Annotated in this window: 60 protein-coding genes (2 of these 60 running past the window's edge); 27 read left to right on the top strand and 33 right to left on the bottom strand. The window is 67.2% G+C overall.

The window, feature by feature from the left end:
* The 4 genes from MRAB57_RS16275 to MRAB57_RS16260 all read left to right on the top strand — a co-directional run.
* Positions 1–395: the end of a short-chain fatty acyl-CoA regulator family protein gene (locus MRAB57_RS16275; RefSeq protein WP_077088270.1), read on the top strand. The gene continues 1030 nt to the left of window position 1, outside the view; the window shows 395 of its 1425 coding nt (coding positions 1031–1425); its start codon lies beyond the left edge, outside the window; its stop codon occupies positions 393–395.
* A gap of 188 nt (positions 396–583) precedes the next feature.
* Entirely contained in the window at positions 584–2488 is a 1905-nt protein-coding gene (locus MRAB57_RS16270) for a hypothetical protein (protein WP_245835940.1), read from the top strand.
* Positions 2489–2591: 103 nt separating this feature from the next.
* Positions 2592–3956 (top strand): flavin monoamine oxidase family protein, encoded by a 1365-nt coding sequence (locus MRAB57_RS16265; protein WP_077088269.1) that lies wholly within the window; start codon positions 2592–2594, stop codon positions 3954–3956.
* Between the two features lie 91 nt (positions 3957–4047).
* Positions 4048–5409, top strand: a complete 1362-nt coding sequence (locus tag MRAB57_RS16260) for an HNH endonuclease signature motif containing protein (protein WP_077088268.1) — start codon at positions 4048–4050, stop codon at positions 5407–5409.
* On the opposite strand, the gene MRAB57_RS16255 is transcribed toward MRAB57_RS16260, so the two are convergent.
* A complete protein-coding gene (locus MRAB57_RS16255; RefSeq protein WP_077088267.1) occupies positions 5410–5922 on the bottom strand; it encodes a DoxX family protein in 513 nt (170 codons plus the stop codon). It lies immediately after the preceding gene.
* Between the two features lie 184 nt (positions 5923–6106).
* Here MRAB57_RS16255 and MRAB57_RS16250 point away from each other — a divergent pair, with 184 nt between their 5' ends.
* Positions 6107–7684 (top strand): pyruvate, phosphate dikinase, encoded by a 1578-nt coding sequence (locus tag MRAB57_RS16250; protein WP_077088266.1) that lies wholly within the window; start codon positions 6107–6109, stop codon positions 7682–7684.
* Positions 7681–8277: a MarR family transcriptional regulator gene (locus tag MRAB57_RS16245; RefSeq protein ID WP_077088265.1), complete on the top strand. Its 597-nt coding sequence runs from the start codon at positions 7681–7683 to the stop codon at positions 8275–8277. Before MRAB57_RS16250 ends, MRAB57_RS16245 begins: the two co-directional genes overlap by 4 nt.
* A 3-nt stretch (positions 8278–8280) precedes the next feature.
* On the opposite strand, the gene MRAB57_RS16240 is transcribed toward MRAB57_RS16245, so the two are convergent.
* From MRAB57_RS16240 to MRAB57_RS16230, 3 genes are all read right to left on the bottom strand, one after another.
* Complete coding sequence (locus MRAB57_RS16240; protein WP_077088264.1) at positions 8281–9522, bottom strand: WS/DGAT domain-containing protein; 1242 nt, start codon at positions 9520–9522, stop codon at positions 8281–8283.
* 5 nt (positions 9523–9527) lie between these two features.
* The gene (locus tag MRAB57_RS16235) at positions 9528–10430 is read right to left on the bottom strand and encodes an alpha/beta fold hydrolase (protein WP_077088263.1); all 903 of its coding nucleotides are present in this window, start codon (positions 10428–10430) and stop codon (positions 9528–9530) included.
* An 82-nt stretch (positions 10431–10512) separates the two neighbouring features.
* Positions 10513–10989, bottom strand: coding sequence for a VOC family protein (locus MRAB57_RS16230; protein ID WP_077088262.1), 477 nt, complete (start codon positions 10987–10989; stop codon positions 10513–10515).
* Positions 10990–11086: 97 nt separating this feature from the next.
* Here MRAB57_RS16230 and MRAB57_RS16225 point away from each other — a divergent pair, with 97 nt between their 5' ends.
* Positions 11087–11956, top strand: coding sequence for an alpha/beta fold hydrolase (locus MRAB57_RS16225; protein WP_077088261.1), 870 nt, complete (start codon positions 11087–11089; stop codon positions 11954–11956).
* On the opposite strand, the gene gnd is transcribed toward MRAB57_RS16225, so the two are convergent.
* Together gnd and MRAB57_RS16215 are read right to left on the bottom strand one after the other, a co-directional pair.
* The gene (gene gnd, locus MRAB57_RS16220) at positions 11953–12975 is read right to left on the bottom strand and encodes a phosphogluconate dehydrogenase (NAD(+)-dependent, decarboxylating) (RefSeq protein ID WP_077088260.1); all 1023 of its coding nucleotides are present in this window, start codon (positions 12973–12975) and stop codon (positions 11953–11955) included. The two genes, MRAB57_RS16225 and gnd, sit on opposite strands and share 4 nt — an antisense overlap.
* A 13-nt stretch (positions 12976–12988) precedes the next feature.
* Positions 12989–14398 carry a glucose-6-phosphate dehydrogenase gene (locus MRAB57_RS16215; RefSeq protein ID WP_077088259.1) on the bottom strand — a complete coding sequence of 470 codons (1410 nt, stop codon included), beginning with the start codon at positions 14396–14398 and terminating at the stop codon, positions 12989–12991.
* 124 nt (positions 14399–14522) lie between these two features.
* On the opposite strand from MRAB57_RS16215, the gene MRAB57_RS16210 reads away from it, so the two are divergent.
* Positions 14523–15356, top strand: a complete 834-nt coding sequence (locus MRAB57_RS16210; RefSeq protein ID WP_077088258.1) for an adenylate/guanylate cyclase domain-containing protein — start codon at positions 14523–14525, stop codon at positions 15354–15356.
* Here the strand turns inward: MRAB57_RS16210 and MRAB57_RS16205 are convergent.
* Positions 15338–15517: a hypothetical protein gene (locus tag MRAB57_RS16205; RefSeq protein ID WP_077090626.1), complete on the bottom strand. Its 180-nt coding sequence runs from the start codon at positions 15515–15517 to the stop codon at positions 15338–15340. The genes MRAB57_RS16210 and MRAB57_RS16205 overlap by 19 nt on opposite strands.
* Before the next feature lie 25 nt (positions 15518–15542).
* Here MRAB57_RS16205 and MRAB57_RS16200 point away from each other — a divergent pair, with 25 nt between their 5' ends.
* Genes MRAB57_RS16200 through MRAB57_RS16190 form a run of 3 tightly spaced genes read left to right on the top strand, consistent with a single transcriptional unit; the run spans position 15543 to position 17419 of the window.
* The gene (locus MRAB57_RS16200) at positions 15543–16343 is read left to right on the top strand and encodes an SDR family oxidoreductase (protein ID WP_077088257.1); all 801 of its coding nucleotides are present in this window, start codon (positions 15543–15545) and stop codon (positions 16341–16343) included.
* 14 nt (positions 16344–16357) lie between these two features.
* Complete coding sequence (locus tag MRAB57_RS16195) at positions 16358–16729, top strand: carboxymuconolactone decarboxylase family protein (protein ID WP_077090625.1); 372 nt, start codon at positions 16358–16360, stop codon at positions 16727–16729.
* 9 nt (positions 16730–16738) lie between these two features.
* Complete coding sequence (locus tag MRAB57_RS16190) at positions 16739–17419, top strand: guanylate cyclase (RefSeq protein ID WP_077088256.1); 681 nt, start codon at positions 16739–16741, stop codon at positions 17417–17419.
* On the opposite strand, the gene MRAB57_RS16185 is transcribed toward MRAB57_RS16190, so the two are convergent.
* Both MRAB57_RS16185 and MRAB57_RS16180 read right to left on the bottom strand, forming a co-directional pair.
* Positions 17416–17739: a putative quinol monooxygenase gene (locus tag MRAB57_RS16185; protein ID WP_077088255.1), complete on the bottom strand. Its 324-nt coding sequence runs from the start codon at positions 17737–17739 to the stop codon at positions 17416–17418. The two genes, MRAB57_RS16190 and MRAB57_RS16185, sit on opposite strands and share 4 nt — an antisense overlap.
* A 323-nt stretch (positions 17740–18062) precedes the next feature.
* Positions 18063–18647, bottom strand: a complete 585-nt coding sequence (locus tag MRAB57_RS16180; protein ID WP_077088254.1) for a glycoside hydrolase — start codon at positions 18645–18647, stop codon at positions 18063–18065.
* Between the two features lie 334 nt (positions 18648–18981).
* Between MRAB57_RS16180 and MRAB57_RS16175 the strand changes: the two genes are divergently transcribed.
* The gene (locus MRAB57_RS16175; RefSeq protein WP_077088253.1) at positions 18982–19350 is read left to right on the top strand and encodes a DUF2510 domain-containing protein; all 369 of its coding nucleotides are present in this window, start codon (positions 18982–18984) and stop codon (positions 19348–19350) included.
* A 6-nt stretch (positions 19351–19356) separates the two neighbouring features.
* Here MRAB57_RS16175 and arr read toward each other — a convergent pair whose 3' ends face one another.
* A complete protein-coding gene (gene arr / locus MRAB57_RS16170; RefSeq protein ID WP_425436751.1) occupies positions 19357–19797 on the bottom strand; it encodes an NAD(+)--rifampin ADP-ribosyltransferase in 441 nt (146 codons plus the stop codon).
* 98 nt (positions 19798–19895) lie between these two features.
* On the opposite strand from arr, the gene MRAB57_RS16165 reads away from it, so the two are divergent.
* Positions 19896–20228, top strand: a complete 333-nt coding sequence (locus tag MRAB57_RS16165; RefSeq protein WP_077088251.1) for a DUF732 domain-containing protein — start codon at positions 19896–19898, stop codon at positions 20226–20228.
* A gap of 50 nt (positions 20229–20278) precedes the next feature.
* Here the strand turns inward: MRAB57_RS16165 and MRAB57_RS16160 are convergent, their stop codons facing one another.
* The gene (locus tag MRAB57_RS16160) at positions 20279–20641 is read right to left on the bottom strand and encodes an Mtp family mycobacterial-type pilin (protein ID WP_077088250.1); all 363 of its coding nucleotides are present in this window, start codon (positions 20639–20641) and stop codon (positions 20279–20281) included.
* 224 nt (positions 20642–20865) lie between these two features.
* Here MRAB57_RS16160 and MRAB57_RS16155 point away from each other — a divergent pair, with 224 nt between their 5' ends.
* Positions 20866–21255, top strand: a complete 390-nt coding sequence (locus tag MRAB57_RS16155) for a DUF732 domain-containing protein (protein WP_077088249.1) — start codon at positions 20866–20868, stop codon at positions 21253–21255.
* Between the two features lie 27 nt (positions 21256–21282).
* Complete coding sequence (locus MRAB57_RS16150) at positions 21283–21783, top strand: nitroreductase/quinone reductase family protein (protein WP_077088248.1); 501 nt, start codon at positions 21283–21285, stop codon at positions 21781–21783.
* A 13-nt stretch (positions 21784–21796) separates the two neighbouring features.
* Here MRAB57_RS16150 and MRAB57_RS16145 read toward each other — a convergent pair whose 3' ends face one another.
* The 4 genes from MRAB57_RS16145 to ychF form a co-directional block, all read right to left on the bottom strand.
* Positions 21797–22195 carry a VOC family protein gene (locus tag MRAB57_RS16145; protein WP_077088247.1) on the bottom strand — a complete coding sequence of 133 codons (399 nt, stop codon included), beginning with the start codon at positions 22193–22195 and terminating at the stop codon, positions 21797–21799.
* 181 nt (positions 22196–22376) lie between these two features.
* Positions 22377–23201 carry a MerR family transcriptional regulator gene (locus MRAB57_RS16140; RefSeq protein WP_083743436.1) on the bottom strand — a complete coding sequence of 275 codons (825 nt, stop codon included), beginning with the start codon at positions 23199–23201 and terminating at the stop codon, positions 22377–22379.
* 51 nt (positions 23202–23252) lie between these two features.
* The gene (locus MRAB57_RS16135) at positions 23253–23618 is read right to left on the bottom strand and encodes a nuclear transport factor 2 family protein (RefSeq protein ID WP_077088246.1); all 366 of its coding nucleotides are present in this window, start codon (positions 23616–23618) and stop codon (positions 23253–23255) included.
* 143 nt (positions 23619–23761) lie between these two features.
* On the bottom strand, positions 23762–24835 hold the full coding sequence (ychF, locus tag MRAB57_RS16130) for a redox-regulated ATPase YchF (protein ID WP_077088245.1): 1074 nt from the start codon (positions 24833–24835) through the stop codon (positions 23762–23764).
* A 121-nt stretch (positions 24836–24956) separates the two neighbouring features.
* On the opposite strand from ychF, the gene MRAB57_RS16125 reads away from it, so the two are divergent.
* Entirely contained in the window at positions 24957–26132 is a 1176-nt protein-coding gene (locus MRAB57_RS16125; protein ID WP_077088244.1) for a DUF6542 domain-containing protein, read from the top strand.
* Positions 26133–26138: 6 nt separating this feature from the next.
* Here the strand turns inward: MRAB57_RS16125 and MRAB57_RS16120 are convergent, their stop codons facing one another.
* Positions 26139–27137, bottom strand: a complete 999-nt coding sequence (locus MRAB57_RS16120; RefSeq protein ID WP_077088243.1) for a 4-hydroxy-3-methylbut-2-enyl diphosphate reductase — start codon at positions 27135–27137, stop codon at positions 26139–26141.
* An 89-nt stretch (positions 27138–27226) separates the two neighbouring features.
* Between MRAB57_RS16120 and MRAB57_RS16115 the strand changes: the two genes are divergently transcribed.
* From MRAB57_RS16115 to MRAB57_RS16100, 4 genes are all read left to right on the top strand, one after another.
* On the top strand, positions 27227–27811 hold the full coding sequence (locus tag MRAB57_RS16115; RefSeq protein WP_077088242.1) for a lipid droplet-associated protein: 585 nt from the start codon (positions 27227–27229) through the stop codon (positions 27809–27811).
* A complete protein-coding gene (xseA, locus tag MRAB57_RS16110) occupies positions 27808–29055 on the top strand; it encodes an exodeoxyribonuclease VII large subunit (RefSeq protein ID WP_077088241.1) in 1248 nt (415 codons plus the stop codon). Before MRAB57_RS16115 ends, xseA begins: the two co-directional genes overlap by 4 nt.
* The gene (locus tag MRAB57_RS16105; protein ID WP_077088240.1) at positions 29045–29317 is read left to right on the top strand and encodes an exodeoxyribonuclease VII small subunit; all 273 of its coding nucleotides are present in this window, start codon (positions 29045–29047) and stop codon (positions 29315–29317) included. Before xseA ends, MRAB57_RS16105 begins: the two co-directional genes overlap by 11 nt.
* 61 nt (positions 29318–29378) lie before the next feature.
* A complete protein-coding gene (locus MRAB57_RS16100) occupies positions 29379–30482 on the top strand; it encodes a 3-beta-hydroxysteroid dehydrogenase (protein WP_077088239.1) in 1104 nt (367 codons plus the stop codon).
* Here the strand turns inward: MRAB57_RS16100 and MRAB57_RS16095 are convergent.
* Both MRAB57_RS16095 and MRAB57_RS16090 read right to left on the bottom strand, forming a co-directional pair.
* Positions 30463–31260: a dienelactone hydrolase family protein gene (locus tag MRAB57_RS16095; protein ID WP_077088238.1), complete on the bottom strand. Its 798-nt coding sequence runs from the start codon at positions 31258–31260 to the stop codon at positions 30463–30465. The genes MRAB57_RS16100 and MRAB57_RS16095 overlap by 20 nt on opposite strands.
* A gap of 16 nt (positions 31261–31276) precedes the next feature.
* Entirely contained in the window at positions 31277–31948 is a 672-nt protein-coding gene (locus MRAB57_RS16090; RefSeq protein WP_077088237.1) for a DUF4245 domain-containing protein, read from the bottom strand.
* An 80-nt stretch (positions 31949–32028) separates the two neighbouring features.
* Here MRAB57_RS16090 and glpX point away from each other — a divergent pair, with 80 nt between their 5' ends.
* Genes glpX through MRAB57_RS16075 form a run of 3 tightly spaced genes read left to right on the top strand, consistent with a single transcriptional unit; the run spans position 32029 to position 35547 of the window.
* Positions 32029–33102: a class II fructose-bisphosphatase gene (gene glpX / locus MRAB57_RS16085; RefSeq protein WP_108637951.1), complete on the top strand. Its 1074-nt coding sequence runs from the start codon at positions 32029–32031 to the stop codon at positions 33100–33102.
* A 46-nt stretch (positions 33103–33148) separates the two neighbouring features.
* The gene (locus MRAB57_RS16080; RefSeq protein WP_077088236.1) at positions 33149–34549 is read left to right on the top strand and encodes a class II fumarate hydratase; all 1401 of its coding nucleotides are present in this window, start codon (positions 33149–33151) and stop codon (positions 34547–34549) included.
* The gene (locus MRAB57_RS16075) at positions 34546–35547 is read left to right on the top strand and encodes a hypothetical protein (RefSeq protein WP_077088235.1); all 1002 of its coding nucleotides are present in this window, start codon (positions 34546–34548) and stop codon (positions 35545–35547) included. Before MRAB57_RS16080 ends, MRAB57_RS16075 begins: the two co-directional genes overlap by 4 nt.
* A 12-nt stretch (positions 35548–35559) precedes the next feature.
* Here MRAB57_RS16075 and MRAB57_RS16070 read toward each other — a convergent pair whose 3' ends face one another.
* From MRAB57_RS16070 to MRAB57_RS16050, 5 genes are all read right to left on the bottom strand, one after another.
* Entirely contained in the window at positions 35560–37104 is a 1545-nt protein-coding gene (locus MRAB57_RS16070; RefSeq protein WP_083743435.1) for an adenylate/guanylate cyclase domain-containing protein, read from the bottom strand.
* Positions 37105–37980: a polysaccharide deacetylase family protein gene (locus MRAB57_RS16065; RefSeq protein ID WP_077088234.1), complete on the bottom strand. Its 876-nt coding sequence runs from the start codon at positions 37978–37980 to the stop codon at positions 37105–37107. It lies immediately after the preceding gene.
* A gap of 61 nt (positions 37981–38041) precedes the next feature.
* The gene (phoH2, locus tag MRAB57_RS16060; RefSeq protein WP_077088233.1) at positions 38042–39343 is read right to left on the bottom strand and encodes an RNA 5'-3' helicase PhoH2; all 1302 of its coding nucleotides are present in this window, start codon (positions 39341–39343) and stop codon (positions 38042–38044) included.
* A gap of 237 nt (positions 39344–39580) precedes the next feature.
* Complete coding sequence (locus MRAB57_RS16055; protein ID WP_077088232.1) at positions 39581–40408, bottom strand: acyl-ACP desaturase; 828 nt, start codon at positions 40406–40408, stop codon at positions 39581–39583.
* Positions 40409–40490: 82 nt separating this feature from the next.
* Entirely contained in the window at positions 40491–41960 is a 1470-nt protein-coding gene (locus MRAB57_RS16050; protein ID WP_077088231.1) for a glycine hydroxymethyltransferase, read from the bottom strand.
* Between the two features lie 114 nt (positions 41961–42074).
* Here MRAB57_RS16050 and coaA point away from each other — a divergent pair, with 114 nt between their 5' ends.
* The gene (coaA, locus tag MRAB57_RS16045; RefSeq protein ID WP_077088230.1) at positions 42075–43013 is read left to right on the top strand and encodes a type I pantothenate kinase; all 939 of its coding nucleotides are present in this window, start codon (positions 42075–42077) and stop codon (positions 43011–43013) included.
* 74 nt (positions 43014–43087) lie between these two features.
* Here coaA and MRAB57_RS16040 read toward each other — a convergent pair whose 3' ends face one another.
* The 3 genes from MRAB57_RS16040 to MRAB57_RS16030 form a co-directional block, all read right to left on the bottom strand.
* The gene (locus MRAB57_RS16040; protein ID WP_077088229.1) at positions 43088–43504 is read right to left on the bottom strand and encodes a hypothetical protein; all 417 of its coding nucleotides are present in this window, start codon (positions 43502–43504) and stop codon (positions 43088–43090) included.
* A 155-nt stretch (positions 43505–43659) separates the two neighbouring features.
* Positions 43660–44748, bottom strand: coding sequence for a methyltransferase (locus MRAB57_RS16035; protein WP_077088228.1), 1089 nt, complete (start codon positions 44746–44748; stop codon positions 43660–43662).
* A gap of 170 nt (positions 44749–44918) precedes the next feature.
* A complete protein-coding gene (locus MRAB57_RS16030; RefSeq protein ID WP_077088227.1) occupies positions 44919–45707 on the bottom strand; it encodes a (2Z,6E)-farnesyl diphosphate synthase in 789 nt (262 codons plus the stop codon).
* Between the two features lie 108 nt (positions 45708–45815).
* Here MRAB57_RS16030 and trhA point away from each other — a divergent pair, with 108 nt between their 5' ends.
* The gene (gene trhA, locus MRAB57_RS16025; RefSeq protein WP_077088226.1) at positions 45816–46553 is read left to right on the top strand and encodes a PAQR family membrane homeostasis protein TrhA; all 738 of its coding nucleotides are present in this window, start codon (positions 45816–45818) and stop codon (positions 46551–46553) included.
* Here trhA and MRAB57_RS16020 read toward each other — a convergent pair.
* The 5 genes from MRAB57_RS16020 to mca all read right to left on the bottom strand — a co-directional run bounded on the left by MRAB57_RS16020 (position 46550) and on the right by mca (position 51231).
* Positions 46550–47548: an IS481 family transposase gene (locus MRAB57_RS16020; protein ID WP_108638095.1), complete on the bottom strand. Its 999-nt coding sequence runs from the start codon at positions 47546–47548 to the stop codon at positions 46550–46552. The genes trhA and MRAB57_RS16020 overlap by 4 nt on opposite strands.
* A gap of 124 nt (positions 47549–47672) precedes the next feature.
* Positions 47673–48056, bottom strand: coding sequence for a nuclear transport factor 2 family protein (locus MRAB57_RS16015; protein ID WP_077088224.1), 384 nt, complete (start codon positions 48054–48056; stop codon positions 47673–47675).
* Positions 48057–48069: 13 nt separating this feature from the next.
* Positions 48070–50088 carry a thioredoxin domain-containing protein gene (locus MRAB57_RS16010; RefSeq protein ID WP_077088223.1) on the bottom strand — a complete coding sequence of 673 codons (2019 nt, stop codon included), beginning with the start codon at positions 50086–50088 and terminating at the stop codon, positions 48070–48072.
* Entirely contained in the window at positions 50075–50362 is a 288-nt protein-coding gene (locus MRAB57_RS16005) for a hypothetical protein (protein WP_077088222.1), read from the bottom strand. Before MRAB57_RS16005 ends, MRAB57_RS16010 begins: the two co-directional genes overlap by 14 nt.
* Positions 50359–51231, bottom strand: a complete 873-nt coding sequence (gene mca / locus MRAB57_RS16000) for a mycothiol conjugate amidase Mca (RefSeq protein WP_077088221.1) — start codon at positions 51229–51231, stop codon at positions 50359–50361. Before mca ends, MRAB57_RS16005 begins: the two co-directional genes overlap by 4 nt.
* A 126-nt stretch (positions 51232–51357) precedes the next feature.
* On the opposite strand from mca, the gene MRAB57_RS15995 reads away from it, so the two are divergent.
* The gene (locus MRAB57_RS15995) at positions 51358–51792 is read left to right on the top strand and encodes a DUF4307 domain-containing protein (RefSeq protein WP_077088220.1); all 435 of its coding nucleotides are present in this window, start codon (positions 51358–51360) and stop codon (positions 51790–51792) included.
* 213 nt (positions 51793–52005) lie between these two features.
* Positions 52006–52500 carry a transcription elongation factor GreA gene (gene greA / locus MRAB57_RS15990; protein WP_077088219.1) on the top strand — a complete coding sequence of 165 codons (495 nt, stop codon included), beginning with the start codon at positions 52006–52008 and terminating at the stop codon, positions 52498–52500.
* A 70-nt stretch (positions 52501–52570) separates the two neighbouring features.
* Here the strand turns inward: greA and MRAB57_RS15985 are convergent, their stop codons facing one another.
* A complete protein-coding gene (locus MRAB57_RS15985; RefSeq protein ID WP_077088218.1) occupies positions 52571–53737 on the bottom strand; it encodes a cystathionine gamma-synthase in 1167 nt (388 codons plus the stop codon).
* A 30-nt stretch (positions 53738–53767) separates the two neighbouring features.
* Positions 53768–54704 carry the 3' portion of an acyl-CoA dehydrogenase family protein gene (locus MRAB57_RS15980; RefSeq protein WP_077088217.1) on the bottom strand. It continues 239 nt past the right edge of the window, so the window shows 937 of its 1176 coding nt (coding positions 240–1176); its start codon lies off the right edge, out of view; its stop codon occupies positions 53768–53770.

The following is a 54704-nucleotide window of genomic DNA, read 5'->3' as shown; positions in this document are numbered from 1 at the left end:
ACTTCTCCCGCGTCGGGGGGAACTGCCCGCTGTGGGTGGTCCACCATGCCTTCGCCCGGCCCGGCCAGTTCCTCACCCAGATCGCCCAAATGCCCGACGAGCGCACGTATTTCTGGATCGCCAGATCCACGACGACTGAGCCCAGCCGCTACCTGGGCCCCGATAAGAGCTTTGCGATCGGGCTCGGGTGCGACGTGGCCCACGCCGAGAAGCTGATCTACTCCGCCGGTATCGACTTGAAGAACTCCGAGGCGATCGTGCCGATCGGCGCCGGCTGCAAGATCTGCGACCGTCGCGCCTGCCCGCAACGGGCCTTCCCATATCTAGGTCATCCGGTGCAGGTGGATCCGCACTCGAGCACCGATCTGCCCTATCCCCCCGCCATCGCGCCCTGAGCGGCCGATAGCGCTGTGCGCCACGCATTTTCGGGGGCACCGATGAGAGTGGGCGCATTTTCGTCAACCGGTCCTGCCAAATCGTGGTGCGGAGGCTCGCTGCGGAATAGGATGCCTGCGTCCCGATATGTTGCCGATACGGTGCGAGGGAAATCATGTTCAAAGTATTCCGGAACAGATTGTCAGCAGTGGCAATTGCTGTCGCTTTCACCGTCGCCGCGTGCTGCTCGCCCTCCGAGCCGACAAGTTCCTGTCAGGGGCCGCCCGACGAGACCATGACGCCATCCGCTGCCAAAGGTACGGACCCCATGGGGATGGCCGAAGAGACCCCGCCCTGTTCCTTGTACTACCTGGCGAAGAACGATCCCGTGCCGCCACGCTATGCCGGGATCGGAAGCGCGCATTGGGACGTGCCGGCTGGCCAGGCGTATTTTGATCAGGGCCTGCGATTCTTCTTCGCTTTCAATAGCCGCGAATCCTATCGTGCATTCCACGAGGCGGCGAACGAGGCCGAGAGTAGTAACGTGCCTTGCTCGGCATGTTATTGGGCCCAAGCTCTGCCTCTTGGAGTAGACATCAATGAGTCGGAACAATCGCCATATGATCGAAAGCAAGCGAATGCCGTCCTCCATAGCGCCGAGAAAGCCAATCCAAGTCCGGAGGACCGAGCGATCATTGACGCCTTACTGGAGCGCAACCAGGAGTGCAGCACTCCGGACGAAAAGCAATGCAAGAAGATTCGCAACAATACGTACTACGACGGGATGAAAAAGGTTCTGGACGCGTACGGCGGCAGCGACCCCAACATCATCACGCTCTACGCCGACTCCGTCATGAACCTGACACCTTGGAGATATTGGGACAAGGACGGAAAGCCCGTCTCCGACAAGGTCACGGATGCACAGAAGCAACTCGAGAAGGCGTTGGGCTTCCCCACATACAGGCAAAACGAAGGGCCCATCCACTTCTATATCCATCTGATGGAAGGGTCGTGGACGCCGGAACTGGCGAGACGGCATGCGGACTCGTTAGCGCCGCCGACGCCATCGGCGCCCAGCGCGGGCCATCTGGTTCACATGCCGTCACACATCTATTACCGCGTCGGGGCCATGCAGGATGCGATCAAGGCCAACAAGGCGGCCATCGACGCGGACGACGCATATTTTGCCAAGGAGCCGAATTTATACCGCCCAGACGGTGACCGCTACAGATATGAATATTACCCGCATAACATTCATTTCCTACTCGCCGCTGCCGTGCTGAGCGGCGACACCCCGGACAGGGACATCGACCGCTACTCAGAGAAGTTGCTTCAATCGTTGCCAGATAATGGAAATGGACTCCGCGCGGAAAAATACCGTACTACCTACTACCTCGCAAAGCTGAATTTCTCCCGCACGGCTGATATCCGTAGCTTCGCGCAGCCGGATCCTTTTGAGCTGCAGCCGATTGCCAACTTGTCCTACCACTTTACGCAAATGATGGCGGATATCTGGGACGGAAATAAGCCGGCGCAGTCCGCCGACCGGTTCTATGACGACATCGGCAAAATTCGCGACGCCGCACGCAAGACCGAAAAGAACGAAGACTGCGATCCCAGTGTCCGACTCCCCCGCGATAAGGACCTATGCCTGGCCGCGATCCTCAATTACCTAGGACGCGCGCGGATAGCCGTCTTGGACGCGAAGCGAGGCGATAGCGCCAGGTGGGCCGATGCGGATGCCTGGGCTCGACGCGCTCTCGAGATCGATGACAAATTGGACTATTACGAGCCGCCCTTGTGGCTTTACCCCACACGCCAGACGCTGGCTTCGGTCCTGATCCAGAGGGCGGACGCTGTCGGTCCTCTGGATCGGGCGTGGAGGTCGTACCTGGACGACGCCAAGCAGCAGCTGTTGGAAAGCCTGCATGAACAACCCCGCGCCAATCCCGCCGAAATGCCGATAGGGATTTATCCCGGAAACGGCTGGGCTTACTACGGGCTGCTAGAGATCGCGAACCGGTACGACCCGGCCGGCGTCGGTCAGGCCACCCTAGATCTCAAGACGCACTGGTTCGGAGACCCCGGATTCCACACACTCGATCGCATGTAGGTCGACACGAAGCCGCAAGTGAATTCCGCACGAACGGAACTCCGCCTCGGGTCGATCGGTGTAGTTTGCTGGGCAGCACCCAACTGCAACCGAGGAGCCAGCCATGGCGGACGTCGATTATTGCGTGGTCGGAGCGGGTTTCGCGGGCTTGACGGCCGCCTTCCGCTTGAAGAAGGCGGGTCACTCGGTGGCCTTGCTGGAGGCGCGTGACCGGGTGGGCGGCCGGACGTTCACGGTTACCCGCGACGACGGTGTGTGGGTCGATCGCGGCGGCGCGTGGATCGGACCGGGCCAGGACCGGATCCACGCATTGATGAGCGAGTTCGGCGTACCGGAATACAAGCAGCACAACGACGGTGACGCGATGATGATCGTCGGCGGCAAGAAGCACCGCTACGGCGGCAGCATCCCCTGGACGGTCAGCCCGTGGGCCGTCGCGAACCTCGGGCTCGGCTTGGCCGCCATCGAGAAGATGTGCAAAGCGATTCCACGCGAGGCCCCCTGGGAGGCGAAGAAGGCCCACGAATGGGACCGCATCAGCATCGGGCAATGGATCGAAAAGAATTCGATGTCCAAGGAGGCCGCCGAGATGCTGGACATGGCCTTTGCCGGCCTCTACACCTCGGCGGCGTCGGAGACGTCGTTGCTGTGGGGGCTGTTGCAGACGGCGTCGGCCGGCGGCCTCACCTTCGCAATCTCGGGTAAGGGTGGCTCGCAGGATGCCCGGCCGGTCGGCGGGATGGGTGCGCTGCACCGCCCGATGGTCGCCGAACTCGGTGAGGCGCTGCATCTTTCGCAGCCGGTCCGGCAGATCAGCCAGGACGCCGACGGCGTGACCGTCATCGCGGAGGGCCTGACGGTGCGGGCGCGTCGGGTGATCGTCGCGATTCCGCTGGCGATCGCCACCTCGATCCACTACGAGCCACTATTGCCGGTGGACCGGGCATTCCTGCACCAGCGTGTGACAAGCGGCGCGGTGATCAAGACCTCGGTGTTCTACGACGAGCCCTTCTGGCGCGCCGACGGGTTGTCCGGCCAGTCCGCCAAACCGAATTCTCCAGCCACTCTGACCATCGACGCCTGCACGGACACCGGGGATCCGGGAATCATGTGCGCCATCACCGAGGGGCCCGCGGCGCGTGCGCTGACGAAACTCGACGAGGCCGAGCGCCGAGCGCTGACCATCGCCGAACTCGTCGACCGATTCGGCAGCAAGGCCAAGGCGCCGGTGGAATTCCACGAACAGAACTGGAGCCAGGAGCGCTACTCCGGTGGTGGAATGATCGGCCACACCCCGACCGGCGTGCTGACGGAATACGGCTACACCCTGCGCGAGCCCTGCGGCCGCATCCATTGGGCCGGCACCGAGAGCTCGGCGATCATGTGCGGCTGGATCGACGGGGCGATCCGCTCCGGGGAGCGGGCCGCAACCGAGGTGACGGCGGCCGAAACCGCCGCGGTCGCCTAGGGCCAACATCGACCAAACCACTTGCACCACTTGCGTTTCAGTGGCGTAGGCGGCGGCCATTTTTGTCGGTGGGTCGACGTATCATTCGAACATGCATTCGATCACCCGCGAAGAGTTCCAGGAGGACTACGACGCGTTGCGTGCCGTCGTGTCTCGCATTCAAGGCCATTCCTACGATGCGCTGACCACCCCGGAGCACATCACCTACCTCGAGGCACTTGAAGAGCAGGTGCGCCGACTTCAAGCTCCTTCCCACGAGCTGATCAACCAGCTCGATCAGCAAGCCACCCCTGCCGAAATCGGCGGCAAGCTCACGCACGTGCTGGCCGACCGTTTGCGCATCACCCGCGGCGAGGCCACCCGCCGCGTCAGCGAGGCCCGCGACCTGGGCACCCGTCAAGCACTGACCGGTGAGCCGTTGCCGCCACGGCATGCCGCGACCGCTGCGGCACAACGCGCCGGACGCATCGGTACCGCCCACGTGTCGGTCATCCGCCAGTTCTTCGACGATCTACCCTGTTGGGTGGACGCACCCACCCGCGAAGCCGCCGAAACCGACCTGGCCCGCTGGGCCGGCGAGTACCGCCCCGAACTCTTGCGCAAAGCCGCCGACCGACTGGCCTGCTACCTCAACCCCGACGGGCAGTTCCACGATGAAGACCGGGCCCGCCATCGTGGACTGACCTTGGGCACCCAACACGCCGATGGCATGTCGCGGCTCAGCGGCTGGCTGACCCCCGAGGCACGCGCCACCGTCGAGGCCGTGCTGGCGAAGGTGGCCGCCCCGGGAATGTGCAACCCCGACGATCACACACCCGCAGTCGACGAAGCGCCCAGCGAAGAGGCGATCAAACGCGACACCCGCAGCGCCGCCCAGCGCAATCACGACGGATTACAGGCGGCCCTGCGTGCGGTGCTGGCCAGTGGAGAACTCGGCCAGCACAACGGGTTGCCGGCTTCCATCGTCGTGACCACCACGCTGCGTGAATTGGAGACCGCCACCGGCAAGGCGCTCACCGGAGGCGGCACGCTGCTGCCCATAGCGGACGTCATCCGCATGGCTCGTCACGCACACCACTACCTGGCGATCTTCGATAACGGCCGACCGGTGGGTCTCTATCACGCCAAGAGGCTGGCCTCGGCGGGGCAACGAATTGTCCTGCACGCCAAGGACCGTGGCTGTTCCGCCCCCGGCTGCGACGTGCCGGGCTACCTCTGCGAGGTCCATCACGTAGACGACTACGCCGCCTGTCAGACCACCGACATAGACAACCTGACATTCGCCTGCGGACCGCATCATCGGCTGGTCAAACCCGGCGGCTGGCAAACCCGCAAACGCGCCAACGGCGACACCGAATGGATCCCGCCACCACACCTCGACCGAGGCCAACCACGCACCAACACGTTCCACCACCCCGAGAACCTGTTGAGCGGTGGCGACGAAGACCCGTAGTTAGCCGGCCTGCTTGGCCGGCGGGCGGTAGAAGATCAGCAGCAGGCCGAGGGCGCCGGCCAGGCCGAGGCCGACCGAGATCAGCAGGCCGTTCCAGCCCATCAGCGGGTTGTCGACGCCGAAGATCGCCCAGTCCAGGCTGAATCTGCCGGGCCCCAGGGTGGCCACCGCGATCGCGGCGATCGCCAGGACCAGGTTGTACTCCCAGCCCTCCTTGACGATGAAGAAGCCGTTATGGCGATGCACCGTCCAGGCCGCGACCAGCATCAACGACACGAAGCCCGCTGCCGGAATCGGGGTGAGCAGTCCGGCCGCCAGGCCCAGGCCGGCGGCCATCTCGGTGGTGGCCGCCACGGTGGCGTGGAACTTGCCGGGCTTCATGCCGATACTTTCGAACCAGCGTGCGGTGCCGGGAATCCGGCCTCCGCCGAAGAACTTGTTGTAGCCGTGCGCGGCCAACGTCACGCCCAACACCAGCCGCAGTACCAGTAACCCGAGGTCGTAGGGAGTCATACGTGCAAACCTAGAGCATCGGGACAACGGGAGCGGCAAGCCGGTGTGTCAGCCGGGCCGTGTGGAAACATGGCGGTCGATCTCGCGTTTGCCCGACTCACCTAGCTGAACCAGGAGGGGGTGCACCACGACTCGTATCACACGAGGCGAAGGCACCCGCACAGGCAGCGCCGACGACGGGCCCGTGGTGCTGCTGGACGGCAACGCAAAACTCCCGCGCGAAGTCCTGGGCAACAAGGGGTACGGCATCGACGCGATGCGCCGGCTCGGTCTGCCGGTGCCGCCCGCCTTCTGCATCACCACCGCGGTGGGTCTGCGTTATCTCGCCGAGCCCGCGGCGGCGATCGACGCTGTCTGGGACGACGTGCTGGCCCGCCTGAATTGGCTGGAGGCGCAGACCTCGCGCACCTTCGGCCGGGGTGCACGCCCGCTGTTGGTCAGCGTGCGTTCCGGCGCGACGCAGTCGATGCCCGGCATGATGGACACCGTTTTGAACGTGGGCATCAACGACGCCGTCGAGCAGGTGCTGGCCGCGTACAGCACCGCGGAATTCGCCCGCGACACCCGGCGGCGGTTCACCCGCATGTATCAACGCAGCGCCGGCGACGAGTCACAGCCGGTTCCCGACGACCCGCACGCGCAGCTGCGCGCGGCCATCGAGGCCGTCTTCGACTCGTGGAACTCGCCGCGCGCGGTGGCCTACCGCGCCCACTACGGCCTGGACGATCGGGGCGGCACCGCCGTGGTGGTGCAGGCGATGGCGTTCGGCAACCAGGGCCCCAAATCCGGTGCGGGAGCATTTATTTCGCGTAATCCGATTACCGGGGCCAACGAGCCCTTCGGCGAATGGCTGCCCGGCGGCCAGGGCGAGGACGTGGTGTCGGGACTGGTGAACGTGGAGCCGATCAGCGCGCTGCGCGACGAGCAACCGGCGATCTACGACGAGTTGTCGCATGCCGCATCGGTTTTGGAGCAACTCGACGCCGATGTGCAGGAGATCGAGTTCACCGTCGAAGAAGGCACATTGTGGCTGCTGCAGACTCGCGCGGCAGAACGTTCCGCGCAGGCGGCGGTGCGACTGGCGCTGCAGCTGCGTCAGGAAGGGCTCATCGACGACGCCGAGACGCTTCGCCGGGTGACCCCGGCGCACGTCGAGGCCCTGCTGATGCCCGCACTGCAGCCGGAACAACGTTTGGCCGCAACGCTTTTGGCTGCAGGCGTGCCCGCCTGCCCGGGAGTGGCATCGGGAACCGCCTACACCGACGTGGACGAGGCGCTCGACGCTGTCGATCGCGGTGAGCAGGTCATCCTGGTGCGCGATCACACCAGGCCCGAGGACGTCCAGGGCATGCTGGCGGCCCAGGGCATCGTGACCGAGGTCGGCGGGGCCGCGAGCCACGCCGCCGTGGTCAGCCGCGAACTGGGCAGGGTGGCCGTCGTGGGCTGCGGCCACGGCGTCGCGGCGGCGCTGGCCGGCAAGCAGATCACGGTCGACGGCTACGAAGGCGAGGTACGAGAAGGCACGCTGACGGCGACGGCGTGGTCGGAAGACGACACACCGGAACTGCGCGACCTGGCCGACGTCGCACGGCGCATCAGCCCGCTGCGTGCGCACGCCACCGGCGACCACCCCAGGCTCGACGACGGCACCGACACGACGGTGCGCGCGGCGCTGGCGGCCGGGCACACCGACGTGGTCTCGCCCGCACCGCTGATCGTGATGCTGACCGCGCTGCGACTGACAGCCGAGGACGACCAGTGACCGAATTGGCTGTGCTGCAGGCGGTTCGGTTGAAGGGCCGCACCACCCGGGCCGACCTCGCCGAGACGCTGGCCACCGACCCGGGCGAGATCGTCGAGCGGCTGGCCGCGTCCGGGTACCTGATCGACGAGGCGACGCTGCGCCTGAGCCCCGACGGCCGGGCCAGGCTCGTCACCCTGCTCGCCGAGGAGCGCACCGGTGCCGACCCAGCCGTGCTCGCCGCGGCCTACGACGACTTCCGCGGCGTGAACGCCGATTTCAAGGCCCTGGTCACCGACTGGCAGGTCAAGGGCGGCACGCCCAACGCCCACGACGACGCCGAATACGATGCCGACGTCCTGTCCCGCCTCGACGGGGTGCACGCGCGGGTGGCCCCGATCATCGACGCGGTCGGCGCCCAATTGCCACGGCTGAGCGCCTATTCGGTGAAACTGGCTGCGGCCCTGGACAAGGTCAAGGCCGGCGAGACCACCTGGCTGACCCGGCCGCTCGTCGACTCGTACCACACGGTGTGGTTCGAGCTACACGAGGAACTCATCGGCGCCGCCGGTTTGACGCGCGAGGAAGCCGCCAGATCCGGTGATGCGCAATAGCATTCAGAGCGCGGCGTCGAGGAGTTCCATATAGGCGTCGATGTCGGGGACGGCGGATTCGGCCGCGTTGACGCTGATCGCGATCGTCTCGCCGATGCCGTGCACCCCGTGCGTCAAACCCATCACCGACGAGAGCGGGGGGTAGGTGGCCGTCAGCACCACCGGAAGGCCCCCGAAATGCAAATCGGCGGGACCCCGATTATTGCTGGACACCACGGTGTTGCCCAGCACCTGTGTCGGCCGGGCATCGGGGTCGAACAGCGAGACACCCCACCGCAACACCGCGGCGGGTAGAGCAGCGAGAGCCCGATCCTCTGAACCCTTCGACGGATGTTCGAAGCGGCGCCGGCCGTTGGCCAGATCGGCCGCAATCCGCTGCACCCGGGTATCCCGATCAAGCCGTGGGTACAGTCCGACGACGACGTTGCCGAAATGGTTATATGCAGGTGGTACACCGCTTTTAGCCATCGGGACTTCCGCCGCCAGCGAGTCGGCCGCATCGCCGAACAAACCCGACAGGGCGGTGGACACCGCGGCCAGCGCCGCGACCGTGACGGTAGGACCCGGCATTTGCGAGCGGTGACGCACCAAGGTCCGTAGCGAGCGGACGCCGGCCGGGCGGGCGTTGGTGGGCAGCAGCGGCCGGTACCCGATTCCCGGCGCTATCAGCCCCGCGCGGGTATCGCGAACCAATTGGCGGTGCGTGCGGGCCGCGTCGACGGCCCGCCAGGGCAAAAAGCCCGCCCGAACTGGCCGCACCTCGGGCAATGGGACAGTCCGCCCGAACAGCCAAGCCCCCATCGCCGAGGCACGAACGCCGCCGGCCAACGCATGTGGATACTGCCAGAGCACAACGGTGCCTGGGCCGTCGACGCCCGGGATGCCGAAGACCGGCGTGAATACATGTATCCGCCAAGGCATCTGGCGTATGTCCAACTGGCGATCAGCGAGGCCGACGACGGCCGCCAGGCAGCCGAGCCAGCTGCGGTCGGCCAGGTCGTGGCAGGCAATCTGCTCGCGGCTAACCGGCGCGGGCACCCACTGCGGATACGTCAGCGGGCTTCCATCGTGGACCCGCATGGTCAGATCGGGACACGCACGGGCGCGGCCTAACACCTCGTCGATGCCAGCACCGAGATCGGCGGGTTGGCCGTCAAACGCCCAGAGCTGGAAATCGTCGTTGGGGACCTTGGCCGACATCCAATAGAACTCCGCGTCGACGGCCGCCATCCGGTGCGCCGCCATGACGGTCAGCCCGCTGAGCCGACGAAGGCCAGTATTCGTTCGGCGACCCTGTCGGGTTGTTCCAGCTGCAGGAAGTGACCGGCGTGATCGACGATGGTCACCTCGCTGCCGGGCGGGAGCACCTTCTCGGTCCAGTGCGCGAAAGCCGGTGTCATGCAACCGTCGTCGAGGCCGTGCAGATAGAGGGTCGGCAGGATGGGCGCCTCGGTCCAGAGCTGGTTCAGCTCGGCGTACCGCTGCGGCGGACGGGTGTTGCGCAACGTGGCCCGGTAGGTGCCCAGCGCCGCGCGCCAGCTCTCCGGTGTCCCGATCGCCGCGTCGACGTGACGCAGATCCTCGTCGGCGCCGCGATAGCCCGGCGACCACCGCCGCCACAGCAACGGCAGCACCCAGGGCGCGGACCGCTCCGGCAGGACCGGCAGCTGGAAGTAGAACATGTACCAGCTGCGCATCAGCTGACGCGGCAGCTGGCGCAGCAGCTTGCCACGCTCGCTGACGTTGCCCCGGAACGCCGCGGAGACGGGCACGGACATGATCACCGCTTTGCTGAACGGGCTGTTGGGCATCGCGGCCAGACCGGTGGCCGTCAGCGCGCCCCAGTCGTGGCCGATCACCACGTCGCGGTCGGTGCCGCCGGCGGCCTCGCGCACCCGCAGTGCGTCGTCCATCATGGCGCCGACGTGGAAAGCGCCGTCGTCGGGAATCGCCGACGGCGCGTACCCACGATTGAACGGCGCGACCACCCGCCATCCCGACGCGACGAGCAACGGTGCGACCTTGCGCCACCCGTAGGCCGTGTCGGGGAAGCCGTGCAGACACAAAGCGATCGGTGCGTCAGGGTCACCCCAGGTCAGCGCCTTCAGATCGCCTGGCGGCCCCGGCACGTCGATCCAACGTGGCTCGGTCACACGGACCAACCTAGCCCGTGCGGGTCCCCTATCGCACCGACAGTCTCGAAAAAGTGCTAAACAGGCACTCCACCAACGAGTTTCACACTGCCTGCGCGGCCGCCCGCTCGAGTTCGGCGATGACGAGCTTGCGCATCCCGTACATCGCCTCGGTCGCCGCGGTGGCACGGGCCGGGTCCGGATGGCTGACCAATTCGTAGAGCCGCTTCGGAACGATCTGCCAGCTCAGCCCGAACCGGTCTTTCAACCAGCCGCACGGCGCTTCCTCTCCGCCGTCGGTGAGCCGATCCCAGTAATAGTCGACCTCGTCCTGGTCCTCGCATTCCACCGTGAACGACACCGCCTCGCTGAACGTGAAGTGCGGACCGCCGTTGATCCCGATGAACCGGTTGCCGTCCAGCACAAAGGTGCCCGACAACACCGAGCCCGGTTCGCCGGGTCCGGCGTCGGTGGCCCGGTTGAGATCCTCGATCCGCGAGTTCGCGAACACCGAGGCGTAGAACGAGACGGCGTCCTCCAAGTTGTGGTCGAACCACAGCGTGGGCGTGATCGAGGGCATAAGCGACTCCTTCTGGTAGGGGTTCTGATCGGGGTCTCACACTGTTAGACCCCGCCAAGCGGCGGATCTCACCGCATGGCTATGTAACGTCAGTTCGATGAGCACGTTAAGCAGCAGTTCGGAGACCGTTCAGTTCGCCGGTGCCGGCGGCATCACCCTGGTCGCCGACGAATGGAATCGCGACGCCCGCGGCACCGGGCATCCGTCGATCCTGATGCTGCACGGCGGCGGCCAAAACCGGCATTCCTGGAAGAACACCGGCCAGATCCTGGCCGACAGCGGCTACCACGTCGTCGCGCTGGACAGCAGGGGACACGGCGACAGCGACCGGGCGCCGGGCGCGGACTACGCCATCGAAACGCTGCAGGCCGATGTGATGAACGTGCTCGACGCGATCGGCGGCCCGGTGGTGCTGATCGGGGCCAGCATGGGTGGGCTGACCGGCATCCTGGTCGCCGACAGCGCCGGCCCGGACAAGGTGACCGGTTTGGTGCTGGTCGACGTGGTGCCGCGCTACGAGAAGAACGGCAGCGCGCGCATCCGGGACTTCATGCTGACCAACCTCAAGGGCTTCGGCTCGCTCGAGGAGGCGGCCGACGCCGTCGCGGCCTACCTGCCGCACCGCAGCAAGCCGCGCAGCCCCGAGGGGCTGAAGAAGAACCTGCGCATGCGCGACGGGCGGTGGTACTGGCACTGGGATCCGGCGTTCATGACCGCGCCCGGCGACGACCCGGAACTGCGCACCGAGCACTTCGAAGAGGCCGCGGTAAAAATCAAGGTCCCGATCCTGTTGATCCGCGGCAAGCTCTCCGACGTCGTCAGCCCCGAGGGTGTGCGGCACTTCCTGGAGACGGTCCCGCGCGCGGAATTCGTCGAGCTGTCCAACGCCGGCCACACCGCGGCCGGCGACGACAACGACGCGTTCAGCGACGCCGTGGTGACGTTCGTGCGGCGCCTGACCGGCTAGTTGGCCGGCTTCTCCGCGTGACCGCCGAACTGCTTGCGCATCGCAGACAGCGCCTTGTTCGCGAAGTCGTCGAGGCTGCGCGAAGCGAAGCGCGACTGTAGCGCGGTCGTGAGCACCGGCGCGGGCACGCCCTCGTCGATCGCGGCGATCGCGGTCCAGCGGCCCTCCCCCGAATCCGAGACCCGGCCCGAAAACTCGTGCAGGTCAGGCGATTCGTGCAGTGCGCTCGCGGTCAGGTCCAGCAACCAGGATCCGACGACACTGCCGCGGCGCCACACCTCGGCCACATCGGGGATGTCGATGTTGTAGCGGTAGCACTCGGGGTTGGACAGCGGCGCGGTTTCGGCATCGCCCTTTTCGATCCGTGCGCCGATGTCGGCGTTGCGCAAAATGTTCAGCCCCTCGGCGAGCGACGCCATCATCCCGTACTCAATTCCGTTGTGCACCATCTTCACAAAGTGCCCGGCCCCGGAGCTCCCGCAGTACAGATAGCCCTTTTCGGCCTGGGCGACCTCACCTTCGCGGCCCGGGGTGCGCGGGGCCGCGTCGACCCCCGGCGCGATGGTGGCGAACAGCGGCTCGGCGTGGGCGAAGGACTTCTCGTGGCCGCCGATCATCAGACAGTATCCGCGCTCCCGGCCCCACACACCGCCGCTGGTGCCGCAGTCAAGGAGGTGAACCCCCTTCTCGTCCAACAGCTTTGCGTGCTTCATGTCGTCGCGGTAGTAGGAGTTGCCGCCGTCGATCACGATGTCGCCGGCCTCCAGCGTCTTGGCCAGCTCCTCGATCACCGAGGTGGTGATGTCGCCCGCGGGCACCATCACCCAGACGACCCGCGGTGCGGTCATCTTCTCGGCCAGCTCGGCGACCGAGGACGCACCCGTCATGCCGTCTTCTTTGGCCAGCGTCTTGACGGCTTCCTCGTCGTGGTCGTACACCACGCCCTCGTGGCCGCCGCTGACCACGCGGCGAATGATGTTGGCGCCCATCCGGCCCAGGCCGATCATTCCGAGCTGCATATCTTGAGTCTCCTTATTTCGACGACTTTGTTTTCTGCGGGAACCACGGCTCTTGCCAGCGGTGGTGACCACGCACCAGGGTCTGGGCTTCCTCGGGCCCCCACGACCCGGGCTCGTACGGGTGGACTTCGCCGGGCTTGTCCAGCAACGGCTGGACAATGCGCCACGTCTCTTCGATGCTGTCCTCCCGGGCGAACAGCCCCCGGTCCCCGGTCAGTGCGGCGTGGAACAGCACTTCGTACGGAGTCTCCGGCTCGCCCAAATCGGTGACGAACAACGAGTCCAGGTGCACGTCGTGCCAGTCGCCGTCGACCTGGGCGGCCAGCTGCATCCGCATGCCCGGGTCGGGATCGATGCGCAGCACGATCTGGTTGGGCTCGGCCGTCCTGCGATGCGGCAGGAATGCCAACTGGGGAACGCGGCGCAAAAACAGCCGCACCTCGGTGACCTTTTCCGTCAGCGACTTGCCGGCACGCAGGAAGATCGGCACCCCGGACCAGCGCCAGTTGTCGATCTCGGTGCGCAGCGCGATGAACGTCTCGGTCTTCGATTTTTTCGCCACCCCGTCGACGTCGGTGTAGCCGGTGTACTGGCCGCGGACGCAACGCTTGGGATCCAGCGGCGGCATGGCGCGGAACACCTCGGACTTCTTGTCGTTGAGGTCATCGGCGGTGTCGCCGACCGGCGGTTCCATCGCCACCATGGCCAGCACCTGCAGCAGATGGTTCTGCACCACGTCGCGCAGCGTGCCGACCTTGTCGTAGAACCTGCCGCGGTCCTCGACACCGAAATCCTCGGCCATCGTGATGTGGATTTCGGAAACGCTGTGCCGATCCCACAGCGCGGCCAGCGCCTGGTTGGCAAACCGCAGACATTCGAGCTCCACCACCGGCTGCTTGCCCAGGAAGTGGTCGACCCGCAGGATCTGGTCCTCGTCCAGCACCTTGTGCAACCGTTCGTTGAGTTCGCACGCGGAGTCGAGGTCATGGCCGAACGGCTTTTCCACCGCGACGCGGGCCTGTTTGACCAGTCCCTCGCGCGCCAGGTTCTCGACGATCGGCGCGAACAGCGCGGGCGGCATCTCCAGGTAGTACAGCGGGCGGTAGTCCGAACCGATCATTTCGGCCAGCCGGTGGTAGAGCTCGCCGTCGGTGACGTCGCCGTGCACGTAGTCCAGCCGGTCAGCCAACCGGTCGAATACGGCGTCGTCGATCTTCTCGCCTGCCTCCTTGATGGCCTTGCGCGCCCGCTTGACCAACTCCGCGACGGTGATCTCGTCGCTGGCCACACCTAGGATCGGGCAGTCGAGCAGCTTGCGGCGCTCGAGGCGGTACAGGGCCCGAAACGTCATCTTGCGCGCGAGATCGCCGGTAATGCCGAAGATCACCAGCAAATTGGACGAATTACCACCATCGTCGGCCAAGACCGAAACCTCCCAAAAGTCACCTCATCGGTTCACTGGAGATTTACTACCCGGGGTGTTCGCACTCAACCCTAGACACTGCTTATGGGGCCGACAACCGGAAGCGTTTTAGCGCTTTGCAAAGATGCGAGATGTGGGTGATGTGCTGCATATCGCCGTCTACGTGCTGGCCGGGATTGTCGTGGTCGAGGCGGCAGCGCTCGGCGTGCTGTGGAAGTTGCTCGTCCGTAGCCGCGAGGAGGCCGAGGAGTTAAGGCAGCGTGCCGACACCCGCAATTGGCTGATATCCGGTGGCCGTGAAGCCGTCAAGACGGTGTGGAACACCGCAAACGTCATGCGCAAACAGGGCTTTGGCGCCGCGGTGCGCAGCAACATCGAGGAGCTCGCCGACTGGGCCGAGGTCGAGCGGCCCGACCTGGCGCGGGTGACGCCGGACGGCCGGGTGGTGATCCTGTTCTCCGACATCGAGGAGTCCACGGCGCTCAACGAGCGCATCGGTGACCGCGCCTGGGTCAGGCTGATCAGCTCGCACGACAAGCTGGTGTCAAGCCTGGTGCAACGCCATTCGGGTCACGTGGTGAAGAGCCAGGGCGACGGGTTCATGATCGCCTTCGCCCGCGCCGAGCAGGCCGTGCGGTGCGCCATCGACATGCAGCACGCGCTGCACAAGGACGCAAAACGCAAGCGGCACGAGGAGATTCGCGTCCGGATCGGCATCCATATGGGCCGTTCGGTACGCCGGGGCGACGACCTGTTCGGGCGCAACGTCGCCATGGCGGCGCGGGTGGCGGCCGAGGCCGTCGGCGGCCAGGTCCTGGTGAGCGAGCCGGTCCGGGATGCGCTACGCGACAGTGACGACATCGGTTTCGACGACGGCCACGACGTCGAGTTGAAAGGGTTCTCGGGTAGCCATCGCCTGTACGCGGTCTACACCGGCCCTCAGGGCGAGTCCGACTGAGCGCCGTGTCCGTTGGATTCGGCCAAGCGCTGATGCAGCCGGGCCCGGACCTCGTCGGGCGTATAGGCCTGCCGCTTGCGCTGATCACGCACCACCAGCGCGCCGCCGGCGACGACGCCCGCGGCCCCGGCCAGCCCAACCCACTTCCATATGCTGCGCATCCACACAGGCTAGCCTTGGGGCCCAATGGACACGTTGCGCGACAAGGTGTGCGTCATCACCGGGGCGGCCAGCGGCATCGGCCGCTCCATCGCGCACGCGCTGGCCGGTCGGGGCGCCCGGGTCGTGGCCGTCGACCGTGACGCCGACGGCATCGACGTCCTGGCCCGCGAGCTGGCCGATCGGGGCGCCGCCGTCCTGGCGCACCGCGCGGACGTTGCGGATCCCGAGGCGTTCCAAGGGGTTCGCGGCGCGGCGCTGCACGAGTTCGGCCGCGTCGACGTCGTCGTCAACAACGTCGGTGTGCTGACAAATGGCCTGCCCCAAGACATTCCGGTAACCGAGTGGCAGCGTATCCTCGACATCAACCTGATGTCCGTGGTCCGCAGCAACGACGCCTTTCTTACACTGCTGCTCGAGCAGGGCAGCGGGCATCTGGTCAACACCGCGTCGTTCGCCGGGCTTTTCACCTACTCGTATGACCGCATGCCGTACGCGGCCACTAAGGCCGCCATCGTTCAGATCAGCGAGGGCCTCGCGATCTACCTGCGGCCCAAGGGCATTGGAGTGTCGCTGCTGTGCCCGGGGCCGGTGTTGACCAACATCGCCGCCGCGGTGCCGACGTTCGGCGGCGGGGCGCCCCTGCGCATCCCGGGTGAACAGTTCGAGCTGCTCGATCCCGCACCTGTCGGGGAGCTGGTCGCCGACGCGATCCTTGCCAACCGATTCTTCGTGCCCACGCATCCGCAGGTCGTCGACGAGCTACGCCGGCGCCTCGACGACTGGGACGCCTATATCGACTACCAGATCTCCCGAGAACCCCGATGAAAGGTGAACCTCCGATGACTGATTCGCGCGCCAAGGGCCTGGAAACGTTCCGGGAAATGCTGCCCGGCCTGATTCCCGACGACGCCACCGGCGTGCGCGACAACGGCATCGCCGGCGAACTCATGGACCTGGGCATCGATCACGTCTTCGGCGCGCTGTGGGCGCGGCCCGGGCTGGACCGGCGCTCGCGGAGCCTGGTCACGCTGGGCGCGCTGATCGCGCTGCGGGCAACCGACGAGCTGAAGTTCCACTTCCAGATCGCGATGCGCAACGGCCTGACTGTCGAGGAAATCGAAGAGGTGATCTACCACATGACCGGCTACGCCGGTTACCCCGCGGCCACCAACGCCCGCAATGTCGCGCGCGAAGTGCTGTCGCGTTCCTAGGCTCTGGACATGCTGACCCTTGACCAGGCACTGAGCGAGACACGCACCGGCGATCTCTGGCTGTTTCGCGGCGGGTCGGGACCCGACCGGGCGATCCGGACGCTGACGAACGCCCCGGTGAATCACGTCGGCATGACCGTGGCCATCGACGACCTGCCGCCGCTGATCTGGCATGCCGAGCTGGGCGACAAGCTCACTGACATGTGGACGGGCTCCAACCACCGGGGCGTGCAGCTCAACGACCTGCGGCAGGCGGTTTCGCAGTGGACCCAGCGCTATCAGCAACGGTGCTGGCTGCGCCAGCTGACGCCGTACGCCACCGCCGAGCAGGAGAACGAACTGCTGCGAGTGATCGCGCGCATGGATGGCACCGCCTTCCCAACGACCATGCGGCTGACGGGCCGGTGGTTCCGCGGTCGGCTGCCCACCATCAACGACTGGGTCCGCGGAATCCCTTTGGTGGACAGGAAGGTTCGTGAGCAGACGCAGCAGCGCCGCGAGCAGCGCAAGATGAGCCTGGCGACGGCGTATTGCGCGGAGACGGTGGCGATCACCTACGAGCAGATGGGTCTGCTTGTCACGGACAAGGATTCGAACTATTTCGATCCCGGTTCGTTTTGGAGCGGCGACACGCTGCCGTTGGCGCCGGGCTATCGGCTGGGCGACGAGATCGAGGTCGCGGTCGGTTAGCCGACCGTGATTTCGCCCATCTCCGACCACCCGGTGGCGTCGAGCGTCTGGCTGATGATCTTGGGCGTGGAGGTCAGCGCCTGCGGGGCTTCTTGGAAGAACCGCTTGACGTGCTCGCTATTGACGTGGACGCTTCCGGCGTCGCCGTCGCGGAACGCCTCGAGCAGGACGTACTCGGCCGGGTTATCCAGGCTGCGCGACCACTCGAACCACAGGTTGCCCTCCTCGGCGCGGGTGGCGGCGGTGTACGACGCGACCCAGTCCGGCCAGCGGTCGGTCCACTCGGGTTTCGTTTCGAATTTCACGACGATGAAGATCATTGCGGGCCTCGTCTCTGGTCACGGCTACCGGCGCGCTCGCCGTCGGTCAGCGTTGCCGGCGAGCGCCGCCAGGATATCGCGCGGTCAGTCCCGAGCATCACTTTTGAGGGATCCAGCAAACACACGACCGAAAACACGAGTGAATGGCCGCCCGGATTATTCGGTATTCGGACAGCGATGCCCTTTAGGGAAAGTGACGCAGCCCACAGGCGCGGCCCGGCCGCGATTACTTCACTTTTCCCAGGCGCGTAATGCGATCAGAGTGACGAATGTTGCGAAGCGATCCGCGGCATTAACCACGACCTGTGCAATTCGATTCTTTATCAATTCGGAATTCCAGGGTCACCCGGCGGGGGCAATTGCGGAGCCGGCGGAGGCGGCAGTTCCGGTGCCGGCGGGGGCGGCGGCGCGGGTGCCGCAACGCCCACCAGAACGGCGGGTGCAGTGACCCTGCCGGACGGCACGCCGGTGTCCAGCGGCGCGTCCGGCGGCGGCGGAGGCGGTGCGAATGGCGGAGGCAACAGCCCGTCGCCCTCCGGGGGCATCGGCAGGAACATGTGGTGGGTGAATCCGGCCTGGTAGGCGCCCGCACCACCGATGTGCACGCCGCCGTGCTCGCCGCTGGACACCGGCGTGCCGTCCGGCAGGGTCACTGCCGTGTGACCGCCGTTCCATCCGATGACCAAGGCATTGGGAGCGGTTCCGTATTGGAAGCCCCGTGCCAAAAGCGCAGCTTCCTCATTGCCCGTGTTAAATCGGCTGCCGAAGACCGGTCGATCAGTTGCGGCATTCGCAACCCATGAAGCCAGTCCCGAGCAGTCAGTCCCGGCCGGAGAATCTCCACCCACAATATACGGCGTCCCCGAGACCTGGTTGACCAGAGACACCAACGCAGCAAGAACAATCATGGCCAGGGACGCTAGCAACAAGATACTTAGCAAGCCAAAATTTGTGGCGCGTATCACGCGTAAATTAAAGAATGGCGTGCGCCGCATTTACAGCAAACTTATTACATAAATGCATCTTTATCGTCACCAATAGCCGGCGCCGGCCCTAAGCGGGCCGCTGGCGTGTCCGACATGGCCACGAGCCGCCAAAAATACGCGCCCAACCTGAACCGCAGACGGCGGCCGTTACGTACGGTGAGTTTGTGTGCTCCCCCGGCCCGGCATGCGTCGCCCGCCCCACCGCGATGTTCCAATATGGTCCTGTCGACATATGCGCGCGCACTGAGGGGGTTCGATGACCGCGGCACTGCCTCCGGCCGGCTGGTACCGCGACCCGTCGGGCGCGCGCGCACAACGCTTCTTCGACGGATCCGAATGGACCGAGCACTACGCGGCCACGCTGTCGGTCGAACAGCGCACCGAAATACTCGAAGAGGCGATCTCCAGCCACTACCCGTGGGCCCGCATCGAGTCCAGCTCGCCCACCCAGGCCGTCCTGTTCCTCGGCGGTGGCGTGTCGGTGCCTGCGCATGTCGTGTTCGCGCTGCTGACCGTCGTCACCTGCGGGCTGTTCGGCATCATCTGGCTGATTGTGGCCGCCACGTCCCCCGAACGACGCGCCTACGTGGCGGTCGACTCGTTCGGCAACGTCACCTTCAACTAGCTCCACCTAGTCGTAGATGACGGCCAGTCCCCGGCGCTCGAGGTCGGCCAGGCCGTCGCGCATGGCTTGCAGCTGTTCGGGTGAATGCCCGACCCAGTCGGTGAGCTCGCCGACGATCTGCACGGGCTCCCGGGTCCGGTAGGAGCGGGTCGGGTTGCCAGGAAACTTCTTGTCGGTCACGTTCGGGTCGTCCTCCACCGCGCCCTGCGGTTCCATGATGTAGATGCGGCCCGGGCCGTCGCCCAGGGCCAGCTCGGCTCCCCACACCGCGGCGTCCAATGTCTGCGTCATATATACGTGGTTGGCGCGGCGCCCGCCGCCGTAGTTCGAGCGCCGCCCGGGGACCAGAAAGTCGCCCGACGAAAGGTCGGCCTTGGTGCCGTGCAGGAACGCACCCGACTCATGCACCTCGAAAGGTTTCGGTGCGCTCGCCACACATGCCCCCATCCGTCGTAGTTCGCGACCGCAAAATTGTGCCGGGCAGTTCACTGCGAGTTCAAGTTTGCGTTGTCTCCCGCTTCCCCGCCGGGGGCAGCACTACGCGCATGACCACTCGCGCACTGAGGAAACCAGCACTGACGTCACTGACGGCCCTATCCGTACTGCTGTGTTCGGCACCCGCTGTCGCGGGCGCCGCCCCGGACAGCAAGTCGGCCTATCTGACCAGCCTCAACCAGCATGGGATCAGTTACGGCGACCCGACGCACATGGTCCAGATCGGCACGACTCTCTGCCACGAGCTGCGCAACAACCTGGTGCCGCAGCAGGAAGCCATCAGCCGGATCCAGAACTTCGGCTACACGGGCGCGCAGGCCAACGTGATCGCGGCCAGCGCCGTGTTGTCGTTCTGCCCGGACATGGACGCTGACGCGAAGTAACCCGCGCCTCAGCTGGAGGCCAATGTAGCTGTGCGGGTTGGTGTTTCGCGTCAGATCGGGGTCCATACCCCGTTGTTGAAGAAGCCCCAAGCGCCCGAGGTCGGGTTCCACATCAGGTGAGCCTGCGGCGCCCACGCCGGTGGCGGCGGCTGCGGCGGGGCCCAGGGCGGCGGCGGTCCCCACGGCCCCCAGCCCGCCGGGGCGGGGCCCTGCCAGTCGTGGCACTGATTCCAGTTCCAGTGATAGTCGGTGCCCCAGGCCGGGTCCCATTGCTGGCCGGGGCACCAGTGGTTGGTGGGCGCGGGGACCGGGGCGGCCTGGGCGATGCCACCGGCCGACCCGGCAGCGCACAGGGCCAACCCGGCGCCCACCAGCAGCCCCGCGGACCGTCTCGCTCGCTTCGCAGTCGCCATCCTCTAAGCATGGTCGACGCCGGGACGTCGCCGCTAGACGTTGGACCGGAATTCGCCTACGTCACCGGCTCTTCGTCCGGTGCGTTGGCGACAGCACCTAGACGGCGCCGGGTTTCCGCCACCGCCCGCCGGATCTCGACGTTCTCGCGCCTTGGCGTGCTGTAAAAATGCTGTGGAACCTTGTCACGACTTCCCGGGGCGGGTCCTACCCAGGAGGGGACGTCATGGTGACCAGAGCCATTGCGCTGATAGCCCTCTCCGTCTGGCTGGCCGCGCCGGCCCATGCCGACGCCACCGACGACGCGTTCATCACCAACCTCGGCACGTCCGGCATGGATTATGGCGCACCCGACCGGGCGATCCAGATCGCCAAGACCGTCGTCTGCGCCACCCTGGGCGAGAACCCGAAGACCAGCAACGCGGACCTGGTCGCCAAGGTCACCAGCGCCACCAACTGGCCACCGCTCAACGCCGCCTACTTCACCGGTGCCGCGATCCAGGCCTACTGCCCCCAGTACGGCTCCCTCACCATGCCCCCGGTCCCGAGTCGGGCCCCCGGTGGTCCCAGCGCCACCCCGTCGCCGTCCCCGACCCCGCCGGTCGAGTCGGCGTAACCAAATCTCTGAGTTCAGGAGTCATCTATGGCCGACACCGATGCCGCAGCGATCCGGGCCGCGCGAGCCGACTGGATCAGTGAGCACCTCGACAGCTACCTGACTTCCGGTGGCACGCGGGGCCACATCTTCGACGTCAGCGGGGTCGGCGGCCGTGAGATGACGACGCACTGCCTGATCAGGTGCGTGGGCCGCAAGTCGGGGAAGGTCTACGTCAGGCCGTTGATCTACGGCAACTTCGGCGGCGAGATCGTGATCGTCGGGTCAAAGGGCGGTGCCGACAAGCATCCGGCGTGGTACTCGAACATTCTGGCGAGCGAGACGATCGGTGTGCAGATCGCGACCCAGGCGTTCGAGGCGACGTGGCGCGAGCCCGAAGGCGAAGAGCGCCACCAGGTTTGGGAATATATGGCTCACCTGTACCCGCCGTACATCACCTATCAGCGGTCGACCAGCCGGCAGATCCCGCTGGTGATGTTGTCGATCGGACGCCCGATCGACGTCTTCACCGCGGACGACTCGCTGTAATCGTTCGACAGGGTCATATCCCGAACTTCGCACGCGCCATGTCGGTGACCGGGGTGAATAGGTTGACGAGGTTTCCGTCGGGATCCCTGAACAACAGCGCACGGTTTCCCCATGGCATCGTCGTCGGTTCGGTGACCACCTCCGAGAGTTGCCCACGGAGTCGCCCCCACTCGGCGTCCACATCGTCCACGAGGAATTCGATGATCGCCGAACGATTTGCGCCGGGCTCGGCAGATCCGGCCCCAAACAGCGCGACCGTTTTGTCGCTGCCAATGGCCAGCGTGCCGACAGCCGTGGGAATCTCCGCGAAAAGTTCGTTGCCCCATACGGCGTTGACACCCGTGACCGTCTCGTAGAAGGTGACCAGCCGTTTCACGTCGGCAGTGATGACACGGGTCGATACGAACTTCATCAGGACCTACTCCTCAGGTTGCCGAAGGCTAGTCGGCTGATGGCGCGGACAACCACATGCTAGGTACGCACCCTGACAAGCTGATCCCGTCCATCCTTCGTTGGCCTAGACGTTGAACCGGAATTCGACGACGTCGCCGAACAACATCAAAACGCTGCGATGACGCTCTCCGCGGGAGAGTTCATGCTCTGGGCGTGCGGACATCGGTGATGGGCCAGGCGACTTCGGTTTTCCACTGAGTCTCGTCCGCAGTGTGCGAGTGATCGCAGTGGTAATACTCGCGGATGCGCGGTCCGACGGCGAGGCCTTGGCCGGCGATGTAGCTGCCCAGCTCGGCGTAGGCGAGATCGATGTCGGCCATTGTGCCGTGATGAATCGTCACGGCGACCGCCGCGGCGGGCACGAGGATGGGTTGGACGGGCCCCAGCTGCCGTGGTGTGTCGACGGGAACGAAGACGGTGGCCTGGCCTGGTTCGTGCCGGAACAGGCTTTCGTCGTATATCCCGCCGGCAGGCCCGGTTTGGTCGACCCGACCGGTAGAAACGGCCGCGCGAACATCGTGTAGGGCTGCGCGCCACCATTTTTCGATGTCGGTGGGATCGACGGTGGCGGTGATGGCGATCGCGGGGATGGTCGACTCGGCGCGCCGGTTGACGGGCTCTGTGCTCGCCGCGTTGTTCAGCAGGGCACGAAGCGAAGTGACCGCGGCTTTCGTCTCGGCCAGCTCGGCCTCGAGGTGATCGATGTGGGTTGCGATCAAGGACTCGCGTTCACCAGCGTCCTGAGCGACAAGAACATCTCGGACGTCCGCGACCGGCATCCGTAGGTCCCGTAGTCGTCGGATCAGTTGAGCGGTCGGCAGTTGATCGAGGGAGTAGTAGCGGTATCCGGTCTCGGAATCGACGTGTACCGGTTCGAGTAGTCCGACGTGGTGGTAATGGTGCAGCGTCTTGACACTGAGGTGGGTCATCGTCGCGAACTGCCCGACGGCAACGATTGCACTCATGGCGGCTCCGGGTCAGGAGGGCCGCTCCCTGCTCGGAAGCGGCCCCACCGGTTAATACTGCGGTTGGGTGTTCTTGATGATGAGCAGGCTGACGATCTTGCGGTCGCGCAGCCGGAAGTAGTTGGTCATGATCAGCGGATCGGGTAAACCGGTCTTGTCATAGTCACCGTCGTAACGGCACCGAACGCACAACATGCCGGCGTTGACGACCATCTCGACGGGCTCTACCGTGACGCGATCGCCGACAAACTCCTTGGCGATGAACGCGCGGATGTGCTCACTGCCCCAGAACTCCCGCGAGAAGTCGTTGACGAGCGCATCGTCGGCGAAGGTTTCCATGATCGCGTCCACGTCAAAGCTGTTGATCGCGGCGATGTGCGCGCTGATCAGGGGGTCCAGTCTGAGTTGTGTAGTCATTGCTTCCTCCTTGGCATTGTGACGCCGAATGTCCGTCGAACACCAGCCTGGGCCCTCCCGTTACAGGAGAGTCAAGCCGTCGATCTGACGGGCCGACATCGTCGTTGGGGAAGCGGGAAAGCTACCGGTCGTGAGACTGCTATCTACACGTTGAACCGGAACTCGACGACGTCGCCGTCGGCCATGACGTAGTCCTTGCCCTCCATCCGGACCTTGCCGGCCGCCTTGGCCGACGCCATCGATCCGGCCGCGATCAAGTCGTCGTACGACACGATTTCGGCCTTGATGAAGCCCTTTTCGAAGTCGGTGTGAATGACCCCGGCGGCCTTGGGCGCGGTGTCGCCCTGATGAATCACCCACGCGCGCGCCTCTTTTGGGCCAGCCGTCAAATAGGTCTGCAGCTTGAGTGTGTGAAAACCGGCCCGCGCCAACGCATCCAAGCCGCGCTCGGTCTGTCCGATCGATTCGAGCAACTCGGCCGCGGACTCGTCGTCCAGCTCCTGCAGCTCGGCCTCGATCTTCGCGTCCAGGAACACCGCGTCGGCCGGTGCGACCATCGCGCACAGCTCGGCCTTGCGAGCGTCGTCGGTCAGCACGGACTCATCCGAATTGAACACGTAGAGAAACGGTTTGGTGGTCATCAGGTTCAGCTCGCGCAGTGGCGCGGTGTCGACACCTGCCGAGAACAGCGTCTTGCCCGAGTTCAGCACGGCCTCGGCGGCGACGGCCGCCTCGTGCACCGGCTTGCGCTCCTTGTTGTTGCGGGCTTCCTTCTCCAGCCGCGGCACGGCCCTTTCCAGCGTCTGCATGTCGGCGAGGATCAGTTCGGTCTCGATCACCTCGATGTCGGAGCGCGGATCGACCTTGCCGTCGACGTGCACGACGTCGTCGTCGGCGAACACCCGCACCACCTGGCAGATCGCGTCGCACTCGCGGATGTTCGCCAGGAACTTGTTCCCCAGCCCGGCGCCCTCGGAGGCGCCCTTCACGATCCCGGCGATGTCGACGAACGTCACCGGCGCCGGCACGATCTTCTCGGACTCGAACAGCTGCGCCAGCTTGTCCAGCCGCGGGTCGGGCAGCGCGACCACGCCCTCGTTCGGCTCGATGGTGGCGAACGGGTAGTTGGCCGCGACCACGTTGTTGCGGGTCAGGGCGTTGAAGAGCGTGGACTTGCCGACATTGGGCAGTCCCACGATTCCGAGGCTCAGGCTCACGGGGAACCAAGTCTAGGCTCGGCCGCACGGCCCGCTGCGCCGGTGCACCGGGCCGTGCCACGCCAGGCATCTTGACAAGCTATTTACGAGCGTTTGGCCGCATTGCCGGTACGGTCTACATGTGTCAGCACAGCGGGGAAGCACGGCAGTAGACGCTGCCCATCGCTCCATTCTCCCGAGCATCGCGGGTGTGCCGTGGTGGACAGCCCTGCTCTTCGCCGTGACCACGACCGCGATCGGGTACGGAATCGACGCCGGGTCCGGCCACAAGCAGCTGACCAGTGTCTTCGCTGTCCTCTATATAGCCGGCTGCGTGGCCGCCGTGCTGGCGGTGCGGCAGGACGGCCTGTTCAGCGCCGTCATCCAGCCGCCGCTGATCCTGTTCTGCGCGGTGCCGGGCGCCTACTGGCTGTTTCACGGCGGCCAGCTCGGCAACATCAAGGACCTGCTGATCAACTGCGGCTATCCCCTGATCGAGCGTTTTCCGCTGATGCTGGGCACCGCTGGAGGCATCCTGGCGCTGGGCCTGATCAGGTGGTACTTCGGGATGTCGTATCGCCCGGCCGCCGGCGAAGACGGCGCCGACGAGAAGGCCGACTCCGCGGCCCCCGCCGTGAAGTCCTTCTTCCTCAGCGGCATCGGCGCGAAACTGAACTCGCTGCTGGGCGTCGGCTCCGACGAGGACGACGAACCCGACGAGGCATCGCCCACCGACGCGAAGCGGGCCCGCCCGTCGCGCCCCTCGCAGCGCGGTACCGGTGGGACTGCCCGGCCGGCGCGCAACGGCCGCTCCGGCGCGCGCTCCGGCCGGGCCGGGTCCGGGCGTACCCGCCCGCCGCTGGACGACGAGCGCGATCCCGCGGCCGAGCCTCGGCGCCGTCGGCGGCCGCCCCGCGACTTCGATCCCGCCGATCCCCCGCGCCGCTCGGGCCGGCGGCCTCGGCCTCAGGATGATTCGGACCCACGCGGCCAGTCGCCGCGGGAGGGCCGCGGCTACCGCGGGCCCTACGAACGCTCGGCGCCGCGCGGCGGCCGCTACGACGACTACGACAGGTACGAGTCGTCCGGAGGGGCGAGGCGGTTCGCGCCGCAGTACGAGTCGTACGACTCCTACGAGCCGCCGTCGGAGCCGCGTCGCCGCCGCCCCGCGCCGAACGGCGCCAACGGCTCCGGCCCGTCCCACCACCCGATCTCGCAGGTCCGGTACCGCGGCTCCGACGAGGAGCGCGCGGAACGGCGAAGCCGGCCCCGGGCGCAAAGCCCGTCGCGGGCGGATTCCTGGGAATACGACGCCTAAGACGCCTCAGAGCATGGATCGGATTTCGCGCGGCAGCGCGAACACCAGCGTCTCCTGGGCGGTCGACACGGGTTGCACCACGCCAAAACCGTTCTCGGCCAACCGTTCCAGCACGCCGCGCACCAGCACCTCGGGTACCGAGGCGCCAGACGTGACACCGACCGTGGTGACGCCTTCCAGCCAGGCCGGGTCGATGTCGTCGGCCCAGTCGACCAAGTAAGAGGCGTGCGCCCCGCCGTTCAACGCCACTTCCACCAGCCGCACCGAGTTCGACGAATTGCGCGACCCGACGACGAGCACCAGCTCGCACTCCGGCGCCATCGCCTTGACCGCAACCTGCCGGTTCTGGGTGGCGTAGCAGATGTCGTCACTGGGCGGATCCTGCAGCTTCGGGAACCGCTGCCGCAGCCGCTGCACGATCTCCATCGTCTCGTCGACCGACAGCGTGGTCTGCGACAGCCAGATCACCTTGTCCTCGTCCCGGACCGTCACCTTGTCCACGGATGCCACCCCGTCGACCAGCTGCACGTGGTCGGGCGCCTCACCGGCGGTGCCGATGACCTCCTCGTGGCCCTCGTGACCGATCAGCAGGATGTCGTAGTCGTTGCGGGCGAAGCGCCGGGCCTCGTTATGCACCTTGGTGACCAGGGGGCAGGTGGCGTCGATGGTGTGCAGGTTGCGTTCGGCGGCCTCGACGTGCACCGTCGGCGCCACGCCATGCGCGGAGAACACCACGATGGCGCCCTCGGGGACCTGGTCGGTCTCCTCGACGAACACCGCGCCTGCCTTCTCCAGGGTGTCGACGACGTGCCGGTTGTGCACGATCTCGTGGCGCACGTAGACCGGGGCGCCGTGCTTCTCCAGTGCGCGCTCCACCGTCTCGACGGCGCGGTCCACGCCCGCGCAGTACCCGCGCGGCTCCGCCAGCAGCACCCGCTTGCCAATCGGCTCGTTGGCCACTGAGCTGGATGCGCCGGGAATACCCATGTCGACAGTCGGCGGCATGACGTCCAGGGTACTTACCGCCGACACGGGCCCGCCAGCTCGCGCCGCTGGGCTTGGCGTTAGCGGCGGCTTAAGGCAATCTTGGACCCATGGCTACGGCACCGTATGGAGTTCGGCTACTGGTCGGCGCGGCGGCGGTTGCCGTCGAGGAGACGATCCGGCTGCCGAAGACGATCCTGATGTACCCGATGACCATAGCCAGCCAGGCGGCCCACATCGTGATGCGGTTTCAGCAGAATCTGGCTGAGCTGGTGATCAAGGGCGACAGCACCCTGGAATCGATTTTCCCGCCCAAGGACGAGAAGCCGGAGTGGGCGACGTTCGACGAGGACCTGAACGAGGGGGGCGACGGCCCGCCCGCCGAATTGCCCGACGGCGCCGGTGGCGATCGCCGGGCCGAGGGCCGGTTCGCGCTGTACTCCGTCGCCGACGCCGCGCACGACGCGGGCGCCCCGGCCAAGCCGGCACGCCAATCGAAGAAGTCGGTCCCCGAGCCGTCGGTGGCGGCCGAGCTTGACTACCCGGCGCTGACGCTGGCGCAGCTGCGGGCGCGGCTGCAGTCGCTCGGCGTCGATGAGCTGGAAGCCCTGCTGGCCTACGAGCAGGCCACCAAGGCCCGCGCCCCGTTCGAGACGCTGCTGGCCAACAGGATCACCCGCGCGACCGCGAAGTGACCCCACCGGCGAATTCGGAAGCGAACTCGGCCGAGAACCCCTTCCCGGTCCGCGCGGTGTCGATCCGCGTCGCCAGCTGGATCGACAAGCTGGGCAGCGTGTGGGTCGAAGGGCAGCTGGCCCAGGTCAACATTCGCGCCGACTCCAAGACCGTGTTCATGGTGCTGCGCGACCCGGCCGCCGACATGTCGCTGAGCGTCACCTGCCCACGCGACCTGGTGCTCAACGCGCCGGTAAAGCTGACCGAGGGCACCCAGGTAGTGGTATGTGGCAAGCCGTCGTTCTACACCGGTCGGGGCACATTCTCGTTGCGGCTGTCCGAGATTCGCGCCGTCGGCGTCGGTGAGCTGCTGGCACGCATCGACCGGCTGCGTCGGCTGCTGGACGCCGAAGGGCTGTTCGACTCCCGGCTCAAGCGGCCAATCCCCTTCCTGCCCAACATGATCGGACTCATCACCGGCCGGGCCAGCGCGGCCGAACGCGACGTGACGTCGGTGGCGGCGGCCCGCTGGCCCGCGGTGCGCTTCGCCGTGCGCAACACGCCGGTGCAGGGTCCCAACGCGGTCGCGCAGATCGTCGAGGCGCTGCGCGAGCTCGACCGCGACCCGGCCGTCGACGTGATCGTGCTGGCCCGCGGCGGCGGCAGCGTCGAGGATCTGCTGCCGTTTTCCGACGAGACGCTGTGCCGCGCCATCGCGGCCTGCCGCACGCCGGTGATCAGCGCGGTCGGCCACGAGCCCGATAATCCGTTGTGCGACTTGGTCGCCGACCTGCGCGCGGCCACTCCGACCGACGCCGCGAAGCGGGTGGTCCCGGACACCGCCGCCGAACAACGGTTGGTCGGCGACCTGCGCCGGCGCAGCGCGCAGGCGTTACGGAACTGGGTGGGCCGCGAACAACGGGCCCTGAACCAATTGCGCAGCCGCCCGGTGCTCGCCGATCCGCTGAGCGCCCTGACGGCCCGAACCGACGAGATTCATCGCGCCCGATCGGCGGTTCGCCGCGACATCACCCGACTGGTCGCCGCCGAAACCGAACGCGTCGGGCACCTGTCCGCGCGGCTTGCCACGCTGGGCCCGGCGGCCACCCTGGCGCGCGGCTACGCGGTGGTGCAGACCGTCGACGCTGAGCCGGCGCGGGTGCTGCGCTCGGTGCGTGACGCGCCGGCAGGCACCCGGCTGCGGGTGCGGGTTTCCGATGGCGCCGTAGCGGCGGTGAGTGAAGGGCTGACCGATGGTCACTGACGAAAACGGCGGTTCGGGCGGCGGCTCCGGCAAGGGAGAAGCCAAGCCGGTTACGCCCATTAGTCAACTCGGCTACGAGGCCTGCCGGGACGAACTGGTCGAAGTCGTCCGGCAGCTGGAGCAGGGTGGACTGGATCTCGACACATCGCTGAAGCTTTGGGAAAGAGGCGAGGAACTCGCTAAACGCTGCGAGGAACATTTAGCTGGAGCCCGCAAGCGGGTCGAGGACGCGTTGGCCGCCGGACAGGGCGACGAGGCCTGATTCGAGCGCACCCGCACCGGGCCGCGCAGAATTTTTTGCCGAATTGGAACACGTTTCAGTTATGCTCTCAGACATGGGTGATTCATCTTTGACGACCGAACTGGGTCGTGTGCTGGTCACCGGGGGCTCGGGGTTCGTCGGCGCCAACCTGGTAACCACCTTGCTCGACCGCGGACATCGGGTGCGCTCCTTCGACCGCGCGCCGTCCCCGCTGCCCCCGCATCCGCAGCTGGACGTGCTGCAGGGCGACATCACCGACAAGGCCGTCTGCGCGCAGGCGGTGGACGGCATCGACACGGTGATCCATACCGCCGCGATCATCGAGCTGATGGGCGGCGCGTCGGTGACCGCCGAATATCGCCAGCGCAGCTTCGCGATCAACGTCGGGGGTACCGAGAATCTGGTGGAGGCCGGACGCGCGGCGGGCGTGCAGCGATTCGTCTACACGTCATCCAACAGCGTCGTGATGGGCGGTCAGAACATTCCGGGTGGCGACGAAACCATCCCCTACACCACGCGATTCAACGACCTCTACACCGAGACCAAGGTCGTCGCCGAGCAATACGTGTTGTCCCAGAACGGCATTGATGGGATGCTGACGTGCGCGATCCGGCCCAGCGGCATCTGGGGCCGCGGCGACCAGACCATGTTCCGCAAGCTGTTCGAGAGCGTGATTGCCGGGCACGTCAAGGTCTTGGTCGGCCGCAAGTCGGCCCGGCTGGATAACTCGTACGTGCACAACCTGATTCACGGTTTCATCCTGGCCGCGCAGCACCTGGTGCCCGGCGGCACCGCGCCCGGTCAGGCGTACTTCATCAACGACGACGACCCGATCAACATGTTCGAGTTCGCCCGGCCGGTGGTGGAGGCGTGCGGCGTGAACTGGCCACGGGTGCGCGTCAACGGGCCCGTCGTGCGTGCGGCCATGACCGGCTGGCAGCGCCTGCACTTCCGGTTCGGGATACCGGCGCCGCTGCTGGAACCGCTCGCGGTCGAGCGGCTGTATCTGGACAACTACTTCTCGGTCGCCAAGGCGTCCCGCGATCTCGGATACCAGCCGCAGTTCACCACCGAGCAGGCGTTGAAAGAATGCTTGCCCTACTACGTGGACATGTTCGGGCAGATGAAGAGTCAGCTCGCGGGCGTTAAGTCAGTCGCGCAGTAAGGAATTCGACGACCCGCTTGCGTGCCTCGTAGGCCGGGTGGCCGTCAGCCTCGCGTACCTCGAGCGTCAGCACCGAGTGCGCCGACTTCGTGAAGCCGTGCTGGTTGCCGGGGCGCGAATCGATCTCGATTACCTCGAACGCTTCGCCCAGCCGCTCCTTGAGCGCGGCGAATCGCTCGCGCGGCGCCATCCAGTCCTCACTGAAACGCAGGCCCATGGCGCACAAGCCGTCGTTGGCGGCGCGAGCGGCGATGGTCGCCATCTCGGATTCGCTCAGCCCGGTGTCGCCACGGCGGGTCCGGCCCAGTGGCAGCGGCACCGACGGCTGCGAAAGCACCGGGGCCAGCACGCTCTCGTCGACCGCGGTGGCCAGCGCGAAGCCGCCGGTGAAGCACTGCCCGATCACGCCAACCCCTTTGCCCGGCGTCGACGCGTTGAGGTCGCGGGCCAGCGCCCGGAGGAAGAGCGACACCGGCCGCTCCTTATTGGTGGCAAAGGCCGCGAATTCCCTTGCCACACAGGCACGTGCGATGCTCGCGGCGCTGTAGCCGGGCGTCGTCGCATGCCCCGCCTCGCCGAACAGCGATGGCATGGCGACGGTGAAGCCGTTGTCCACCAAGTGATTACCCAGGCCCAGCACCCCCGGATGAATCCCGGGCAGCTCCGGAATCAGGACAACGCCGGGGCCGGTGCCCTTACGGTAGACGTCGTGCGTGTGGCCGGCGCCGGTGAACGGGGCCACCACCCATCCGGAAAGGTCTGCTTCGGGTGCGGTCACGAGTCCCTGCTTTCGGTTACCGGCTTGCTAACGGCGGCTGCGATTGGGTCGCGACGGCCAGAGTACGGAACTGCTCGGTGCTGCCGGCGCCGGTGATGGCGAGCTGGGTGACACCGTCCGGCCCGGTCAGCCGGGTGGTCCACACCGGCTCGGCGTCCGCGCCGTTTTGGCCGGACCCGCGGTAGATGACCCAGCTGGTGCCCGCGACATCGACCGCGCCGGTCGGATAGGCCGACGAGTGGATCGAGCCGACCAGCTTGTCCTCGTCGGCGTTGCTCTGGGTCAGGCTCATGTACATGCCGGTGGGGCTGATGTAGCCCACGTTGGACGTGGTCGCATTCAGGTGCTGGGTGTTCGCGGTCCGGCCGTTCTGGATGCTGCCGCGGCCCCCGGAGTTGGCCTGCCAGCCCCCGGGCAGTTCGGGCAGGCGGATGGGAAAGCCCAGCGTCTGGGCGTCCGCGCGCAGCGCGGCCGGTGCGTCGAAGGACGGGATGGTGCCGTTGCTCGACCCGCCGGGCTGAAACGAGCACATCCCGACCAGCCCGGCCAGCACGACGCACCCGATCAGCAGTGGCGCCAGCGACCAGAACATGTCGCGGCCGTCCTGCAACAGCCGTGATTTGGCGGGCCTGGCCACGGGAGCCGGCTCGCCCGCTGCGTCGGCATTCGGCTGCGGCTCCTCGGTCACCCCCCGAGTATCCCAGCCCGCGGTCAGCAGCCGCAGCCCAGCTCCAGCGGACCGATCTGGCTCTGGGACAATTGGCAACCATGACAGCTGAAGGCCAGGGCTCGTTGGGATCCGGTTCGGCGGCCGCGGTACGCCCGCGCAAAGAGGCCCCCGACCGCAACCTCGCCCTGGAATTGGTGCGAGTCACCGAGGCCGGCGCCATGGCCGCAGGTCGCTGGGTAGGTCGCGGCGACAAGGAAGGCGGCGACGGCGCGGCGGTCGACGCGATCCGCGAGCTGGTGAACTCCGTCTCGATGCGCGGGATCGTGGTGATCGGCGAGGGCGAGAAGGACGAGGCGCCCATGCTGTTCAACGGCGAAGAGGTCGGCAATGGCGACGGGCCGGACTGCGACTTCGCCGTCGACCCGGTCGACGGCACCACGCTGATGAGCAAGGGCATGCCCAACGCCATCTCGGTGCTGGCGGTGGCCGATCGTGGCGCGATGTTCGACCCGTCGGCGGTGTTCTACATGAACAAGATCGCCGTCGGCCCCGAGGCCGCGCACGTGCTGGACATCACGGCGCCGATCACCGACAACGTCCGGGCGGTGGCCAAGGTCAAGGAGTTGTCGGTGCGCGACATGACGGTGTGCATCCTGGACCGCCCGCGGCACGCGCAGCTGATCGAGGACGTCCGCGCCACCGGGGCGCGCATCCGGCTGATCACCGACGGTGACGTCGCCGGCGCCATTTCGGCCTGCCGGCCGGACTCGGGCACCGACATGCTGGCCGGCATCGGCGGCACGCCGGAGGGCATCATCGCCGCCGCGGCGATCCGCTGCATGGGCGGGGCGATCCAGGCGCAGCTGGCCCCGACCGACGAACCCGAACGCCGCAAGGCGCTCGACGCCGGCTACGACCTGGACCAGATCCTGACCACCGAGGACCTGGTGTCGGGCGAGAACGTGTTCTTCTGCGCCACCGGGGTCACCGACGGCGATCTGCTCAAGGGCGTGCGCTACTACCCCGGCGGCTGCACCACGCAGTCGATCGTGATGCGCTCGAAGTCGGGCACCGTCCGGATGATCGAGGCCTACCACCGGCTCTCGAAGCTCAACGAGTACTCCGCCATCGACTTCACCGGCGACAGCTCCGCCGCCTATCCGCTGCCGTAGCTCGCCTTCGATACGCCGCCAAACTCCGACGAAGAGGAACCAATCCATGGCCGAGGACGCCGAATACCGCATTGAACACGACACCATGGGTGAGGTCCGGGTGCCCGCAAAAGCGTTGTGGCGGGCCCAAACCCAGCGTGCGGTGGAGAACTTCCCGATCTCGGGACGCGGCCTGGAGCGCACCCAGATTCGCGCATTGGGCCTGCTGAAGGGCGCCTGTGCGCAGGTGAACGCCGACCTCGGGCTGCTGGCACCGGAGAAGGCCAAGGCGATCATCGCCGCGGCCACCGAGATCGCCGACGGCAAACACGACGACCAGTTCCCCATCGACGTCTTCCAGACCGGTTCGGGCACCAGCTCCAACATGAACACCAACGAGGTGATCGCCAGTATCGCTGCGGCCAAAGGGGTTACGGTGCACCCCAACGACGACGTCAACATGTCGCAGTCGTCGAACGACACCTTCCCGACCGCCACCCACATCGCGGCCACCGAGGCCGCGGCGCGCCATCTGATCCCCGCCCTCGAGGTGCTGCACGAGGCGCTGGCGGGCAAGGCCAGCGAGTGGCACACCGTGGTCAAGTCCGGCCGCACGCACCTGATGGACGCCGTGCCGGTGACGCTGGGCCAGGAATTCAGCGGCTATGCACGCCAGATCGAAGCCGGAATCGAGCGGGTGCGCGCCACCCTGCCGCGGCTGGGCGAGCTGGCGATCGGCGGCACCGCGGTGGGCACCGGGCTCAACGCGCCCGACGGGTTCGGCGCCAAAGTCGTTGAGGCGCTGGTTAAGTCGACCGGTTTGACCGAGCTGCGCACCGCGGCCAACTCCTTCGAGGCGCAGGCCGCACGCGATGGCCTGGTGGAGGCGTCCGGCGCGCTGCGCACCATCGCGGTCTCCCTGACCAAGATCGCCAACGACGTCCGCTGGATGGGCTCCGGCCCGCTGACCGGCCTGGCCGAGATCCAGCTGCCCGACCTGCAGCCGGGCAGCTCGATCATGCCGGGCAAAGTGAATCCGGTTCTACCGGAAGCGGTTACGCAGGTTGCCGCGCAGGTGATCGGCAACGACGCCGCCGTCGCCGTCGGCGGCCTGTCCGGCGCCTTCGAGCTCAACGTCTACATCCCGATGATGGCCCGCAACATCCTGGAGTCGTTCAAGCTGCTGACCAACGTGTCGAAGCTGTTCGCCGAGCGCTGCATCGTCGGCCTGAAGGCCAACGAGGAGCACCTGCGCGAGCTGGCCGAGTCCTCGCCGTCGATCGTGACGCCGCTGAACTCGGCCATCGGCTACGAGGAGGCCGCCGCCGTCGCCAAGCAGGCCCTCAAGGAGCGCAAGACGATCCGCCAGACCGTCATCGACCGTGGACTGATCGGAGACAAGTTGTCGATCGAGGAGCTGGACCGCAGACTCGACGTCCTGGCGATGGCGAAGGTCAAGCCCGCATGACGGCGCCCCCCGGCGGCCCCTACGACCAAGGCCCCTACGGAGCGAATCCGTATGGGCAGGAACCACAGTGGGGTCCCCCGCCGCAGGGCGGCCAGCAGCAAGGTGGTCAGCCGCAGAACAACCCCTACGCGCCGCCCACCGGCCCGTACCCGTACCCGCCACCCGGCGGCCCGTACAGCACCGGCCCGTACCCGTCGCAGCAGTACCCGCAGGGCGGCCCGCAATATCCCGGTGGCCCCTACGGTCAGGGTCCCTACCCGCCCGGACCCCCGCCGGGCGGCGGCAATTCGAAGCTGCCCTGGCTGATCGTCGGCGGCCTCGCCCTGCTGGGCGTCATCGCGCTGATCGCGACCCTGGTGGTGGTGCTGGGCGGCAACGACAACAAATCGCCGAGCGCCGCGCCGTCCACCTCATCGACGACGGCGAGCGCCCCCACCTCGCCGCAGAAGGGCGGCGGGCAGACGGCCACCGACTGCACCCCCAACGCGTATGCCGGTCAAGCCCCGACCGGCGACACGCTGAGCGCGGGCAAGCTGTCCTTCCCGGCCAGCCTCGCCCCGGGCTGGTCCCCGTTCGCAGATGACCAGGACCCCAACCTGATTAGCGCGGTCGGCGTCAGCATGGACGTGCCCGGCGCGAGCCAATGGATGATGTCGGCCGAGGTCGGTATCACCAACTTCGTGCCCAGCATGGACATCGCGGCGCAGGCGTCGAAGCTGATGCAGTGCGTGTCCAACGGCCCCGGCTACGGCAACTCGCAGCCCACCCTGGGACCGCTGAAGACCTCGTCGACCACCGTCGACGGCGTCAAGGCCGTCCGGGTCGACGCCGACGTCACGATCGCCGACCCGACCCGGGGGGTCAAGGGTGACTCCGTCGTCATCATCGCGGTCGACACCAAGCCGGTCACCATCTTCATGGGCACCACGCCCATCGGCGATGCGGCCTCGGCGGGCATCGTCAACAAGATCGTCGGTGCGCTGAAAGTCGCCAGGTAGCGCCCTTTTCAGTTAGGCGGGGCCCGCGGGCGCCGAGACATGCGTGGCCTCCGACCGCCCGCGCAGCACGGTGGAATAGCACTCCGCCCAGTGCTGTCGCTCGGCGTCGTCGGCCCGGTCGATCGCCCCCGCCGAGCACAGGATCCGCCGGTCGGCCGTTTTGGCCAGGTCGGCCAGCCGCGCGGCCTCGTTGACCGCATCGCCGATTACCGTGTATTCGTAACGGTTTTCGGCGCCGATGTTGCCGGCGAAGACGCGGCCCGCCGAGACCCCGATGCCGAAGTCGACCACCGGCAACCGGCGCAGCTGGACGCCCAGGTCGCGCGCGGTGGCCAGCGCCGCCGACGCCGGCTCGTCCGTCCGTAGCGGCACCCCGAAGACGGCCAGCGCCGCGTCGCCCGCGAACTTGTTGATCAGCCCGTTGTGTTTGTCGACGGCCTCGACGACGATCCGGAAGAAGTCGTTGAGCACATCGGCGACCTCTTGCGGCGCACGGCTTTCCGCGAGCTGCGTGGAGCCCACGAGATCGATGAAGAGGACGGCCGCCTCGACCACGTCCCCGGACAGCGACGCGCCCTCTTCGAGGGCGCGCTGGGCCACGTCGGCCCCGACGTGGCGCCCGAACAGATCGTGCAGCCGGTCGCGTTCGGCGAGGCCGGTAACCATGCGGTTGAATCCCGCTTGCAGACGGCCGATTTGGGAGCGCTCGTAGACATCCACATGCGTCTCGATCCGGCCGTGTTCCACCTCCGCCATCGCGTCGACCACCTCGCCGAGCGGATCGGAGATCGAACGAGACGTCAAAATCATCGTGGGCAACCCGAGCAGCAGCGCCGCCAGCGACACCACCATGATCGGGACGTCCACCGACGCGGATTGCGCGATGAGCCACCCATAGGAGCGCATGACGACGAAGGCCGCTATCACGCCGAAAGGCAGTGCGCTGCACAGGAACCAGAGCAAAATCAGGCGCGCGAACACTCCGGGGGCGGCCACCCGCGGCTCGGAGCCACGGGTGGCGGCCCCAACGACCGGCCGCAGGATGCGCTGGGTGAACAACAGGGCGGTGCCTATGGTCGCCGACCCGCCGAACAGCACACCGAGCGAAATCGGCAACAACAGCGCCGTTCCGGTGGAGCGATTCACCAACACCGATATCGCGCCGCTGATGACCCAGGCCGTCACCAGGATGGCCGCCTGCTGGCCCGAGAGTCTGGTCGCGGTTTCCCGTTGCTTCGGATTCGGTTCCTTGCCGGCGGCGAACCATCGCAACGTTGGAAGAACGTGCAGCACGCCTACTATCGCGACGCCGAGGGTGCCCAGCACACCCAGGACTGCTATCGCTATGGTGCCGTGCTCGGTCAGCGCAATGGATGGATGTCGCCCGAGCGGGATGAGGATGGCCGCGGCGTCGAGCAGGCCCAGGACGTAGGCAAGCGCGAGCGCAACCGCGTATTCAATCGATAACCGCCGGGCCGACTTTCGCTGTCCGGTCGCCGTCGCGACGGCCGACCGGCGCCAAGGCCGCGTAACCCAATCCCGAAGCCGGACAGTCATTTACGCGCCGTTGTTCGGGCCGCCGGAATTCTGGCCCGGAATGTCGGTGATGGGGAAGTTCGGCATCGGCTTGGGCGAGGGCGTGTTGGGCAGCGTCGGGATCTCGCCGGGCGGGATGTCGTGCAGGACGTTGGCCGGCGGCCCGTTTTCCCGGCCGCCGTAGCTGCTGCCCGGCGCCCTGGGCCCCAGCAGTTCGCTGACCGTCACCATCCGGTAGCCGTTGGCCTTGAGGACGGGGATGAATTGGTAGACCAGGTCGACGGTGCTCGAGTAGGTGTTGTGGAAGAGCACCACCGAACCCGGTTTGATGTAGGTCATCAGCATGTACCGCGTCGCGGCGGTATTCGAATCGTTGGCCCAGTCGAAAGGTATTACATCCCAAAGTATTTCGGCCAGACCGAACTGGGCCGCGGTCTGTCGCACGGCCGGGGTGGACAACCCGCCGGCGGGCCGGTACAGCGTCGGCGTCCGACCGGTGGCCGCGGCGATCGCGTCGTTGGCTTTGGAGAACTGCGCGGCAACGTCCTCGGGCGGCAGCGTCGACATGTTGGGGTGTTCCCAAGTGTGACTGGCGATCTCCATGCCGGCGTCGGCGATGCGCTTGGCCCCCGCCGGGTTGGCCGCCACCTTGTTCCCGATCAGAAAGAAGGTGGCCTTGGCGTCGTTGTCCTTCAGGATCTGCAGCAGCCGTTCGTCGAACGGCCCCGGGCCGTCATCGAACGTCAGCGCCACACACTTGACCACCGCGCAGCTCACGTTGTCCGCACGCGTGACGTGACCGGTCAGCCCGCCGACCAACAGGACCGCACCGGCCGCCACCACGCCGAACACGGTCCGCCAGTAGCGCCATGCCTGGCTGTCGGGTCGTTTCGGCATCCTGGCAGCCTACCCGTCGTCGACCGTGCGTCCGGGGCGCGGAAGCAGGCTCACATCGCGGTCAGTGCGGCCCGGCGATTTCCTCGAGCATCTCGGTGACCAGGGCCGCGATCGGCGATCGCTCGCTGCGCAGCAGCGTGATGTGCGCGAACAGCGGGTGGCCCTTGAGCTTCTCGATGACGGCCGCGACGCCGTCGTGGCGGCCGACGCGCAGGTTGTCCCGCTGGGCGATGTCGTGGGTGAGCACCACCCGCGATCCGGTGCCCAGCCGCGACAGCACCGTCAGCAGCACGTTGCGTTCCAGCGATTGCGCCTCGTCGACGATCACGAACGAGTCGTGCAGCGAGCGGCCCCGGATGTGGGTCAGCGGCAACACTTCCAGCATGCCGCGCGACAGCACTTCCTCCAGCACCGCCGGGCTGGCCAGTCCCTCGAGTGTGTCGAAGACGGCCTGCGCCCAGGGGCCCATCTTCTCGCTCTCGCTACCGGGCAGGTAACCCAACTCCTGGCCGCCGACGGCGTAGAGCGGGCGGAAGACCACGACCTTGCGCTGGGTACGCCGCTCCAGCACCGCCTCGAGGCCTGCGCACAACGCCAGCGCCGACTTGCCGGTGCCCGCCTTGCCGCCCAGCGACACGATGCCCACCGACTCGTCAAGCAGCAGGTCGAGCGCGACGCGCTGCTCGGCGGAGCGGCCGCGCAGTCCGAACACCTCACGATCGCCGCGCACCAGTTGCACGCGTTTGTCCGCGTTGACCCGGCCCAGCGCGTGCGAGCTGCCGCCCAGCAGCCGAACCCCGGTGTGGCACGGCAGGTCTCGAGCGTCCACCAGGTCGATCTCGCCCTCGGCGAACAGCGCGTCGATGTCCTCGGTCGCGGTCTCGATCTCGCGCATGCCCGACCAACCGGACGCCACCACGTCCTGCGCGTGGTACTCGTCCGCGGCCAGACCCACCGCCGCGGCCTTGACCCGAAGCGGAATGTCCTTGCTCACCAACGTAACTCGCCTGCCCTCGGCGGCGAGGTTGGCGGCGCAGCTCAGGATCCGGGAGTCATTGCTGTCGTTGCGGAAGCCGCTGGGCAGCACCGTCGGGTCGGTGTGGTTGAGCTCGACGTGCAGCGTACCGCCTTGTGTCCCAACGGGAATGGGCTGATCCAGCCGCCCATGCTCCAGCCGGAGGTCATCGAAGAGCCGCAATGCCTGGCGCGCAAACCAGCCCAGCTCATGATGATGGCGTTTGGCCTCCAGCTCGCTGATCACCACCAACGGGACCACCACCTCGTGCTCGGCGAACCGGCTGCAAGCCCAGGGGTCGGACAGCAGCACCGAAGTGTCGATCACGTAGGTCCGGATTTCGGTCACGAAGCGCTCCTCGTGCGGGATAAGCCCGCGCGGACCCGCGCAAGCATGTCGGCGGGAACGGCGACACGAGGACCGGGGCCGGTCCTCCCCTGCTATGACGGGAAGTGCCGCCCTGGCTGCAAAACATGACGCTAGCCATCGAGAATGACGCTACTCTCGTCGACGCTTAGCCGCCGCGCAGGCGCGCCGGACGCCGGCGTCGCCGGGGGCACGAGAAAACGAATTGTGGGGGTCGGCTCAGCCGATGACGAATTGCTTCAGTTGGGGCTCGTCGGCCACGCCCCAGTCGACGATGCGGTCCGAGATCGCCTGGCGCAGATCCGAGACGTCGAAAATCCCGGCGTCGGCAACGTTTTGCACCTTGTCCTGATACGCCTCGATGTCGGCGCCGACGACCTTGAGGTCGGCCGCGCGGGTGGCGATCGCGGCGATCGTCTCGTCGCGGGTGTACTTGAGGCAGTGCGCGACGAGGTTGGAGAACAACAGTTCATGGCGCACTTCGTCCCGGGCAATCCGGTCGATCATGCCGGCCAGGATGGGCTCCTCGAGCTTGGCTGCGAGGTGCTGGCAGAACACGGCGTGGGTGCGCTCGGTGAGCGCCATGAACACCAGCGTTTCCACCTGCGTGTAGGTGTCGGCGCGGTAGCCCTGCATCAGGTACTGGACGCGGACCTCTTCGTTGGCCGCGGGATCGATCTCGCGGGTCACCACGAAGTACTCGCGCAACGCGATGGCGTGCAGATGCTCCTCGGCGGTCCACCGGCCGAGCCAGCGGCCCCAATAGTCCTCGAGGATGAAGTGCTCGACGAGCTCGCGGTGGTGCGCGGCCAAGTCGTCCTTGAGCAGCAGCAGGATCTCGCAGGCGTCGGTGAAGGCACGCGGAAGCGTCATGCTGGACGGGTCCCAGTCGCGGCCGCCGAGGAAGGCGTAGTTCTCGCCCCGTTCGAACGGTACGTAGTCGTGGGCGAACCAGATGTCGTCGGTGCCGATGTGGCGAGCCATCTCCGCCTCGACGATGGGCTCGAGCTCCAGGGTCAGCGCATTAGCGACAGGTTTCTGTGCCATGCAAGTAACTGTAACCCGTAGACACAGGTTTAATAAAACGGCCGCGCCGTGTCGCGACCACCGGCCGGCTTTACCGCGGGAGCTAGAGCTCCAGGCCCGGGTAAAGCGGATTGGCGGCCAGCAGTTCGGCCGCGGCCGCGTTGACCCGCTCGGCGGTGCCGTCGGCTAGCGAGTACTTCGCCTTGGAGCTGCCTTCGGGCGCCGTGTTGGTCAGCACGTCGATCATCAGCTCGGCCACCCGGTCGAATTCGTCGGGACCGAAGCCGCGGGTGGTCAGCGCCGGGCTGCCGAGCCGGATGCCGCTGGTGTACCAGGCGCCGTTGGGGTCGGCGGGGATGGCGTTGCGGTTGGTGACCACGCCGGCGTCCAACAGGGCCGACTCGGCCTGGCGCCCGGTCAAGCCGAACGAGGTGACGTCGAGCAGCACGATGTGGTTGTCGGTGCCCCCGGTGACCAGCTGGGCGTCGCGCTTGAGGAAGCCGTCGGCCAGGGCCTGGGCGTTGTCGGCGACCCGCTGCGCGTAGGCCTGGAACGCGGGCTGCCTCGCCTCGGCGAGCGCGACGGCCTTGGCCGCCATCACGTGCGACAGTGGCCCGCCGAGCACCATCGGGCAGCCCTTGTCGACGGCGTCGGCGTACTCGGGTTGGCACAGGATCAGGCCGCCGCGCGGACCGCGCAGCGACTTGTGCGTCGTCGTGGTCGTGACGTGGGCGTGCGGCACCGGATCCTCGTCGCCGGTGAACACCTTGCCCGCCACCAGGCCGGCGAAATGCGCCATGTCCACCATCAGCGTGGCGCCCACCTCGTCGGCGATCTCGCGCATCGTCGCGAAGTTGACCCGGCGCGGGTAGGCGGAGTAGCCGGCCACGATCACCAGCGGCTTGAATTCACGCGCGGCGGCCGCGACGGCGCCGTAGTCGATGAACCCGGTGTCGGGGTCGGTGCCGTAGCTGCGCTGGTGGAACATCTTGCCGGAGATGTTGGGACGGAAGCCGTGGGTGAGGTGGCCGCCGGCATCCAGCGACATGCCCAGCAGCCGCTGGTTTCCCAACTTGTTGCGCAGCTTCTCCCAGTCCGCCTCCGACAAGTCGTTGACGTGCTTGGCGCCGGCGTCGGCCAGGCCCGGCGCCTCGACCCGGGTGGCCAAGATCGCCCAGTACGCAACGAGGTTGGCGTCGATGCCCGAGTGCGGCTGCACGTAGGCGTGCGGCGACCCGAACAGTTCACGGGCGTGCTCGGCGGCGATGCTTTCCACGGTGTCGACGTTCTGGCAACCCGCGTAGAAGCGGTGTCCGATGGTGCCCTCGGCGTACTTGTCCGACAGCCAGGTCCCCATCGTCAGCAGCACCGCCGGCGAGGCGTAGTTCTCGCTGGCGATCAGCTTGAGCGAAGCGCGTTGGTCGGCGAGCTCTTTGCGGGTCGCCGCGGCGATGCGAGGTTCGACGGACTCGACCACCTGCAGTGCCGCTCGGTAGGCAGCGCTTGCGGTGTCGGCGTATTCGGCGCCCGGTGACGTGGTCGAGGTGGCGGTGTGGGGCGAGTCGGCGGACATGCGAACGAGAGTAGTCGGCCAGCTGAACCCACTGCGAGGCTGCTCTGGCTATCAACCCGTGCTTTTGCCAGCCCAGCCGTCGGGCGTGTGGTGGTTGCTGCCACACTGAGCACTATGCCGCGGCTGAGCGAGCCGAGCCCTTATGTGGAGTTCGACCGAAAGCAATGGCGTGCGCTCCGTATGTCGACGCCGCTGGCCCTCAGCGAAGAGGAACTGGTAGGCCTGCGCGGCCTGGGTGAGCAAATCGACCTGCTCGAGGTCGAAGAGGTCTACCTGCCGCTGGCCCGGCTCATTCACCTTCAGGTCGCCGCCCGGCAGCGCTTGTTCGCCGCGACGTCGGAGTTCCTCGGCGAACCGCAGCAGAACCCGGACCGGCCGGTGCCCTTCATCATCGGTGTCGCGGGCAGCGTGGCGGTCGGCAAGTCGACCACGGCCCGTGTGCTGCAGGCGCTGCTGGCCCGCTGGGAGCACCACCCCCGCGTCGACCTGGTCACCACCGACGGCTTCCTGTACCCCAATGCCGAGCTGGATCGGCGAAACCTGATGCACCGCAAGGGTTTTCCGGAAAGCTATAACCGCCGGGCGCTGATGCGATTCGTGACCTCGGTGAAATCCGGTTCCGACTACGCGTGCGCGCCGGTGTATTCGCACCTGCGCTACGACGTGCTGCCCGGGGCCAAGCACGTGGTCCGGCACCCGGACATCTTGATCCTGGAGGGTCTCAACGTCCTGCAGACGGGCCCGACCCTGATGGTGTCGGACCTGTTCGACTTCTCGTTGTATGTGGACGCCCGCATCGAGGACATCGAGCAGTGGTACGTGTCGCGCTTCCTGGCCATGCGCAGCACGGCGTTCGCCGACCCGCAGTCACACTTCCACCACTACTCGGCCCTCAACGACCCCAAGGCCGTCGCCGCCGCCCGCGAGATCTGGCGGTCGATCAACCGGCCCAATCTGGTGGAGAACATTTTGCCGACCCGGCCCCGCGCCACCCTGGTGCTGCGCAAGGACGCCGACCACTCCATCAACCGGTTGCGCCTGCGCAAGCTCTAAGGTTCGAAATGGCCGGCGCGGGGCGGCACTCCGCAGGGGTGGAGCGGAGGCGCCCCGCACCGGCGGGCAGAGAGTTACGCCGGTTCGAGCCGGCGCACCCCCAGGTACTGCAACCGTGCGAACGCCGCGGTGTACATCGCGCTGGCCAACGATGCGGCGATCCCCGTAGCGGTCATCGGCACGGCCTCGGCGGCCGCCACGGCGCCCACGGTGAAAGCGGTGTTGGCGGCGACGAAGCCGATGCCGGCGCGACGCAGGTCCGACGTGGCCCCGAGGCCGAGACCGACCACCCCGTACAGGATGAAGAAGACGGCCAGCCCGTACTCGACGCCGGGGGGCAGGCCGCTCAGCGACGACAGCGGGTCGGCGACGAGTGCGACGGCCAGACCGCACACTCCCGTCAACGCGGCGTCGGCGCGGATGGCGAAACGCAACAGTGAGTCGGTCGAGTCGTACAGGCGCCTGGTTTGGATACCGGATACAGCGGTCATGTGGTTACTCCTCGCGATGGCGGTTGGGGTCGGACAGCTTTGAGGGAGCCACCGGAGCACTGCCAAATCGACGCGTGGCGTTGCCAGTTACTGCCACGGAGAGAAAGACGAGCTATTCGTGCCCGATATTCCCTTGCTCGGCGACGAATTCAGATTCAGACGGCAATTGCTTCGACGACGCTGACCGGTGACACCGTCTTCACCACCCTCGTCATGCGAAACCCGGCGCGGCCCAGCAGCTCGCCGTATTGGTCGGCCGTGCGCTCCCGAGCGCCGGCCCCGACGAGCATTTCCAGGTCCAGCCAGTTGCCGACGAACTCGCGGTCGTGGCCGGGGAGGACGAACTCCACCAGCAATACGTGCTTGCCGGGCCCGGCCGCCGTCCGCATGTTGCCCAGGATCTGCACCGCCTCGTCGTCGGGCCAGTCGTGAATGATGTGCTTGAGGACGTACGCGTCGCCGCCCTCGGTCACGGTGTCGAAGAAGGAGCCCCCGGCCACCCGAACCCGGTCTGCCACCCGATAGTGCTCGAGTAGGGCCGGGGCGTCCGCGACGACGTGGGCCTGGTCGAACAGGATGCCGCGGGCTTGCGGCGTGGCCTGCAGAATCGCGGACAGGAACCGGCCGTGGCCGCCGGCGACGTCGACGATCGTCGCGTACCGGCTGAAGTCGTAGCCGGCGATGACCGGCGCGATCGCGAGCTCGGATACGCCCGTCATGGCGTCATTGAAGATCTCGTCGAGTTCCGGTTCGCTGGCGATCCACTCGAAGGCCGACTTGCCGCGCAGGGCGGGGATGACGGCCTGGCCGGTGCGAATCGCGTCGGTTAAATGGCTCCAGTGCTCCCGATGCTGGGGCGCACCGGTAAAACGCGCGAAGGCCCGCAGCGAGACGTCGGCGTCGCTGCGCAGCGTGTCCCCCAGCGGGGTGAGGGCGTAGCGCCCGTCGCCCAGCTTGCGGAAGACGCCGCGGCTGATCAACGCCCGCAGCAGGCGGCGGACGGTGTCGGCGTCCGCGTCGAGCGCGGCGGCCAGCTCGTCGATCGACAGCGGGCCCTTTGCCAATGCGTCAGCGATGCCGAGGTCGGCCGCCGCGGTAATCGCCTGCGCAACCCAGGCATTGCCGATCAGCTCCATCATCGCGGCCGGCGGCGGCACCATGCGTTGGTGCAGCTGGCCAAGGTGATGTCGGGCGATCTCGATCGCCCGGACGACTCGGGCAGGCGGAATCAATGGCGAAAACATAAGTCCCCCTTAAGGACTCGATGTGAACACATTGCGGACCGGTCGGTCGCACACAACGTATTCGCTGCCGAGCGCCCGCGGGATGGGTCGTTTGACCGTTACAACCAGCGTTGTCAGCGCGGGGGCCAATCGCTGGGGACGGCGACGCGTCCGCGCAGATCGGCCACGAGCTACTTGCCGTACCTGCGATGCCGCTGGCTGTAATCGCGCAGGGCACGCAGGAAATCGACCCGGCGGAACGCGGGCCAGTGCGCCTCGCAGAACCACATCTCCGAGTAGGCGCTCTGCCACAGCAGGAAGCCGGACAGCCGCTGCTCCCCCGACGTGCGAATCACCAGATCCGGATCGGGTTGTCCATAGGTGTACAGATTTTCGGAGATGCCCTCGACGGTCACCGCGTCGACGAGCTCCTCGCCGGTCGCGCCGTTGGCGAGCTCCTTGTTTAGCAGCGCGCGCACCGCGTCGACGATCTCGCGCCGCCCGCCGTAGGCCACCGCGACATTGACGTGGAAGGGCGCGGTGCCCGGTGTCGACTCCACCGCGTCACGCAGCCGGCGCGCCGGTTCCTCACCGAGTAGCTCGAGGTCCCCGACCGTGCGCACGCTCCAGCGATTCGCCGGTGCGCAGATCTCCTCAACGACGTCGGTGATGATCTCGATGAGCGCGGCCAACTCGTCGGCGTCGCGCTGGAGGTTCTCGGTGGACAGCAGGTACACGGTGGTCATCTCGATGCCGGCTTGCTCACACCAGCGCAGCATCTCGGCGATCTTCGCCGCGCCCATCCGGTAGCCGTAGCTGACGTCGACGTAGCCGGCGTCGCGCGCCCAGCGGCGGTTGCCGTCGCACAGCACCGCGATGTGCCGGGGAAGGTCGGACTTGTAGGCGGCCAGACCCTGCCGCAACCGCAGCTCGTAGACGCGGTACAACGGCTCTTTGAACCGTGGCGGGATAACCTCCACGAAGATCCACCCTACTGTGGGCGTCAGCAAAATCCGGCGTGCAATCCCAGCAATATCGCGGGCAGTTCACGGCCGTCCCCGGCTTATCGCCCACTAGTGTTGGTCGGTATGAGTGGGCAGACCAGCACAGCCACCTCCGAGGAATCCGAACCCCGGGGACTCGCGGCCAACGCCACACAGCAGTTGGTCGAGGGCGTCACCCGGGTGCTGACCAAGCCGCGCTTCCGCGGCTGGATCCACGTGTATTCGGCGGGCACCGCCGTCTTCGCGGGCGCCTCGCTGGTCGCGGTGTCGTGGGCGGTGGGCTCGACCCGGGCCGGCCTGGCGACGCTGCTCTACACCTTCGCGACCATCATCATGTTCAGCGTCAGCGCCACCTATCACCGCGTGCACTGGAAGTCCGCGACCGCCCAGAAGTGGATGAAGCGGGCCGACCACTCGATGATCTTCGTGTTCATCGCGGGCAGCTACACGCCGTTCGCCCTGCTGGCGTTGTCGCCCGCCGACGGCCGCGTCGTGCTGTGGATCGTGTGGGGCGGCGCGGCGGCCGGGATCCTGCTGAAGATGTTGTGGCCGTCGGCGCCGCGCTGGGTGGGCGTGCCGCTCTACATCCTGCTGGGCTGGGTGGCGGTCTGGTACACCGCGGAAATCCTGCACAACGCCGGGGTGACCGCGATGGTGCTGCTGTTCGTGGGTGGCGCGCTGTACAGCATCGGCGGCATCCTCTACGCGCTGCGCTGGCCCGACCCGTGGCCGACGACCTTCGGCTATCACGAGTTTTTCCATGCCTGCACCGCGGTAGCGGCGATCTGCCACTACATCGCGATGTGGTTCGTGGTGTTCTAGCTGTGCTGTCCAGGGAGGTTGGTCAGTCGGGTGACCGGTGGCTGGCCTCCGAGGGCGGAGTGGGCTCGGTGGTGATTGTAGGAGTGCAGCCAGCCGGGTAGAGCGTCGTTGCGGTGTTCGGTTGATTCGTAGAGTCGGGCGTAGGCCCAGCCGTCGGCAAGAGTGCGGTGGAATCGCTCGACTTTGCCGTTCGTCTGGGGCCGGTAGGCGCGGGTTCGCTTGGCGGTGATGCCCAATTCGGTGCAGGCGTCACGCCAGGCGTAGGACCGGTAGGCCGAGCCGTTGTCGGACAAGACCCTTTCGACGGTGACCCCATGATCGGCAAACCACGCGATGGCACGTCGGAGCACGCCGATGGCGGTGGAGGCTTTTTCATCGGTGCATATTTCGGCGTATGCCACGCGGGAATGATCGTCGATAACGGTGTGTAAGAACGCTATTCCGATTCTGGGTTGATATCGCTTGTTGCGTTCGCCGGTGCGGCGGGCGGTCTGGCGGGCGTTGCGTCTGCTTTGTTGGCGACTCATGAACTTGTGACCCCCACCGTCGGGGATGTTGGCGAACTTGGTGACATCGACATGGATCAATGAACCCGGATAGTCATGCTCGTAGCGGCGCAGCGGTTCGCCGGTGACGCGATCGATGTGCGAGAGCCGGTTGATTCGGCAGCGGGTCAGCACGGCGTGCACGGTCGAGGCCGCCATGCCGAGTTGACCAGCGATCTGAACTGGCCCCAGTCGCTTGCGCCACCGTAGTTTCACGATTCGCCGCATCAGCTGAACATTGGTTTTGGTCGGGCTGCGATGCGGCCTTGAACTGCGGTCGAGCATGCCGGCAGGCCCCTCGGTGCGGTATCGGACGGCCCACTTTTTGGCCGTTCGTTCCGCGACCATGAACATCTTGGCCGCTGCGGCGTAGGTCCAACCCTGCTCGACGACGAGCTGGGCAAGCCTCAAACGGGCGCGCGGGGTCAATGCAGCGTTAACGTGGGACACGAAGGCCTCCTGGTTGGTGAAGCGGTTTCTAGACAGCTCCACTTCACAACCGGAGGCCTTCACCTGTCACACAGGCTCACCGACACCGAACGGGACAACCTCCCTGGACATCACATCTAGCCCGCTACAGATTGGTGACGTCGGCCGCCGACCAGTAGGCCTTCATGGCGCTGACCTTGCCGCGGCCGTCGAACACCATCACGTCGATCGGCTCGATCTGCATCTTGGTGTCACCCGCGGTGATGGTCAGCCGGAAGTGGAACGCCGCCTCGTTGCCGGCGACGCGCAGCGACACCAGCTCGGCCTGCCGGTCGACGTTGGCGACGGCGGAGTAGAAGCCCTTGATCGCCTGGCTGCCGATGTGGACCTCGCCACCCACCGGGTCCTCGACGGTCGCGTCGTCGGCGTAGAGGCCGACCAAGCCGTCCACATCGCCGTCGCCAAGCAGCGCGATGTAGCGGTTGACCGTGTCGGTGATCGCTTGGACCTTGTCGTCGGCAGTCGGCATGGCACGCACGCTACTACCCCGGCACCCCAAGGGCGACAGCCAGTTCCGCTGTCCGGGTGACGGGAAGGTCGCAGGCTTGCCCACGGCACACGTAGGCGGCGTCGGCATCGGCTATCCGGTTGCGGCCGACCAGCAGCGGCGACGAGTCGACCTCGCCGCCCACGACGATCGCGCCGCCGGGCGCCAGCCGGCGCGCGTCGGCCAGCAGCCCCGAGCGTGGTGGGTCGCAGGCGACCGCGATCTGCAGCGGCCCGCGCACCGCGGACTCGGCGACGGCCAGCCAATGCCCGGCCGACCGCGCCGCCCGCGCCAGCAGCACCGAATGCACGCCCAGCGCCGCGGCCGAGGCCTGCAGGTATCGCTGCGTGCGGTCGCCGTCGACCAGGTGCGCCGCGGTCAGCAGCGCCTCGGTGATCGCCGACGCACCCGACGGGGTCGCGCCGTCGAGCGCGTCGGCCGGGCGCAGCATCAGCTGCTCGGCGTCGTCGGCGGTGTCGTACCAGCCACCGGGCTGCTGCGGATCCGCGAAGTGTTGCAGCGTCGTGTCGAGCAACTCGATCGCCGTGCTCAGCCAAATGCCCTCGGCGGTAAGTTGATACAACGCAAGCAGCCCGGTCGCCAGCATCCCGTGGTCCTCCAGGATGGCCGCGCTGTCACCGACCACCCCGCCCAGGCTGGCGCGGCGCAACCGGCCGTCGACGATGTGACTGTCGCGCAGCGCCGTCGCGCACCGCACTGCGGCGCGGGCGAATTCGGGTTCGTCCAGGGCCACACTGGCCTCAGCCAACGCGGTGATCGCCAGCCCGTTCCACGAGGTGATCACCTTGTCGTCGCGTCCGGGCTGGGCCCGGGTACGACGGACGGCCAGCAGCGCGGCCCGGACGCGCTGCAGGCGTTGCGGGTCGGGGTCGGCGGGGCGCTGCAGCACCGACGCGCCGTGCTCGAAGGTGCCCTCCGCGGTGACCGCGAACGCCTCAGCCGCCCAACGGCTATCGTCCTCGCCGAGCGCCTCGATCAGCTGCTGCGGGGTCCAGACGTAGGTGGCGCCCTCGCGCCCATCGGTGTCGGCATCCAGCGACGAGATGAACATGTCGCCGTCGGTCAAGTCGTCCAGCAGGAACCGCGCGGTTTCCGCGGCGACCCGGCGCGCCAGCGGATCACCGGTGCGGCGGGCCCAGTGCGCGTACGCCCGCAGCAGCAGCGCGTTGTCGTACAGCATCTTCTCGAAATGCGGTACCACCCACGCGTTGTCGACGCTGTAGCGGGCGAAGCCGCCGGCCAGCTGGTCATAGATGCCGCCGCGGGCCATCGCGTTGCCGGTGCGCTCGACGGCCTCCAGCACGGCCGGTGAGCCGGTGCGTTCGTAGTTGCGCAGCAGCGCCTCGAGCAGCGCCGACGGCGGGAACTTCGGTGCGCCGCCGAAGCCGCCGTGCACCGGATCCTGGTCGCGCAGCACGGCCGCGACCGCGTGGTCGCACAGCTCGGGCGCGACGTCGGGCCCGCCTGGCCGGTCTCCCCCAAAAGACGAAGCCATCTTGCGGAGCTCACCGGCGATCTGGTCGGAGGTCTCCTCGACTTCGCCGCGACGGCTGCGCCACGTCTGCGTGACGGCCGAAAGAAGTTGCAGGAAGCCGTCTTTCGGGTAGTAGGTGCCGCAGAAGAAGGGCCGGCCGTCGGGCGTCAGGAAACACGTCATCGGCCAGCCGCCCTGCCCGGTGAGCGCGACGGTGGCGTTCATATAGACCGCGTCGATGTCCGGGCGTTCCTCGCGGTCGACCTTGATGCAGACGAAGTCGGCGTTCATCGCCGCGGCCACCTCGTCGTCCTCGAACGATTCGTGGGCCATCACGTGACACCAGTGGCAGGCGGCGTAGCCGATCGAGAGCAGGATCGGCACGTCGCGCGCGGCGGCATCGGCCAGCGCCTGCGGCGTCCACTGCTGCCAGTGCACCGGGTTGTCGGCGTGCTGGCGCAGATACGGACTGGTGGCCAGCCCGAGAGTATTGGTCGCCGGCGACTCAGCCGGGCTCATCGCCGGGCCCCGGCGGCCGTGTCGGGCCGCCCGTCTGCTCCGGGCCCTCGCCGATGACATCGGTGCCTTCGTCGGCGGCCTGATCGGGCTCGGGGTGCTGGGGGTCGAATGACTCAGGCACCTTCTTCAGTTGCCGGTTCATCGATCTCAGCAGGAACAGCGTGGCGATCAGCAGCAGCACGATCACCACCAGCCCGATCGGGCTGGCCTTGCCGAAGTCCGGGCCGTTGTTGTGCGGGCCGTCAGCAATCAGCGTGATCAAAAGGTGGTTCACGCGTGGTCCTCGATTCCGGCGAACAGGTCGTCCTCGGGCAGCCGGACGGGAACCCGCGAGCGCGCCAGCTCGTATTCCTCGGTGGGCCAGAGCCGCTGCTGCCAGGCGATCGGGGCGGCGAAGAAGTCGGCGTTCGGATCGATCTGGGTCGCATGCGCGCGCAGCGCGTCGTCGCGCTGGCTGAAGTACTCCGAGCACTCGACGCGCGTCGTCACCCGGGATTCGAAGGGGTCGTGCTCCGGGTCCCAGAACTTGAGCCACTTCTGGAACGGCGGCTCGTGGCCGTGCTTGATGGCTTCGTCGTGCAGCAGTTGCATGCGCGCGCGCAGGAAGCCGTGGTTGTAGTACAGCTTCGAAGGCGCCCACGGCTCGCCGGCATCCGGGAAGCGGCGGTAGTCGGCGGCCGCCTCGTACGCGCCCACCGAAACCTTGTGGCAGGCAATGTGATCGGGATGCGGGTAGCCGCCGTTCTCGTCGTAAGTGGTGATCACGTGCGGGCGGAAGTCGCGGACCACGCGCACCAGCGCCTCGACCGACTCCTCCAGCGGCACCAGTGCGAAGCAGTCCTCGGGCAGCGGCGGGGGCGGATCGCCCGTGGGCAGGCCGGAGTCGATGAAGCCCAGCCAGTGGTGTTCCACGCCGAGGATCTCGGCCGCCTTGGCCATCTCGTCGCGGCGGATCTCGGAGATGTGCTCCTGCACGTCGGGCAGGTCCATCGCCGGGTTGAGGATGTCGCCGCGCTCGCCGCCGGTCAGCGTCACCACCAACACCCGATGGCCCTCGTCGGCATACCGGGCCAGGGTGGCCGCACCCTTGCTGGATTCGTCGTCGGGGTGGGCGTGCACCGCCATCAACCGAAGCTCGCTCACGTGCCCCCTTGCTGGTACTGACGGTTGCGCTCAAAAACTAGAGAGTCACCCTATAATTCCAGTTCCCGATCATCAGCATGCTGTCGGCCAGGGTCCGGCAGCCAACAGCGCAGTTATGAAACAGCCATGACCCAGACTTCCATTCCGCGTCCGGCCGCCCGCTATGGGCGTACCCACCTGTCGCGCCTTGCGCGCCATCGGGTGGTGATCGTGCTGGGTGTGCTGGTCGTCGCGGCCGGCATCGCGGTGGCCGTCATCGGCTACCAGCGGTTGGGCACCAGCGACGTCTCCGGTTCGCTCGCCGGCTATCAGGTGATCGATTCCGAAACCGCGTCGGTGACAATCAGCGTGACCCGATCCGACCCATCGCGCCCGGTGGATTGCATCGTGCGGGTGCGCGCCAGGGACGGCGGCGAAACGGGCCGGCGCGAGGTGCTGGTTCCGCCGTCGGAGGCGCACACCGTGCAGGTCACCACGACGGTGAAGTCCGCACGACCGCCGGCGATGGCCGACATCTACGGATGCGGCGCCGACGTCCCGGCCTACCTGCGCGCGGCCTGACCGCAGAACACAAGGCGAACCCGAATGCAGTCATCATCTGTTTCCACAGTGGTAACATGGGTGAATGCACGGTTCCTACTGGGACCGTGTATTGCTGCATTAGAGGCCGTGGGTGGACGGAACGGCAGCACCGGCTAGGACCCGGATACCCCCGGCAACGGGGCTCAGGACTTACGCGGATACGCGGAGCAAGAAGACGAGGAGCACGACGAGATGACCGACACCCAGGTGACCTGGCTGACCCAGGAATCACATGACAAGCTCAAGACCGAGCTTGATCAGCTGATCGCGAACCGTCCGGTCATCGCCGCGGAAATCAACGATCGCCGCGAAGAGGGCGACCTGCGCGAGAACGGCGGTTATCACGCCGCCCGCGAGGAGCAGGGCCAGCAAGAGGCCCGCATCCGCCTGCTGCAGGACCTGCTCAACAACGCGAAGGTCGGCGAGGCGCCCAAGCAGTCCGGCGTGGCGCTGCCCGGTTCGGTGGTGAAGGTCTACTACAACGGCGACAAGTCCGACACCGAGACCTTCCTGATCGCCACCCGCCAGGAGGGCGTCAACGAGGGCAAGCTCGAGGTGTATTCGCCGAACTCACCGCTGGGCGGCGCACTGATCGACGCCAAGGTCGGCGACACCCGCAGCTACATGGTGCCCAACGGCAACACCGTCGAGGTCACCCTGCTCAGCGCGGAGCCGTACCACTCCTGAAGCAGCGCGAGCAGACGCAGAATCGCACGAAACGCGCGTTGCGCATGCGATTCTGCGTCTGCTCGGCGTGTTAGGCCAGCGCCTGCTCGAGATCGGCCAGCAGGTCGGCGATGTCTTCGATGCCGACCGACAGCCGCACCAGGTCGTCGGGCACTTCCAATTGCGAACCGGCCGTCGACGCGTGCGTCATGGCGCTGGGATGCTCGATCAGCGACTCGACCCCGCCCAGCGATTCGGCCAGGATGAAAACCCGGGTGCGGGCGCACAGCTTTTCGGCGGCCGCGCGGCCGCCGCGCATGCGCACCGACACCATGCCGCCGAATCCCGACATCTGCCGCGCGGCGACCTCGTGCCCGGGGTGCGACGGCAGGCCCGGATACAGCACCGTGTCGACCGACGGCTGCGCCGCGAGGAATTCGGCTACGGCAGAAGCATTTTCGCTGTGCCGCTGCATCCGCAGCACCAGCGTCTTGAGTCCGCGCATCGTCAGGTAGGCGTCGAACGGGCCCGGCACCGCGCCGGCTCCGTTCTGCAGGAAGGCGAAGGCGTCGTCTAGCTCGTTGTCGTTGGTGACCAGCGCGCCGCCGACCACGTCGGAATGCCCACCGATGTACTTGGTGGTCGAGTGCAACACGACGTCCGCGCCCAGGGCCAACGGCTGTTGCAACGCCGGTGATGCAAAGGTGTTGTCCACCAAAACCTTTGCTCCGCGCGTGCCGCCAATCTGCGCGATGGCAGCGATGTCGGCAATGGACAGCAGCGGATTGGTCGGCGTTTCCACCCAGATCAGCCGGGTCTTCGGGGTGATCGCGGCGGCGACGGCATCCAGGTCCGACAGCGCCACCGGCGTGTAGTCGACCTGCCACTGCGTGAACACCTTGTCGATCAGCCGGAAGGTGCCGCCGTAGGCGTCGTTGGGGATGACGACGTGATCGCCGGGCCGCAGCATGGCCCGCAGGGCGCAGTCGGTAGCGGCCATCCCGGAGCTGAACGCTCGCCCGTAGGCGCCGCCTTCGACCGCCTCCATCGAGGCCTCCAGCGCCGCCCGCGTCGGGTTGCCGGTACGCGCGTATTCGAAGCCACCGCGCAGCCCGCCGACGCCATCCTGGGCGAAGGTGCTGCTGGCGTAGATCGGGGCGTTGACCGCCCCGGTCGCCGGGTCCGGGCGGTAGCCGGCGTGAATGGCTTTGGTCGCCAGCCCGGCGATGCGGTGGTCTGCCTTACCGTGTTCGCTCATCGACGATCAGCTTAGTGACCGGCGGCGCCCTCAGCTTCGGGGCAGACCCAGCAGCCGCTCGGCGATGATGTTGCGCTGAATCTCCGACGTGCCGCCGGCCGTGGTGCCCGCGAAGGTGCCGATGTAGCGCGCGAACCAGCCGGCCGTGAACAGGTCGGGGCGGTAGGGGTTGTACGGCGCCGTCATGATCGGGTCGCCGAGGCCGTCGAGCCCGGCGGCCTCCAGGGCGCAGCCGGCCGCATTCTGCTCGGCCTCCGACCCCAGCAGCTTGAGCACCGACATGCCCGCGCCGTTGCCCTCGCCCCTGGCCTCGCGGGCCAGCGCCGCCGACCCCAGCAGCCGAAGGGCCTGGGTATCCATCGCGATGGTGGCGTAGCGGTCGCGATCGACGGCCCGCACGGGTCGGAAGTCTGTGAGGATGTCGCGCAGCCGGTCGGCGAAGGCCATCCACATCAGCGTGCGCTCGTGCATCAGCGAGCCGTTGGCCACCTGCCAGCCGCCATTGAGCGGGCCGACCAGGTTTTCGGCGGGCACCCGGACGTCGGTCAGGAACACCTCGTTGAAGTCGTAGTTGTCGCGGTCGTACACGGCGGGAAACGGCCGGCATAACACCCCGGGGCTGTCGCGGGGAATGAGCAGCGCGCTGAGCCCGCGGTGCTTCTGCGCGCTGGGATCAGTGCGCACAAAAGTCAGCAACACGTCGGCGTCGTGCGCGCCGGACGTCCAAAGCTTGTGCCCGTTGACCACGAAATGGTCGCCCTGGCGCTCGGCCCTGCTGCGCAGCCCCGCCAGATCGGATCCGGCCCCCGGTTCGCTCATGCCGAGCGACGCCGTCAGCTCCGCGCGCAGGATCGGCACCGCCCAGCGCCGCTTCTGCTCGTCGGTGCCGAACGTCAACACCGACGCCGCGATGATGCCCACGCCCTGCGGGTTGAACGAGTGATAGATGCGCCGCCGCGAGAGTTCT

The sequence above is a fragment of the Mycobacterium rhizamassiliense genome (assembly GCF_900157375.1).
In the GTDB taxonomy this organism is placed as follows: domain Bacteria; phylum Actinomycetota; class Actinomycetes; order Mycobacteriales; family Mycobacteriaceae; genus Mycobacterium; species Mycobacterium rhizamassiliense.
This window is presented reverse-complemented; position numbering and strand designations above follow the sequence as displayed.

Excerpts from the sequence above, each read along its gene's own strand:
- gnd (WP_077088260.1), bottom strand. The coding sequence starts at position 12,975 with ATGCAGCTCGGAATGATCGGCCTGGGCCGGATGGGCGCCAACATCATT.
- MRAB57_RS16225 (WP_077088261.1), top strand. The coding sequence starts at position 11,087 with ATGAGCACGTTAAGCAGCAGTTCGGAGACCGTTCAGTTCGCCGGTGCC.
- MRAB57_RS16205 (WP_077090626.1), bottom strand. The coding sequence starts at position 15,517 with ATGCGCAGCATATGGAAGTGGGTTGGGCTGGCCGGGGCCGCGGGCGTC.
- MRAB57_RS16255 (WP_077088267.1), bottom strand. The coding sequence starts at position 5,922 with ATGACTCCCTACGACCTCGGGTTACTGGTACTGCGGCTGGTGTTGGGC.
- MRAB57_RS16035 (WP_077088228.1), bottom strand. The coding sequence starts at position 44,748 with ATGTTTTCGCCATTGATTCCGCCTGCCCGAGTCGTCCGGGCGATCGAG.
- arr (WP_425436751.1), bottom strand. The coding sequence starts at position 19,797 with ATGGGGGCATGTGTGGCGAGCGCACCGAAACCTTTCGAGGTGCATGAG.
- MRAB57_RS16105 (WP_077088240.1), top strand. The coding sequence starts at position 29,045 with ATGGTCACTGACGAAAACGGCGGTTCGGGCGGCGGCTCCGGCAAGGGA.
- MRAB57_RS16185 (WP_077088255.1), bottom strand. The coding sequence starts at position 17,739 with ATGATCTTCATCGTCGTGAAATTCGAAACGAAACCCGAGTGGACCGAC.
- coaA (WP_077088230.1), top strand. The coding sequence starts at position 42,075 with ATGCCGCGGCTGAGCGAGCCGAGCCCTTATGTGGAGTTCGACCGAAAG.
- MRAB57_RS16140 (WP_083743436.1), bottom strand. The coding sequence starts at position 23,201 with ATGAGTGCAATCGTTGCCGTCGGGCAGTTCGCGACGATGACCCACCTC.
- glpX (WP_108637951.1), top strand. The coding sequence starts at position 32,029 with ATGACAGCTGAAGGCCAGGGCTCGTTGGGATCCGGTTCGGCGGCCGCG.
- MRAB57_RS16145 (WP_077088247.1), bottom strand. The coding sequence starts at position 22,195 with ATGAAGTTCGTATCGACCCGTGTCATCACTGCCGACGTGAAACGGCTG.
- MRAB57_RS16265 (WP_077088269.1), top strand. The coding sequence starts at position 2,592 with ATGGCGGACGTCGATTATTGCGTGGTCGGAGCGGGTTTCGCGGGCTTG.
- MRAB57_RS16160 (WP_077088250.1), bottom strand. The coding sequence starts at position 20,641 with ATGGCGACTGCGAAGCGAGCGAGACGGTCCGCGGGGCTGCTGGTGGGC.
- MRAB57_RS16100 (WP_077088239.1), top strand. The coding sequence starts at position 29,379 with ATGCTCTCAGACATGGGTGATTCATCTTTGACGACCGAACTGGGTCGT.
- MRAB57_RS16190 (WP_077088256.1), top strand. The coding sequence starts at position 16,739 with ATGCTGACCCTTGACCAGGCACTGAGCGAGACACGCACCGGCGATCTC.
- MRAB57_RS16075 (WP_077088235.1), top strand. The coding sequence starts at position 34,546 with ATGACGGCGCCCCCCGGCGGCCCCTACGACCAAGGCCCCTACGGAGCG.
- MRAB57_RS16015 (WP_077088224.1), bottom strand. The coding sequence starts at position 48,056 with ATGCCGACTGCCGACGACAAGGTCCAAGCGATCACCGACACGGTCAAC.
- MRAB57_RS16070 (WP_083743435.1), bottom strand. The coding sequence starts at position 37,104 with ATGACTGTCCGGCTTCGGGATTGGGTTACGCGGCCTTGGCGCCGGTCG.
- MRAB57_RS15985 (WP_077088218.1), bottom strand. The coding sequence starts at position 53,737 with ATGAGCGAACACGGTAAGGCAGACCACCGCATCGCCGGGCTGGCGACC.
- MRAB57_RS16200 (WP_077088257.1), top strand. The coding sequence starts at position 15,543 with ATGGACACGTTGCGCGACAAGGTGTGCGTCATCACCGGGGCGGCCAGC.
- MRAB57_RS16010 (WP_077088223.1), bottom strand. The coding sequence starts at position 50,088 with ATGAGCCCGGCTGAGTCGCCGGCGACCAATACTCTCGGGCTGGCCACC.
- MRAB57_RS16155 (WP_077088249.1), top strand. The coding sequence starts at position 20,866 with ATGGTGACCAGAGCCATTGCGCTGATAGCCCTCTCCGTCTGGCTGGCC.
- MRAB57_RS16150 (WP_077088248.1), top strand. The coding sequence starts at position 21,283 with ATGGCCGACACCGATGCCGCAGCGATCCGGGCCGCGCGAGCCGACTGG.
- MRAB57_RS16260 (WP_077088268.1), top strand. The coding sequence starts at position 4,048 with ATGCATTCGATCACCCGCGAAGAGTTCCAGGAGGACTACGACGCGTTG.
- MRAB57_RS16065 (WP_077088234.1), bottom strand. The coding sequence starts at position 37,980 with ATGCCGAAACGACCCGACAGCCAGGCATGGCGCTACTGGCGGACCGTG.
- MRAB57_RS16230 (WP_077088262.1), bottom strand. The coding sequence starts at position 10,989 with ATGCCCTCGATCACGCCCACGCTGTGGTTCGACCACAACTTGGAGGAC.
- MRAB57_RS16195 (WP_077090625.1), top strand. The coding sequence starts at position 16,358 with ATGACTGATTCGCGCGCCAAGGGCCTGGAAACGTTCCGGGAAATGCTG.
- MRAB57_RS16165 (WP_077088251.1), top strand. The coding sequence starts at position 19,896 with ATGACCACTCGCGCACTGAGGAAACCAGCACTGACGTCACTGACGGCC.
- trhA (WP_077088226.1), top strand. The coding sequence starts at position 45,816 with ATGAGTGGGCAGACCAGCACAGCCACCTCCGAGGAATCCGAACCCCGG.
- MRAB57_RS16180 (WP_077088254.1), bottom strand. The coding sequence starts at position 18,647 with ATGATTGTTCTTGCTGCGTTGGTGTCTCTGGTCAACCAGGTCTCGGGG.
- MRAB57_RS16050 (WP_077088231.1), bottom strand. The coding sequence starts at position 41,960 with ATGTCCGCCGACTCGCCCCACACCGCCACCTCGACCACGTCACCGGGC.
- MRAB57_RS16055 (WP_077088232.1), bottom strand. The coding sequence starts at position 40,408 with ATGGCACAGAAACCTGTCGCTAATGCGCTGACCCTGGAGCTCGAGCCC.
- MRAB57_RS16210 (WP_077088258.1), top strand. The coding sequence starts at position 14,523 with ATGCGAGATGTGGGTGATGTGCTGCATATCGCCGTCTACGTGCTGGCC.
- MRAB57_RS16115 (WP_077088242.1), top strand. The coding sequence starts at position 27,227 with ATGGCTACGGCACCGTATGGAGTTCGGCTACTGGTCGGCGCGGCGGCG.
- greA (WP_077088219.1), top strand. The coding sequence starts at position 52,006 with ATGACCGACACCCAGGTGACCTGGCTGACCCAGGAATCACATGACAAG.
- MRAB57_RS16080 (WP_077088236.1), top strand. The coding sequence starts at position 33,149 with ATGGCCGAGGACGCCGAATACCGCATTGAACACGACACCATGGGTGAG.
- MRAB57_RS16040 (WP_077088229.1), bottom strand. The coding sequence starts at position 43,504 with ATGACCGCTGTATCCGGTATCCAAACCAGGCGCCTGTACGACTCGACC.
- MRAB57_RS16240 (WP_077088264.1), bottom strand. The coding sequence starts at position 9,522 with ATGGCGGCGCACCGGATGGCGGCCGTCGACGCGGAGTTCTATTGGATG.
- MRAB57_RS15995 (WP_077088220.1), top strand. The coding sequence starts at position 51,358 with ATGACCCAGACTTCCATTCCGCGTCCGGCCGCCCGCTATGGGCGTACC.
- MRAB57_RS16120 (WP_077088243.1), bottom strand. The coding sequence starts at position 27,137 with ATGCCGCCGACTGTCGACATGGGTATTCCCGGCGCATCCAGCTCAGTG.
- MRAB57_RS16175 (WP_077088253.1), top strand. The coding sequence starts at position 18,982 with ATGACCGCGGCACTGCCTCCGGCCGGCTGGTACCGCGACCCGTCGGGC.
- MRAB57_RS16135 (WP_077088246.1), bottom strand. The coding sequence starts at position 23,618 with ATGACTACACAACTCAGACTGGACCCCCTGATCAGCGCGCACATCGCC.